Source organism: Pelosinus sp. sgz500959, assembly GCF_042610375.1.
In the GTDB taxonomy this organism is placed as follows: domain Bacteria; phylum Bacillota; class Negativicutes; order DSM-13327; family DSM-13327; genus CTSoil-075.
The window spans coordinates 115,344-173,014 of the sequence record NZ_JBGJZL010000005.1 but is presented as its reverse complement, the minus strand read 5'-3'; the positions used below and the strand labels follow the sequence as shown (position 1 = coordinate 173,014).

Here is a 57,671-nt window from a genome sequence, read left to right as displayed (position 1 = left end):
ATATCAACAGTAATGACACCGATTGACTTTATCGAACTAGACATTAATCCACGTGCAAAGGCATTAGGCGTATAGTTATGCTTTTTTAGAATACTCTCCACTTTGAGTTTTGTTTTATCACTTATATTCTCTTTGTTGTTAATTACACGAGAAACGGTTGTAATTGAAACTCCTGCTTCCCGCGCAATATCATATATGTTCATTGCCTTTCCTCCCCAACACGCTATAACCCACTATTTTCACTCTTAGAGTCTATTGTACACCAGTAATAGCTTTCTCACTACATACTGTTTCATGAAACAATCAAGCTCAATCCATATTTTTCTGATGAAAACAACTATCCCTACCACTTTTAGGTGATAGGGATAGTTGTTTATTATAAAATTAGTATACTTCTTGTTTTGATGATAATTGTGACTTAGTTTTAGTAATGACATATTCTGAAACTAAGAAACATACTATTACACAAGTAATGGACACTGAAAAATATTTTACCCAAACAGATAGCTCTATTTTTTGCATCATATATGCGATGGGCAAAACAATCCCCTGATGAATATAATAAATCGTATAGGAATTGGCTGATAACCTTCGCCATAAATAGGCTTTACTATTGACATATTTCTGAAAGAAAGTGATCAAGCCAAATGCAGCCGTCAGACAAAAAAACGAATGGACGAGTGCATGACCCGCTTTAAGAGTTATTGGTGTCGTATCCATAAATGTAATCCGATAGTAGGTAAATACCAACATCATAATAATCCCCAAGCTACCCCAGCAAGCAAACCTTGGCATATAACCTCGTTCAGTAAACCATTGATTTTTCCATCCATAGATACCTAAAGCAAAATAAGATAAACACAGGAAGAATCGACTTGGTTGAAAAGAAATAACATATAACTTACTCAGCCATGCATCGGCATGAAAGAAAAGGTTTGGAATAAAAAATCCTACTGCAGTTAATAAACCAAATAACAAAAAGAATCCTATTGATGGATCTGATTTCTCGATCTTTCGTTGGAACATTGATGGATTGACTTTATAGATAATCGTCGATACCAAATAAAACCATGCTAAATCTCCTAAAAACCAATAGTGGGCGTGATTAAAATTAACATCTGTAAAAAAAAGAGTACCTAAATAGGATAGATAAGCTGGTGGCGTACTTGTACGGCTATACCAAATCATATAAGTAATTGCTGGTGCAAAAAGAAATACCCCGGCAATCCAAGGAAGAACAATTCGAAAAAATTTTTCTCGTACAAATGTACTTATCTCTTTTTTCTGTAAGACAGGCACGGTAAAATATCCAGCAATTAAAAACATAATAGGCATAATAAAAACATCTGTGTCCATAACAAATAGATTAAAAATAGGATTGTGTTGCGTATCAATGACATACCACCATTGTGGTGCAGGAGCCATATAACCAATAGCTACATGAAATATGATGACCAATAGCACAATAAAAGCGCGCAAATTATCCAAAAAATACATCCTATTATTCAAACCATTTTCCATCCAATCACCTCATTTTATTCATCTTAAGTCTCTATAACATCCGACTTCAACATGACATTATACTTGCGATTTCCTATCCTCACCAGACTCACATATCGATTATTCTTCTATTGTAGATTATATTTTTTACTTTTTAAAGGTATAATAACACAAATTGATCCGTTCTTTTTGATAATTTCTGCTAAAATTACCATTTTAAATAAAATGATTTATTTACTATAAAACTGGTTAATCCATTTCATTCAGTAAATAATTTGCCATTTTACGATGTGGTCCTGCAAAAGAAATCTTATCCCAGTCACTCTTATTGACCCAGAAAAGATCTTTTCCAAGAGGTCTGTTACCATCTTCATAAGTGCAGTGATAGAAGGAAATATCCCATTTTCGGTGACTGAAAATATGAATACACTGCAATAATAACTTTGCCATTTGGACTTCCTGCCCTGTTTCACATAAAAATCCTCTCTGGAATACTTCCATTGAGTTTTCACCTACAGGAATTTCAATCGCAGGAAATTCCCACATCCCGGCAAGCAAGCCTTTTTTAGGTCTTTTACGCAATAAAAAAAGCTCACCATCTTGTAAAACTCCTGCCACCACCTCTACAGGTACAGGTGGCACTTTTTTCTTTTTGATTGGTAATTGCTGCTGCATTCCCTTATCTTTCGCACAGCAAGATTTAAGCAGCGGACACTCTTCACAACGAGGTGCTTTGGGAATACAAACCGTTGCTCCCAAATCCATCAATGCTTGATTAAAATCTCCTGGACGATCAATTGCCATTTCCTTTTCCACCTGTTCACGAATCTGACGTTTTATCATAGGAGTAGCAATATCTCCTTCAATACAATACAGGCGACTAAATACACGAAGAACATTACCATCAATAGCAGGTTCTTTTTGATCATAAGCAATACTTAAAATAGCCCCTGACGTATAATCACCAATACCAGAAAGTCCTGCCACCTCATTTTTCGTCATAGGCATCTGACCATCATAAGAAGTCGCTACCTCTCGAGCACCTTGATGAAGATTACGCGCCCGGGAATAATAGCCTAGTCCTTGCCAATACTGGATTACTTCGTCTTCCTGAGCCTCTGCTAAGCTTTGTAAAGTTGGGAATCTTTCGATCCATCTTTCAAAATATGCTCTGACCACCTCTACTCTCGTTTGTTGTAACATCACTTCTGAAACCCAAATTTTATAGGGATCTTTATCTCTGCGCCACGGTAAGTCCCGCTTACACTCATCATACCAATTCAATAAACAATCAGCTAACTTCATCATAATCTCCTTTTCTAATGGGGATGATTCTTTTATGCATTATAGAGCAATAGATAAGAGTAAAAATAGGTATAATAAAAGCACTATTTTTCTTTACGATAAATAGTGCTTATATTTCATACTTATCTCTGATCAAAATTCAAAACCTTCTCTTTGCCTTCATTGTAATAGGAAAGGAGAATTTCGTCAATACCATGTATAATATATCTCAAGAGAGAAGGTGAATACTGTTGAAAGAAACACATTCAAATCATTGGAGCATCGAGGCACGCGCCTTTGAAATCAAATATACTCCCTTTAGTCACAATTTTTGGGTACTGGCGCACTCAAATCATCCTATTGATCAGCTCCATGGATTGGCATTTGATCCCTACGAGAAGGTAACAAGAGCTATCGGAAGTTCATCCGATCTATTACAAGTCATTCACGACTCCACGATTGTATGGTCATTACAATCCAATCAGCCAACAGTGGTTTGCATCAGTGGTCATGAAGTAGAAGTTAAAAATCGATGGCAAGCTGCATTAAATTCGATTCCTGAAATAAATGAATTACACTTATCTTATCCTAATTTGTGGCAGCATTTTTATAAAAAAAATAGTAATACAATCTTTAATACACTTGGTCAAATTATGGGAATCCCAAAGCCTGCTCGCTTACTTTCAACTTGCGCTCCAGGAATCAATTTAATTATTTCCCAGGATATTATTAATCGCTATCATTATGCAATATAGAGAAAAGACCTGGCTTATACCAAGTCTTTAGCACCAAGGAAAAACCTTAGTTTTTTATCGATTGTCTATTTTGTCCATGGAATGCAAGTCATGTTGTTGCATCCGATGCCATGCAAGTTGCTCAAACTTGGTATCTTCTTTACCATAGTTACAATAAGGATCAATAGATATACCACCGCGTGGCAGGAACTTCCCCCACACTTCAATGTAACGTGGTTCCATTAATTTAGTAAGATCTTTCATAATCACATTGACCACATCTTCATGAAATCCACCATGATTACGGAAACTAAGGAGATATAGCTTTAAGGATTTACTCTCAACCATTTTAATGTTGGGAATATAACTGATGTAAATTGTCGCAAAATCAGGCTGACCAGTGATTGGACACAAACTGGTGAATTCAGGGCAATTAAATTTCACCCAATAGTCATTGTCAATATGTCGATTATCGAATACCTCTAAAATTTCTGGATCGTATGAATAATTATATTGGGTATTCTGGTTACCTAAAAGGGTGATCCCCTCTAACTCTTTCTCACTTCTTGGCATATTAATTCTTTATCTCCTTGATATCATCGTTATAAGCTTATTATATACTTGATAGAGATGCTTTTCAACATGAGTAGCAGAAGGCATAGAATTTTTACGGAATCAAGAAAGTATAATGCTCTCTTGATTCCAAGTAAGAACGACTAAGACTTCTGCCTGCATCTATAGACTTGGCAAAAACCAAGTCTTTTCTTAGGATATTATAAAACTCACACTCAAAAAGCCGAGTGGCTCTCACATAAAAGTGATAGCCACTCGGTTACTTTTTTCTGAAATAATATAACATGAGAATATAGATGTTTATTTTCAAGTGAGCATTAACATATAGCCGACTATCGTATTATCAATTAAAAGCTTTTTTATAAATTTCTAAGATTTCAGCTTCTGATGTATCTCTTGGATTTCCTGGTGTACATACATCTTGATATGCCATCTTCGCCAATTTAGGTAAGTCTTCTTCCTTACCGCCAATCTCTACGAGCTTCTGAGGAATACCAATTTTCTTGGATAAAGTAATGACAGCATCAACAGCGGCTTTGCGATATTCGTCTGCACTCAGGCTATCCACATCTTTCACACCTAAATTACGTGCAATTTCTCTATATTTTTCTCCCGTTGCAGAAGCATTGTACTTCATGACATAAGGTAATAGCAGGGCATTTGCCACACCATGCGGAGTGTCATAAACAGCTCCTAAGGAGTGAGCCATGGAGTGAACGATACCAAGACCAACATTCGAAAAACCCATGCCAGCAATGTATTGGGCTGTTCCCATACCATCACGAGCTTCAATGTTCGTGGGTTCAAAAACTGCTGTTTCAAGATGTTTTGCAATGAGTTCAATGGCTTTTAATTCAAACATATCAGTGAGTACCCAGGCACCTTTTGTGATATAACCTTCAATGGCATGAGTCAGTGCATCCATTCCAGTGGAAGCTGTCAGCTCCTTTGGCATAGAAATCATGAGTTCTGGATCAACAATCGCAATGATTGGTATATCTTTAGGATCGACACAAACCATTTTTTTAACTGCTACTTCATCTGTAATGACATAATTGATCGTAACTTCTGCTGCAGTTCCTGCAGTTGTAGCAACTGCAATGATGGGTACACTTTTATTTTTAGTATCAGCTACCCCTTCAAGAGATTTTACATCGGCAAACTCTGGATTATTGGTAACAATACCTATTCCTTTTGCTGTATCAATAGAAGAGCCACCACCAATGGCAACAATAACATCTGCTTTTGAATCGGCAAATTTTTTCACGCCACTTAATACATTTTCAATGGTAGGGTTTGGTTTTACATTGTCATAAATTTCATAAGGTATTTCTGCATCTTCCAAAATTTTGGTTACTTTTTGTGCAACATTAAATTTTAATAATTCCTTATCCGTTACAACAAGTACCTTTTTAAACAGTCTTTGTTTAATCTCTCCAGGAATTACACTGATTGCACCAGCTCCAAAGTAGGAAGTTTCATTCAATACAATACGATTTGCCATAACAAGCACCCCTTCTTATTATTATATTATTCTTGATAGAATACTTCTTATTATCAATTAGTGAGGACAAATGAAGCTTGGGCATCATTTGCAGAAACTATAAATTCCTTTTCCATATTATTTTTATGAAAAATAATATGATATTAGAACCACTTTGTCCTTTATAAATATTGAAAAAAATTGTCATTTTCCTCATTGATTACACTAAATTCAATGAAACATGATTGATAAAATTTACAAAGAAAAAGCAAGAATTGCTGTTTCTTATTATAAACAGTAATTCTTGCTTTTTTAATATTTTATTAAATTGTATTACATTTTACGTTTTGCAATGGCTTTGCGTACTTTATTCATATTTTCGATTATTTTATCTTGCTGGCGCAAAAGTGATCCGATATACAAAACATCAACAATTGCCAAATGAATGAGTCGTGAAGCCATAGCTTCTGAGCGGTAAGTAATTTCTCTGCCCATACCATGAAGTGCAATTGATGCTAGTTGGCTCAGTGGTGATCGCATATAACTTGTAATTGCAATCGTGGTAATCTGATTGTTATTAGCCATTTTAACCGCATCAAGTATATCCCGATTAGACCCTGTATGTGATACAGCAATGACTACATCTCCCGGCTCAAGCAAAGTGGCTGATGCTATTTGAAGATGTGGATCAGAATAAGCCCGTACTGAAATACCAAAACGCATAAAACGGTGTTCAATATCAGTAGCTACGACTGCTGACCCTCCTGATGCATAAACATAAATCCGCTTTGTGCTGATGATGGCCTTGATGGCCTTTTCAACAGCTTCTTCATCAAGAATTTTAATGGTATCTTGTAGCCCTTCATTTATTCCGTTGAATATTTTTCCAATCATTGTTCCAATGGAATCGACTGGGTCAACTTCTTTATAAACGGATTCCAATGGAGAGTACAGGTCCCCCGCTAGTGCAATTTTCAGCTCTTGATAGCCAGAAAATCCTAATTTTTTGCACAAACGAAAAACCGTTGCTTCTGCATTTTGTGCAGCTTCAGCGAGCTCTGTAATTGTCATATGTATAACCTCAGAAGGATTTTCAAGAATATAAGTTGCTGTTTTTTGTTCTGTTTTAGTTAAGTCATTAAAACCGCTTCGTATGCGGGGTAAACACGAAGTGAGTGTATTTTCGATTCGTTCCATTTCATAGCCTCCAAGTTTCGAAATAAAGAAGACTGAATTTAAGTGCAATTTTAATTCTAGCAAACTGTTCATGCCCTTTTGCAAGGACTTTCTTATGTAGAACCATTGTAACAGACACCTTACTGGCATGCAATACTGTTCCTTTTTTCAGAAAACTTATTTCTTTTTACTGAATATAAAAAGAAATATTTTTTCTTTTTATATTGCTTTTTACAAAAAAACACTATATTATAATAATTGAAAATTTAATTCATTTATTTTTATAATTTTGATAAATTATTTCAAAGGAGTGTGTCTATTTTGAATACAACACTAAGCAAATTACCAGCTTATCAACGAGCAATTGCCAAAGGTCATTTAGGATCTTGTGGAGCAATTTATAAAAATCTTGACCGCCCAATTATTGCAGTGGTTAATTCATGGAATGAAATTGTCCCTGGTCACTGTCATCTCAGAGAACTTGCTGAAGATGTAAAGAAAGGGATCATTGAAGCCGGTGGCTATCCTCTAGAATTTAACACTATTGCGATTTGCGATGGTATTGCCCAAGGTCATAACGGTATGAAATATGTATTACCAAGCCGGGAACTCATTGTTGATTCTATCGAGGTCATGATTCGCGCTCACGGCATTTTTGATGGTATGGTACTTCTTGGTTCCTGTGACAAAATTGTACCAGCGATGCTGATGGCCGCTGGACGATTAAATATTCCAGCCACTATGGTCACAGGCGGACCAATGATTAACAAGATCAAACCTGCTGAATCAAAGGCTGCTCGCCAACAATTTATTCGTGGGGAAATCGATGAAGAGAAATTGGTAGAAGTGACTGTTGATTATTATCCGACTGCTGGTGTATGTCCATTTCTTGGTACTGCCAATACCATGTGCATTGTCGCAGAAACCTTAGGTATGTCTCTGCCAGGGTCAGCAGCTGTTCCTGCACTGAGCGAGCTAAGACATAAAGTAGCCTATGATACTGGTACAGTCATTATGGACTTAGTAAAAAAAGATATTAAACCTCGTGACATTATGAATAAAGCTGCTTTTGACAATACAGTTGCTGTCGTCTTGGCAATGGGTGGTTCCTTAAATACAGTACTCCACCTGCCCGCTATTGCCCATGAGTGTGGTCTGAGCGTAACTTATGATGACTTTGATCGCATTAGCCGCTATGCTCCTTTAATTACAAGAGTTGTTCCTAACAGCCAAGAATATACTGTAGCTGATTTATATCCAGTTGGCGGCATCCCTACGATTATGAATGAATTAAAATCCATCTTGAACATGGAGACCTTAGCGATCAACGGAAAAACATTAACCGAAAATCTTGTAGATGCTAGACCTGCTGATGGCGCCATTATACGATCTTTTGACAAAGCATTTACGGCAGAAGGCGGCATTGCTGTACTGCGCGGTAACATCGCTCCAGAGGGTGCCGTGGTGAAAAGTTCAGCTGTTCCATCAGACATGTGGGAGTTTTCAGGTCCTGCAAAAGTCTTTAATTCAGAAGAAGATTGTATGGATGGGATTGATAATGGATCTGTTGTTCCCGGTGATATCGTAGTCATTCGCTACGAAGGACCGATTGGCGGACCTGGTATGCGCGAAATGCACCGAGTTACAGAAGTGATCGGAAAAATCGGCAATGTAGCAATCGTAACTGATGGCCGTTTTTCTGGTGCATCAGGCGGTTTATCAATCGGTTATCTTTCACCAGAGGCCGCAGAAGATGGACCGATTGGTTTAGTAAACAATGGCGACATGATTGATATTAATATTTTTGAAAGAAGTATTCATTTGAGAGTTGATGATGAGGAGTTAAAGCATCGTCGTGCAAATGCCAAACCAGTAGTCAAGCATGGAGACGACAGTGAATTTCTCAAACTATATGGTCAAACAACTACGTCATCATCAAAAGGTGCTGTACGCCGAAAAATCACATGAAAGGAGAAATTATGTTGAGGGCTTGGTTTACACCAAGTCCTCAATACAGGCAGAGATCTTAGTCGAGAAAGAAATATCCTTTCTTACTCCAAAAAAGACTATTAGAAAAATTGATCTATAAATCAAGGAGGAATTATAGTATGTTATTGGGAATTGTATTCATAGCTATTATTTTATTACTCATATTAATCACCAAAATGAAAATCAATCCATTTATATCTTTAATGATTGTTTCTTTTTTCGTCGGATTAGCCACAGGTATGCCTCTTGACAAAATAGTGGGTTCCATTCAGGCAGGGTTAGGCAATACTTTAGGATTCATTGCCATTGTACTCGCCTTAGGAACTATGCTTGGTAAGTTAATGGAAGAATCAGGGGCTGCTGAACGAGTCGCTCGCACCCTTATTGATGCTTTCGGTAAAGACAATGTACACTGGGCTATGATGTTTGTCGCATTTATTGTTGGTATCCCAGTGTTTTTCCAAGTTGGATTTGTGTTGTTATTACCTTTAGTATTCACAATTGCAAAAGAAACAGGCATGTCATTGCTTAAAATCGGCTTACCCCTTGTTGCTGGTTTATCCGTTGTACATGGCTTGGTACCACCACATCCCGCTGCAATGGCAGCCGTAGGTATTTTTAAAGCTGATGTGGGTAAAACCATTCTTTATAGTATCATCGTTGGTTTACCAACCGCAGTCTTAGCTGGACCAGTTTTTGCAACTTTTATTAGTAAAAAAATACAAATAACGCCCCCAGAAACCATAACAACTGCAGTTAAAACAGGACGTAGTGATCAAGAAATGCCTGGCTTTGGTATCACAGTTATTACGATTCTCTTCCCTGTTTTCTTGATGTTATTATCAACAATTTCTGATATTTATTTAGAAAAAGGTACTATGACCCGTTTAGTATTGAATTTTATTGGTAATCCTATCACCTCCCTCTTAATTTCTGTATTGCTTAGTTTATTTACCTTTGGTTTATGGCGTGGATTTTCTATGGAACAAGTCGGCAAATACTGTGATCAGTCTTTACCTTCCGTTGCCAGTATTTTAATGGTTATCGGTGGTGGTGGCGCTTTCAATAAAGTACTACTTGATAGTGGAGTAGGAACAGAGATTGCTAAGCTCGCAACATCTGCTCACCTTAACCCAATTATTCTCGGTTGGTTGGTCGCTGCTCTTATCCGCGTTGCTACTGGTTCTGCCACTGTTGCAATGCTCACTGCTGCTGGTATTGTAGCCCCAATTCTCGCTATGTCTCCTGGAACTAGCCCCGAACTTATGGTACTGGCTGTTGGAGCAGGTTCACTTGTTCTCTCCCATGTAAATGATGCAGGATTCTGGATGATCAAAGAGTATTTTGGAATGACTGTTCAGCAAACATTATCTACATGGACTGTACTAGAAACTATCATTGGTGTCGCTGGTCTAGCATTTACTTTATTACTTGCTACATTCATCGGTTAAGAACTTTTTAATTGATTAAAAAACTTCTATCCTGATTCCACAAAATGTAGTACAGTCATACTATCCAATATATAATATGGTGGCGTCAAGAATGGGATATGAAATATATCCCATTCCTGTCAATTTTTCCTTCCAATCTTTATCTATACTCTTTATCTAATTGTCCTTGTCTATTAATCAAAAGTAATTTTTGAAGGAGGTTATCTAACATGAATGATCAAAAAATAATTGGAATCGATATTGGTACAACAGGTTCTCGTGCCGTCATCTACTGCCAGGATGGTACAACCATTGGTAGTCAATCCGTAGAATATCCTTTGCACACCCCACAAGCTGCTTGGGCTGAACAAGATCCAGAAGAAATATTGCAAGGAGTTCTAAAAGTATTAAAAGAAGCAATTACTGAGGCAAAACTAAGTCCTCATGACATTGCTGGAATTTGCTTTAGTTCGGTCATGCATAGTGTCATTCCCGTAGATACGAATGGTAAGCCTCTAGACCGCATGCAAACCTGGGCTGACTCTCGTGCTCAGGACTATATTGGGAAAATTAAAGCATCTGATGATGCTAATACGATATACTTCAAAACAGGCTGTCCAATTCATCCTATGTATCCTTTATTTAAAATCATCTGGTTTAAAAATGAACGTCCAGAACTCTTTGCCCAAACAGCTAAATTTATTGGGATTAAAGAATACATCTGCCACCGTCTGTTTGGCAAATACCTTGTTGATGAATCCATTGCATCAGCTACAGCGATTTACAATCTTCATACGCGCACATGGGATCAAGACTTATTAGATATGATCGGAATTACGGCTGATCGCTTAGCAGAGGTCTTACCTACTACTCATATTGAACGAAATATTAATCCTGAAATAGCCGCTATGCTTGGTATCAGTCCAGATACTGCTATCATCTTAGGAGCTAGCGATGGTGTATTATCTACACTAGGATCAGGTGCTGTAAAACCAGGTCAAGTAACGGCTATGATTGGTACAAGCGGTGCAGTTCGAATGATTGTCGATAAACCTCAGGCTGATGAAAAACAACGTACTTGGTGCTATAACCTCGCTGGCGATACCTGGGTCTTGGGTGGAGCACTAAGCAATGGCGGAGTAGCATTTCGTTGGGCACGGGACAAATTCGCTGCAACAGAACAACGTGTAGCTGAAAAATTAGGCCTAGATGCTTATGAAATCTTAGGTCGTTATGCAGAGCAAAAACCAGCAGGTTGCGAAGGCTTGATTATGTTACCACTTTTCTCTGGCGAACGAGCTCCTCATTATAATGCCAATGCACGCGGAGTTCTATTTGGACTTAACCTGAATCATGGTAAACGTCATTTAGTACGTGCGACACTCGAAGGAATTATTTACCGGATGTTTAGCATCTTCAAATCGTTAGAGGAAGTTGCAGGATCTGTGAATGAAATCAGAGTGGGCGGCAGTTTTACTCGTTCAAGAGTCTGGGTTCAGATTATGGCAGACGTATTTGGCCGAGTCATTCAAGTACCTGGCGAACCAGAAGGATCAGCCTTTGGTGCTGCCGTTCTAGGAATGTACGCTTTAGGCATGATTAATGATCTAAAAGATGTGGAAAAATTTATTACAATTAAAGAATCTTATTATCCTAATGAAGAAAATCGTGAAATCTACCAACGGTTATTTGGTATCTACGAACGAGTCTACTGGAATCTACAAAATGAATTTGAAGAAATCGCTGAAATTCAACGCACGTGGAAAGATAAATATAGTAAATAATGAGGGGTTGTTATCATGACTAAAGAACAAGTCATTACGAGAATCTGTGAAACTGGTTTAGTCGCAGTAGTGCGAGCCGAGAGTAGCGATCAAGCAAAGCGAATTACGGAAGCCTGTATTGCAGGCGGAGTCAATGCCATTGAAATGACATTTACCGTTCCTAGGGCTCATGAAATTATCAGTGATTTAGCAAAAAGCTATTCAGAAGATGAAATCATTCTGGGAGCAGGTACAGTCCTCGATGCAGAAACAGCTCGAATTGCTTTGCTAAGTGGCGCACAATATATCGTAGCCCCATGTTTAAATTTAGAAACAGTAAAACTTTGCAATCGTTATCGAGTGGCCGTTATGCCTGGAGCTATGACCATTAAAGAGGTCGTTGAATGTATGGAAGCCGGCGCAGATATTGTTAAAGTATTTCCTGGCGATTTGTCTGGACCTGATTTCATTAAAGCCATTAAAGGACCATTACCTCATGCTCATCTAATGCCGACTGGAGGCGTGAGTGTTGATAATGTCCAAAAATGGATTAAAGCTGGGTGTGTTGCTGTTGGCGCAGGCGGCAGCTTAACAGCAGGTGCAAAAACTGGGGATTATGATTCCATCACTACGATTGCTAAACAATTCATTGAACAAATTAAGTTGGCTAGAACTAGTAAGTAATTACATTTCCTACCGCTAGTACTTGCCATAAATGGGATATAAGGCATGCTTCTACGTAAAGCATCAAGAGCCTTATATCCCATTTATACAATTATCTTTATAAAAATGTATGACTAAACCATGCTTAATTTTACTAATTAATCATAAAGGATTTATAATATATTGGCGAAAGGAAGGATAATCATGCAAAGGCTTTTGGAAGGGTTAGTAAAATTTAGACGTGGCGATTTTGAAGATCACCGGGATCTTTTTAAGGAATTAAAAGCAGAGCAAAAGCCTCATACACTGTTCATTACTTGCTCAGATTCTCGGGTGGACCCTAACATGATTACTGGGACCCTGCCAGGAGAACTCTTCATTATTCGCAATATCGCCAATTTAGTACCTCCTTACCGGCAAACCCCTGAATATGTAGCAACCACATCAGCAATTGAATATGCAGTGCTTGCTTTGGGTGTGGAAAATATCATTGTTTGCGGCCATTCCAACTGCGGAGGCTGCGCCGCATGTCTAAGGCCCTCTGATTTTTTGGTTAAAATGCCACATACGCGAAAATGGCTCGAGCTGGCTCACCCTGTTCGTGATCGCGTCTTAAAAGAAATTCCAGATAGTGATCCCGAAGCTCGCAAATGGATGATGGAGCAGGTTAATGTAGTGGAACAACTCAAACATCTCATGGCATATCCCTATATCCGCCAAAAAATAAGTTCAAGACAATTGACATTAAGTGGTTGGCATTACATTATCGAAACTGGTGAAGTCTTTATTTATGATAAAAATATAGGAGAGTTCCTATTGGCTAATGGCTAAACAAGAAAACTGATGATTACTTTCGCTATCTTCTATAGATAGAAAGTAATCATCAGTTTTTTGTCTAGCAATTTACTATTTCCGCCCCTTTAATATCAATTGATGAATGATATCACCATGAATTCCATGGGCACTTTCCATGACTGTCTCAGATAAACTAGGATGGAGATGAATCGTGTGACCAATTTCTTTTGCTGTTAAGCCATTACGAATTGCAATTGCCCCTTCCATAATTAAATCACTGGCGTGGGCGCCAAGAATATGCATACCAAGTACCTTATCACTTTCAGCGTGAGCAATGATCTTGACTAAACCATCCGTTTCACCCATAGAAACGGCTTTACCATTACTAGCAAAATTAAATTTACTCACTTTTATATTTATGTTTTGTTCTTGGGCCCCTTGCTCCGTAAGGCCAACCATAGCAAGTTCTGGTGTAGTAAAAATGCAGCCTGGCACGGCGCTGTAATCCATACTGACCTGACGTCCCAATGCATTTTCTGCAGCAACGATTCCCTCTGCTGAGGCGGCATGAGCCCACATTTCTTGTCCAGTTACATCACCAATGGCATAAATGCCAGGTATATTGGTTTCCATTTTATTATTCACTATAATTCCAAGCTGACTGTAATCAATACCTGCCGTTTCAAGACCAAGCCCAAGGACTACAGGTTTGCGCCCCGTTGCGATTAATACTTTTTCTATAATAATTTCTTGAATTGCCTTACCATTATCAAGAGAAACCTTAACGCCCTCAGTATGTTGCTCAATACGAATTACTTTTGTATTGGTCAGTATTTTTATGCCCTGCTTGCGTAAAATAGGCGCCATACGTTTGATTACATCATTGTCAATATTAGGTAAAATCGTCGGCAGCATCTCCACCACTGTTACTTCCGAACCAAAATCTCTAAAAATAGCGGCAAATTCAATCCCCACAGCACCTGCACCAATAACCATCATACTAGCTGGTACATGATTTATTTCGAGGAGTTGATTGCTGTCAATGACGTCAGGTAAATCGTGCCCTGGTATCGGCAAAGTCATAGGTGCAGATCCTGTGGCAATAATAATATTTTTTGCTTCATAATGTGTGTCTATATCACCTTGCCTGATGCTCAGCTGATTTTGTCCCTTTAAAACAGCTTCCCCATATACCATCTCAATCTCATTACTTTTAATTAACTGCTCAATACCACCTCGCAGTTTACTCACAACTTGCTGTTTACGCTGGGTAATGGCATCAAAATTAAAACCAATATGATCGGCCTCTAGACCAAATTCATGACAATTTTGAAGTTCCCTCCATTTTTCAGCACTCTTGAGTAAGGTTTTCGTTGGTATACAACCACGATTCAAGCAAACTCCACCTAACATATCTTTTTCCACCAATAATACTTTTCCGCCAAGTTGAGCAGCTCGTATGGCAGCCACATAACCACCAGGACCTCCGCCAATCACTGCTATATCATATACCACTTTTCCCCCTCCTTTAGTACGATCATGATCGACTTAACGTAGCTTATTCCAAGAATCTTGACTGTATTTCGTAGATATTAACTCTTGACTTACAGCCTGTTCTTTTGCTGTAAGCTCTGCCTTTATTAACTGAATGCCAAGGACCGATTCAAAGGCTGCTGGCATGGGATCATACACTTCTTGCCATGTGACTGGCCGCCCTAAGGCTTCTTCGATGGATGTAGCCCTGCTCTTTAGCATTTGAATCATCTGTTCTCGTTTTTCTGCCGACGATAATCTCAATAATTGAGTAAACTTCTCGGCCGAAAATTGTAAAAGTATCGATCCATGCTGCAAAATAACTCCATTTTTGCGTACTTGAGCACTGCCCACTAGTTTTCGCCCTTCGACTGCAATTTCAAAATGAGAAGGGGCATCAAAACAGGCCGCTGAAGCAGGCTGTTTTTTTCTTTGTCCATAAGCCGCTACCGGTACTGTCATATGAGCTTGTATTCCTAATTCCTCAAGACCTCTTAATAGGCCATTACTAAAATAGCGATAGGATGCTGTGATCGTTTTTGGAATAAGAGGATCATCTTCCTGAACTACGATGCTATAAGTAAGTTCGGCATCATGTAATACGGCTCTGCCCCCAGTCAATCGACGCACCACATCAATCTTATGCTCTTTACATTGCTCTAAATCGATTTCAGACATAGCCCGTTGAAAATAGCCTAAACTAATGGCTGCAGGTTTCCAGCCATAAAACCTAAGGGTAGGAGGAACTTTCCCAGCACTATGGGCTGATAATATAGCCTCATCAATAGCCATATTGGTTGCAGCATCAGCAAGCCCACTGTTAACAAGTCGCCAGTTCATCATATTCTCCCTTTACTATCCCACACTCGTCAATGGCCTTCGTGATTTCTAAGGTCGTCAGATGACGGGGATAATTATAAATAAGACCACCCGGACGTTCATTATAATAAGGGCGATTACAATCATCACAACCACTGGTTTGAAAAGCCTGACCATCGCCGATTATAGAAAGTAGTTCCCTCTCTGGCATGTTAAATTTGGAAATGGTTCCACCCTGATACTCAATAACTCCTTGTTTATACCCACTTTTTAGTAAGGAGTGGGCAATCTGAATGCGCCGATATTGACCGATTGATGGTGGTAAATGAGCAGCCCAAGGAGTACCACGGACGGGTGTAAAAGCAAATAAACCGACTGTAATTCCTTGTTCGATACAAGCTGCCATCCGCCTTACCATCTCCTCTTCACTTTCTCCGAGGCCCACAATCAGATGAGTTGTAATACAACCTGGCAAAACCTTGGCACACGCTAGTAAGAGATTCCATCTGGGAGACCAAAGTCCATCTTTTACCTTCTCATATAATGTTGGCGTAGCAGCATCTAGGGCAATACAAACACGTTGAGCTCCCCTTGCAACGAGTTCTTTGGCCTGCTCTACAGTTTCTAGATGACTGGATATACAGATGGGCACTTCACTACTCCTATGTAATAAATCTAGAGCACTCATAGTCCGATCCCAGCTACTATTATTGTCCACTACTTGTAAACAAGCTCGTTTAATTCTACCTGCTCCATAGGATTCTCCAATTCCAACAGCCGCTTCTTCTTTAGTAAAACTAGGCCAAGTCACTCTGGAAAGAAGATCAACTCGCGACTCACTACTTCGTGACTGAGCACAAAACTGGCAGTTATTTTTACATTTCTCCCCTAGCATAATATATGCAGTCGTGGGCAAAACATCAGCTTTCGTTTTCTTTTTACCAATTACACAGGCTGTGCCTGCGGAAAGTTTCCAAAGGTTCATAATACGCAGCACTCCTCGCTTCTTAGGATGGATATGCCTAATTCTTTTGCCAGTGCCACAGCTTTGGGAGTAGGGTTTACAATGGTATCTATACCAATTTTAACAGCCCATTCATCAATTTCACTCCGATAACGCCCGCCCGGTCTCATACAACCTAAGTGAATAGGCACCAAGGGACAAGTTTCACGCGCCCATTGTAACAGCTTTACTACTTCTTCTATGTTAGGTGGCAAACAATCCGCATAAGGAGTGCCACGAGTCGGCGTAAAGATAATAAAGGTTAAGGCATCCATACCGAGTTCTTGTAACAGTTCTACCGCCCGATATTCGCCCTTGATCTGACCACCGTGCAGTCCAATACAAATATGAGGCATAACCTTCACTTGTTCCCGTAATTTTTGATAACACTGGATATAATCACTGACGGACCGTTCAAGACCAAAGACTTCATGAATGGTTTCATCGTCCCCCACAAAATCAAAAGAAACACAATCTGCAATCTCGGCGATCTTAGCTACTTCATCCTCCTCAATTAATCCTACATGAAGGTTGTAACGCCTGCCCTGCTTCACAGCCTTGAGCTGAGAAACATGCTGACCGATAGGAACGGTTCCATCAGCCTTACAGCCACCGCTAATCAAAAAACTTGTAGCATGACTCTCCTTGATAGCGGAAATCGGTAACATATGTTTTAAATAATGACCACTGCAGTGAGCGCAATTTTGCTCACACTCACTGCCTGTAACGCTAATGGATTTTGTCTGATGAGGATAAGCAAAACGCATTATCCTTTCCATCTTACAACCGGTTTACGAGCAGCCATGGTTTCATCCAAACGTCCAACGACTGTCGTATGAGGAGCACTCTTAATTTGGGTGGAATCCTCCTTGACTTCTTGGGCAATTTTTCTCATCACAGCAATAAACTCATCTAAGGTCTCTTTGCTTTCTGTATCTGTCGGTTCAATCATGAGAGCTTCTTCCACAATCATAGGGAAATAAATAGTCGGGGGATGATATCCATAATCTAAGAGGCGTTTGGCAATATCGAGTGTGCGAACTCCATGCTGAGTTTGCTCCTTAGATGTTAGAATACATTCATGCATACAAAAACGAGTAAATGGGGCATGATACTGTTGTCGTAACTGACTTAAACAATAATTGGCATTCAGTACAGCATCTTCACTCGCTTGGCGAAGACCATCAGGGCCTAAAGCGCGGATATAAGCGTAGGCACGGACAATCACCCCAAAATTACCATAAAAAGAATGTACCTTACCAATCGATTGGGGACGATCATGATCTAGACCATAGCTAGTGCCATTAAAAGTGAGTACCGGGGTTGGCAAAAATGGAATAAGACTACTCTTGACGCCAACTGGCCCTGATCCTGGACCGCCACCGCCATGTGGCGTACTAAAGGTTTTATGAAGGTTAAAATGGACAACATCAAACCCCATATCTCCAGGTCTAACAATCCCCATAATGGCATTGGCGTTAGCCCCGTCATAATATAACAAGCCACCTGCTTCATGGACAATGGCAGCAATTTCTTCAATCTTGGTTTCAAACAATCCTAGGGTACTGGGATTGGTTAGCATGAGAGCCGCTGTATCTGGCCCTACCACTGCGCGGAGTGCATCTAAATTGATCGATCCATCTGGATTTGATTTGATTTCCACGATTTCTAACCCGCATACCGCCGCCGAGGCAGGGTTAGTACCATGAGCGGAGTCAGGCACAATGACTTTATTTCTCCTTTCTCCTCGGTGACGATGATAGGCCCGAATGAGTTTTAACCCTACCAATTCACCATGGGCACCAGCAACTGGCTGCATAGTAACAGCATCCATTCCTGAAATTTCAGCAAGATACTGCTCCATATCATAAAGTAGTTCTAATGCACCTTGCACCGTTTCAGGCTGCTGCAGAGGATGAATCAAAGCAAAACCTGGATAACGAGCAATGTCTTCATTCACTTTTGGATTATACTTCATGGTGCAAGAACCCAAGGGATAGAACCCTGAATCGACTCCGAAATTTCGCTGAGATAATTGAGTATAATGGCGCATCAAATCCAGTTGACTGACTTCTGGCAGGGCAGCAGGATTTTTCCGCAAAAATTCTTGGGGAATGAGTGTGGTAATCTCTTCTTCTGGTACATCACATGTAGGCAAATCTACAGCACAGCGCCCTGCTTTCCCTATTTCAAAAATCAAGGATTTAGTTTTCCTCATACCATCGCCCCCAATTTTTCTACCAAACGGCTAATCTCTTCCTGTGTCCGATTTTCCGTTATGCACAGTAACATACAGTTTTTAAGTTCTGGGTAATAAAGGCCAAGATCCAATCCGCTAATGATTTTTTCCTGCAATAATTCTTTATTAATTTCAGCAATGGATTTTGGGCAGCGTATCACAAATTCTTTAAAGTAGCTCGCTCCAAATACAGCAGTGACTCCTTCTAACTTAGTCAGTTCACGATAGGCATAATGAGCTTTTTGCAGTGATAATTCAGCCACCCGATGTAATCCTTCCTTACCAACAGCACTCAAATATACGGCAGCTGTCAAAGCACATAAGGCTTCATTAGAGCAGATATTAGAAGTGGCTTTTTCCCGACGAATGTGTTGCTCTCTCGCCTGTAAGGTTAACACGAACCCTCTATTTCCATCGTGATCCACCGTTTGCCCTACAATACGACCAGGCATTTTACGCATTAATTTTTCCGTTGTCGCAAAAAAGCCTAGATAAGGACCACCAAAAGCAGTCGCAAGGCCCATGGATTGACCTTCCCCCACCACGATATCAGCACCCAATACACCGGGCGCTTCTAGAATCCCGAGAGAAATAGGGTCAACGGCTACGATTAGCAATGCTCCTTGAGCATGAGCCAAGTCAGCCAGTTTTTTTATATCTTCGATGCACCCAAAAAAATTAGGTGATTGGATGATAACAGCAGCAATCTGTTTATTAATGAGCGAGGTAATTTCTTTCTGACTCCCAGTACCATCTTCATAACCAAACTCTGTGATTGTATAGCCCCGATCCATTCCATAGGTAGTGAGGACGCTGCGATAATGAGGATGCACTGTATTTACGACCAGCACCTCACTGCGACCCGTAACACTGCAAGCCATCATAGCAGCCTCTGCTAAAGCCGTACCACCGTCATACATGGAAGCATTGGAAACTTCCATCCCTGTTAGCTGACAGATCATGCTCTGGTATTCCCATAAAGCCTGTAAGTACCCTTGAGAAATCTCTGGTTGATATTGAGTGTAAGCCGTATAAAACTCAGAACGTCTTATCACATGGTCAATTACACTGGGTATATAGTGATCATAAGCCCCTGCACCCAAAAAACAGGTATAATCTTGAAGGTTGACATTAACCCCTGCTAACTTTTGTAAGGATTTCACCAAATCCAGTTCTGACATGGCAGCAGGTAATTGCAGAGGATGATTAAATAATAACTGTGCTGGAATATCACTAAAAAGTTCTTCTACTCTCTCTACACCAATTGCATTGAGCATAGTACGTCGATCTTCTTGGGTATGAGGTAAATAGCTCCATGTCATGTTACTGACCTCCCGCCCCTATCAATTCTTCATATTCATCACTACTTAGTAATTCTCCCAGATCAGTTTCAGCGTCCATTTCGATGACAGCTAGCCACCCCTCACCGTAAGGATCTTCATTCATAATTTCAGGGGCATCCGTAAGGGCCTCATTGACTTCTACAATTACGCCGCCAACAGGTGCATAAATATCAGATACGGCTTTTACTGACTCGACTACCGAGAAACCCATCCCTACAGCAATATGGCTATCAATAGTCGGCACCTCAACAAAAACCACATCTCCAAGCTGAGATTGCGCATAATCAGTTATTCCGATCCTCGCGCGATTGCCCTCAATTTTTACCCACTCATGGTCCCGAGAATACTTTAATTCTGCTAGAATTTTCATCCTTATTTCCCCTCTCTTTTATAAAATGGCTTAGGAATGACCTGGGCAGCTACCCTTTTACCACGAATCTCTATCTCAAATTCCTGTCCTACTGCAGCAAACTCAGCTTCTACTAAAGCAAGCCCCATATTTTTATCTAAACTTGGCGAATAGCTTCCTGTGGTAACAGTCCCAATCCATCGCCCGTCAGCTATTACTGGATATTCTGCTCGAGCAATTCCCCGCCCAGTCACAATAAAACCGACAACTTTACGTTTCAAACCATTTTTCTTTTGTAGAGCCAAAGCGGCAGAACCGTTAAAATCACCTTTATCCAGCTTCACAAAGAAGCCAATCCCTGCTTCTAATGGTGAAATATCCTTCGACAATTCATGCCCGTAAAGGGGCAGACAAGCTTCAAAACGCAAGGTATCTCGACAACCGAGGCCTGCAGGTAACAAACCATAAGACTTACCAATGCTCATGATGCACTCCCATAAGGCAGCAGCATCTTCTGGACGACAATAAATTTCAAAACCATCTTCCCCAGTATAACCAGTTCTTGATACAAGAGTTTCCTTACCTGCCACCATGACCTTAGGTAAAAACCAATAATACTCTAGTTCGGCAAGAGGAGCATCAGTCAATTGACTCAAAATACTCTGTGCCAAAGGACCTTGCAGAGCTAGCTGGGCTGTCTGGTCAGATTGATTTATTAGTTCTATATCAAATTCCCTTTTATTCTCTACCATCCACTCCCAATCTTTTTCAATGTTAGCGGCATTAATGACTAATAGGTATTCCTCGTCACTATATTTATAAATCAACAAATCATCAACAACACCACCATCTGAGTAGCACATTGGCGTATACTGTATTTTATGATTGACGAGGCGCGCTATATCATTGGTGACTAAATTTTGTACATAAAGGAAAGCATCGGGTCCTTTAACACGAACCTCACCCATGTGTGAAACATCAAATAAACCAGCTTTTTCCCTCACTGCTCGATGCTCCTCTAAAATCCCAGTATACTGAACTGGCAATAACCAACCTCCAAATTCAACAATTTTGCCACCGTATTTTAAATGAGTTTCATATAGAGGTGTCTTGCGCCCTACTGTCATAATCCATCCTCCTCTTCTTTATTGTTTTTTAAAAATAAAGACAGAGACAAAGGCGGACGAATCCACCTTTGTCTCTGTCTGTTGTACCTGAGAGTTTTGCCTAACTAGGCTCCCCATCGGTGACGCCCATTTTACGGGCGTGCTCTCCAGAGTATAGTCAGGTTACGGTCCTCTTTGCCTGAGAGTTTGACAAAGTTCTTGCTCCTTCGGCGCCGCAGTTTGCGATCTCTCCCATAACCATCATTCTACACATTATTGTTTTTTCACATTTATAAATATTCTAACAAATTAGTTAATTTGTGTCAACATTATTTCATCCTTGCAATTTTGTCCCCTTATATCTTACTGATCACATTTTTTGCTATCGATGGTTGAGGTGGACTTATATACTATATGCTCAGCTTCTTGTTTAGGCATCTTGGCTAAGGCTTCATAATCATTGATTTTTCCAATATCCCACCAATCATAATCCTGGATAAAACCATATACCTCCTCTCTTTCATGTAATAAAACGGGGAAAACATCACCTGGCAAATCAACTTCCCTCTTATCTGGATTAAATCTTTCAATATAGGGAAAAATTGTTTTTTCTAATAAATAAGTTCCTGTACTGATTGGACGATCCAAGTTTTCTTTTTCAAGAAAATTTATTATTTTATTATGACTATCGATCTCCGCCAGTCCTACTTCCAAACGGTATCGAGTTGACAAAGCGACTGATACCATCCCATTGTGCTGCCTGTGAAATTCGATCAAGTCATGATAATCTAAGTGACAAATTGTATCTCCTGGTATAACTAAAAAATGTTCTTCCTCATGTAATCGGTCACGGGCACGCCAAACCTCTCCCGCCTTACCTGCAGGCACCAAGCCACGACTATATTGAATGTTTATACCCCATCTTTCTCCATTACCAAAATAATTCTCAATCTGTTCGCCCAAGTAACTGATAGCGAATATATACTCACGTATGCCATAAGAGATCAAGTACAGTAGTATCCATTCAAGTAGTGGCTTACCATGTAATGGCACCATGGGTTTTGGTATATAATCAGTAATTGGACGTAATCTTGTTCCTTTACCAGCCGCTAAAATCAATGCCTTCATTGAGAACTTCCCTCCATTAATGTTTCTGCCCAATCAGCGGCTACTTTGCTTCCTCCATATTTTTCTCCTAATGATTTGAGATGCTCAGCTCCTCTGCGATAACTGGGATTATTGATAATATTTTGTATTGCCTTCACCAAAATATCAGCTGTTAATGTTGCTTTGTTTAATACGATTCCCGCACCATACTCAGAAAGGACAGCACCATTGTCCTCTTGTTCTCCTATGGAAGGTACTACCACAGCAGGTGTTCCACAAGCAATACATGTCATCAAGGTGGACGATCCACCATGAAAAACAGTGACGTCGCTGGCCTTGATCATTTCAGTCCCTGGAACATAGCCTTTAATCATCGCATTATTTGGTGGATCATACTGTAAGATAACTTCAGGTTGGATTACCATACCAGTAGCGATAATCCCTGTTACCTCCGGTATTAATCTCAGAGCATCTAATACAATCTTTAAAAATTGTTCCCCAATCAGCGATGAACCCCCACCGATTGTTATGTAAACCATCAATTTATTTCGATCACCCATATGCATTTGCTTTAAGTCTTCCTTTTCCGGCAATTGATCAGGGTACTCTATTAATAAGGGACCAGTAAATCTAATCTTCTCTTTTATGCCCATGAATTTCTGCCCAAAATCTTCAAATGTTATTCCGCCACTGATCTCTGGCATACCTTCTAGAATAATGATATCTGCCATTTTAAAGACATCAATCATTCCGTCTATTATTTTTTCCGATTCTTCTTGTCCATTACCTTGCAGTCTATCGGCGAGCATCTGAAAAGTTTTCTCTCCATGCGGCTGCAAAAATACCATCATAGAAGGTATTCCCAATTGCTGAGCCGTTCGTGATCCACTAAGAGTACCACTAAGAATAAGATTGGGCTGTTCTCTTTTCCCGATCTCAATTTCAATTTTAGCAATTGCGTTCATTACTTCTTTCATTTTTGTAGTCATTTCTTCTTTTGGCATATTTAATCGCCGTTGCTCATCATTATAAACTTCCACCTCAGGCATATCTTCCACTTCAATGACATGGATTCCAAAGTCTTTAATAATAGAAACTAATTTACCAGCTGCAATAAATTGAATATCATGACCCCGGCGTTGCAGAGCCTTGGCTATTGCTATGACTCTCATTGTCTGCCCCATGATTGTACCTGTACCCATTTGTGCTGTGCATAAAACTTTCATGTAAAAAATCCTCCTTAACTTCGTTGACGATTAAATGCTGTTGGGAAAGGAATTCATCAAGCAAATTGTGAAAGTAATCTCTGTAATGTTCATAAATCATACTCCGCACTTCAGGTTTGGTGGGAAAATCATTGGTTTCACAGATTGACGCTTTCACTGAACCAAGCATATTCCCTAGTACTACAGCAATCAGCGGACTATGAATTTTTGCATAAGCGTAGATAAACCCTGCCGACGCAGAATCGCCGCAGCCTATCGTATCTACGACCCTCCCAACATCAGTCACTGGAACAGTTGCCCAGAATATTTTATCCTGACGCTGCCAGGCAACCAAAGATGACTGATCACCAAATGTAATCCAGCAGGCAACTAGCCCTCTTTTCACTATACTAAGGGCATATTGCAGATAATCCGTAAATTCTCTAAGAAGTTGTCCTGAAGCCCACGATGCTTCTTTATCGTTCATTTTGAGAATATCAATGTGATTGAGCCATTCATCAGAACAGATCCAATTCTTCCTATACCGTTTTCCAGCTTCGTTTACACCCGTTACTAGACCATGAACATCTAAAAAGATTGTAGCCTTAGTTTTACTTCTGAATTGCTCTAATTGACTAAGAGGTATATCCGTTTCATTGAGCGGCATTAATATTACATAATCACATTCTGATAAAAGGCTTAATTCTTCAGCTGAAATAGGTTCCATCACTTGGGTTTGACAACTCGTACGCTCATGCTCATCAACATATGTTAAATCAATTCTGGTTCCCGTTGTATTTGAAATATTAATACCTACCATATTAATATTAGGATGGTTAAGAAATTCTTTAACTTGTAATCGATCTTCTGAAGATACATGAGACAAACAAATAACAACGTCCTCTGTTCCTTCCACTAACTTCGCCAACACTTGTGCAGTATAATGAATAGCTCCGAATTTACAAAGGATTTCTCCATTTGGCCATACAATCCGATCTTTCGATATTGGCCCTACAATACCAAATTTCATAGTACCCTCCTGCCGAATAAATGAATATTCCTATTGCTGACATATAACGTGAAAAACAACTTGGAAATTAAACCTGACAACCAGCATTATTTTAATTTCTTCCTTTGTCTTTCCTTAGATTGACTTTCCTTAATCAGATCAGGAACAAGTTCGGATGCTAACTCCACTTCAGAAACTATATTTTCAGCAAATAATGTGACGCCTGCTTCTTCTAAACCGCTTCTGTCATTCCCTTTTTCTAACTTAGCTCCTCCCATAAACAAACTGATAACGATACCTGCAATCGCAATGAGCATGGCAACCCAAAATACGATTTGTAGAGATTCTGAAAGAGCATTTTTAAGCGGTAGAAGGAATAGTTGCTGAAGATTTTCTGGAATCATCTGAATGGTCTCTGGGCTTAATAGCATATTAAATAAACTGTGAGGATCAGATTGTCCTCTTGCTAGTATATCGCCTAATGGACTTACCTCTATATCAGGAATACTCTGTATGACGGGAAAAAAATCTTTTTTCATAATGTTATTTGAATAGCCATTAAAGATTGAAGCAAGCACTGTCATACCAAGAGTTCCGCCAATGCTGCGAAAAAACTGTGTTGCTGAGGTTGCCACCCCACGGCGTTCAGGTCCAAATGCACTTTGTACTGCAATCGTGATAATGGGCATGATCATCCCCATCCCAACACCCAATATAACGATATAAAAGATCGCTCTATATTGGGTCGTATGTATTGTCATTGTGCTCATCAAATAGAACCCTAATGCCATAAAAGACATGCCGACTGCGTACATCGAACGAAACGGAATCTTCGTTGCAAAGCGCCCAGCAATAATACTTGTGAGCATCAAGGAAACCATCATCGGCAACATGGTATTACCAGAACTTGTAGCACTAATTCCAAGAACACCTTGAAAAAAAAGGGGCAGAAAGATAAGAGAGCCAAACATCCCTAGTCCCATAAGAAAACCGACGATGTTACTGATCAAGAAGACTCTATTTTTAAATAACTCTAAACTAAGCACTGGATCAACAGCTCGTTTTTCGGCAGAAATAAAAACCATCCAAGAAACTAAAGAAATCCCCAATAAACTAATGATTGGCCATGATAACCAGGGATAATTCGTACCACCAAGATTTAATCCTAAGAGCAGACCAAAGGTACCTATAATGAGAGTAATAACTCCCGCATAGTCAATGACCACCTTATCACTGAGAATTTTTTCGCCTTTTAAGCCAAGATGTATTGTCATTGTCGCCAAAATCCCTATGGGTAAATTAATATAAAATACCCATTTCCAGGAAGAATAATCAACAATCCATCCTCCTATCGTGGGGCCAACAACAGATGACAATCCGAATAAAGCACCCATAAGTCCCTGCCATTTACCACGCTCTTCGATGGGAAATATATCACCAACAATGGTCATTGCGAGTGGCATCATAATCCCTCCACCGATACCCTGCAATGCGCGATAAGCAATGAGTTGCAACATGTTCGTGCTCGTACCGCATAGAGAAGATCCAAGCATGAAAATTACAAGTCCTGCAATATAAATCATCCGACGTCCATATAGATCTGCAAGCTTTCCTGCTATGGGTACCACTGTTGTCGAAGTCAGCATATATGCTGTAGTGACCCATGTCATAATACTGAGTCCGCCAAGTTCACCGATAATCCTAGGCATGGCTGTCCCTACTACTGTTTGATCTAGGGAAGAAAAAAATAATGCCAGGAATAATCCTGTTAATAACATATTACGTTGATTTTCTGTATGCATATTCTCCTCCTCAGTGTTTCGTGGGCCTTTACTTTATTATGATTCCCTCCTCCAGAAAAAATATGACCAGTCTAGCATTTATCTCCAATCATTGCAGAACAAAAAAAGGTCCCAACTCTGTGTTTTTACAAGAGTTGAGACCTTTGGGGGTTTTTTACGATTGTTTTTAGTAGAAAAAGAAGAAATTAGCGGCTACCAGTGTAATTAACGCTCCAATCATAGGGATAGCAGTTCTTTTTACCACATCAAAAGGTGATACATTTCCCATACTAGAGGCAACGACAATAACTGCAGTAATCGGCGATATGGCGCGCGCTGCACTTGCGGCAAAATGCATAGGTAGCAGCATAACCACTGGTGCAACGGACATTTTAGCAGCAACAGTCGGAGTTAAAGCGGCAAATGCAAAAAATGGCGCATTACCCGAACCCATAATCACAGAGGATACAGCAATAATACCAATCATCACAAGAATCATACCGACGGCACCAAATCCTGAGCTTTGGGCAGAGGCTATAATGGCATCAATGGTCCCCATGGTCATAAGACCTTTAGCAAAGGTTTCCCCAGCTACAATCAATGTAATAACATTAGCCATTTGCATGCCAAGACCATCAAAGAAAGATTGTATATCTGCAAATACTTTTTTTCCATCCCGATGACGAATGTATTCAAAAATCATACCAATCATTACACCAAGAAACATAGCTTTGATGATATCCATCTTGATCCAAGTAATCCACAAACTGCTGAATATTAAAATTAAAATCAAAGGAAGAGCTGGTAAGATGGCATAAATCATCGGTGGCATTGTATCATCTTTTTCACTAGCAGCGAGTTCTGCTGTTTGAACAATATGACCATCACGTTTATCCATCCATTTTTGTGTAAAGTAATGAAGTACGGCAACCACTGGTATAACAACGGCTGCAATCGGAATTTGATACTGAGTCCAGTAAATAACCGGGTCAATCCCAGCAGTGACAGCCGATAAAATAGTACCTGTATCACTTGGACTCCAGTCAAGGCAAAGAGTGGTCGCAATAACAGCCGTTGCCGATAAGCGGCTAACACCTAGACTAATCAAGACAGGGAATATAGTAACCATCAGTAGCATAGCAAGTCCTGAAGCACTATTAATACATAGTCCTAGCAGCATACCGACCACCCATGCAGCTGACATTACGATATAAGGAGAGCGAAGGGCCATCAGAGGTCTGATTGTCAAGCTAACCAGAGCCTTACTCGCACCGATATGGTCCATATAGCGAGCAAAACCGCCTACTGCCATGATATTAAGACCAAGTCCAGCAGCACGGGAACTGAAGGTCTGTTTAATAAATTCAAATGCATCAAAAAGAACTAAGCCCGTACTATCTTTCACAGGAAGAATTTTTCCAAGTCCAAGCGCTACGGCTGTAAACATAAGAATCAAACCAGCTAGAAATAAAACAGGTTGTGGTTTGTATTTTTTTACAATGAGATAACCTAACCAAAAAGTGACAATGATTGAAATGATAATACCCAAGTACGTTACCTCCTTTTATTAAACGCGAGATATCTTTAAACGAACCTTTTTATTCCTCCCTTCCTTAGTTGTCATGCACCATAAATTCATCTAGAATCATCATAATTCCTCCTAGATTTTCTAGATGCAGATCAATTATTTTTAATGACCACCTTATTATTCATTCATTTACAAAGGGAGGCTTTCCCTCACATCATGAACTAGCCTATTCTTTCCGAAATGCAGACCAATTCTCAGCTATTTCTAAAATAAAGCAAACTAATGCCACAGTACGAGGAACAGCTGTTTTTAGATCAACAGATTCATGATCTGTATGTTCATCATAGTTTTCAACACCTAATGCATCAATTGTAGGAATATATTTGGCAGCCCGATTACCATCTGTCAGTCCACCAGATACCCACTCCACAATATCAGCATTATATTCACGTTTTACAACCTGTCTAAAAAGATCAACAAGTTTTTGTGCTTGTGGTGTTTTTTCCATTGGGCCGGTCTTAATTCCGCCTGTTATAGTCACTTTTGTACCAGGAACCACAGTTTGATTGACTAGATCTTTAATCTCACGGTCAAGACGTTCTTGTTCGGCAATGCTAAAGCAACGAACATTCACTTTGGCGAAAGCATCTTTGGGAATAGAATTGATTTTTTGATTAGTCGAGCCAATAACGCCAACATTAATGGTATTTTCAGGAGTGAACTGACCATGATCCTGAATGCCTTGTTCTTTCAGGCTATCGCGCGTAAACTTGCTCGGATCAGAGGGTAATGGGCTGGCCATTTTATATAATAGACTAATTTGATTACCAAGTTCCATAATGGCATTTGCTGACGTTTGCGATGCATTGCCATGATGTCCTGCAATTCCTTCTACTTGAATTTCATAATTAGCACTGCCTTTACGCTGGGTTACAATGCCCCAATTAGGACGGGCTGTATCCATAATAATGCATAGATCGACTTGTTGGGCAAGTTCTGCTACAATAGCTTCTGCTGTTGGAGACCCCCCTTCTTCTTCACCGCTATAATATAAAACAATTTCTTTAAAATTTTGAAAATTCAATTCCTTTAAAGCCTGCATTGAATAAATCGTTTGTACCACGGTAGCTTTATCATCACCCACACCAGGTCCATAGGCCATCATATTTTCATCCATTCGAAATGGCCGTCTTTGGGCTTCACCCTTTTCAAAAACAGTGTCAATATGAGCAATGAGTAATAATCGCAAATCCCCAGTTCCTTGAAAACGAACAATTGTATGAGTAGACCGTGAATTTTTTCGATACTCGACCTTAGCACCCAGTGCTTCAAATTTCCCCCCAACTAATTGTGCAACAGCATCTGTTCCTTCTGCATCACCATTACCAGAATCAATATTGGTCATCTCTTCTAGGTCTTTAATGAAATTAGGCAAATAACTAGTAACAATCTCTTTTACTTTCCCACTTTCAAGCATACGCATTTCCTCCTAGTATTGTCGTATTAACCACTTTATTTTAACTAAAAATATGTATATTGTATACTCCCTTTAATAAAAAAATAAATTTTCATTATTTTTTCCGACTTCACTATATAAAAAAATCCAGACCAACGAGACCTTTCATAGCAAGGCTGATTAGCTGGATTTAGTGTTTATTTATCTAGTTATGATCAATCAACTCAATCGATTCTTATTCTTTTTTATTCAGCATAATGTCTAAAATAATTTTATCAGCCTCAATCGATCCCTCGTTACCAATTCGGCAGAGATTATCAATGGAATAGGCTGCATCTTTTTCAATAATTCCTTCTGTCTCTTGGATACCAAACCCATGAATTGCCATAAGGGCTGATTGCACTGCAGCATTTGTACAGGTAGAAACTTTCATGGCGCAACCAGCTTTCGCTCCATCACATAGCATACCTGTGACATTTCCCAGCATATTTTGAATGGCTTTGCGCACTTCGCCTTTACCCCCGCCTAGAAGATAGGTAATACCACAACTAGCGCCCGTCCCAGATACAGTAGCACCACATAAGGCTGATAAACGACCAAACTTAGATTTAATATAGATCGTAATTAAATGACTGAGTGCAGTCGCACGGATAATTTGTTCCGAGGAAGATTGTAATCGTTCCCCCACAGCAACCACTGGCAGAGTCGCTGAAATTCCTTGGTTACCACTTCCCGAATTGCTCATAACGGGTAAGGAAGAACCAGCCATTCTGGCGTCAGAAGCAGCAGCAGTCAACGCCATGGCATGAGTCGCTAAATCATCACCAAAAATCCCTTTACTTATATAGGCCTTAATTGTTTTTCCCACTTGCAGCCCATAGGAGTTCTGTAAACCATCGTCGGAAATTCGCTTGTTTAATTCGATGCTTTGTTTCACAAGACCTAAGTCTTCCATATCAACAGTATGAATAAATTCCCAAATAGTATCAATATCTAAAAACTCTCGGCCCTCTTCTCTATGTCCATCCTCAGTAGTTTCATGATCTCCTGTTCTGACAATCCGGCCATCTGCTTCAACGAGGGCAACACGAGTATGCTCATCTGCCACAATCACTTTAGCACTTGATCCAGGTGTTTGAATGCAAACTTCAATATATAATTTTTTACTTGTATCAGCAACATGAACCGTAACCATTCCTTGCTCGATCATAAATTCGGCTTTAGTAATATCCTCTGGCGTCAAACCTGCTAGTACTTCAAGATTTTTATCAGCATCACCAGCTACAATCCCTAATGCAACGGCCATCGCTACACCACAGCTTTGAGTCCCCGGTATAGCAACGGCCATAGCATTTTTTAACACATTACCGCTGGCATATACTTGTACCGCAGTAATTGTAGACTCTCGTAAATTTTGTTTCGCAAGCGCCCCAGCATAGGCAACAGCAATTGGTTCAGTACACCCCAATGCAACGATTAATTCTTCGGATAATACATCTAAAAATTCTTTTTTATCCATCTTCGCTATCCCCTTTATGTCCTACTTATTTTAGTAAAAATATGTTCTTTACTACTTGCTGAACTTTCTGCAAACCACATTTACTAATTAAGATGCCACTTTCACCAACAATTAGAACTGTCAATTCACTATAAGCTATCTTTCTCGCAAATTCAATAAATTTGCTCATCTTTGACATTCTCTTGCCCCAAAAAACAATATCCTAAGTAAATAAAAAACCTCGTCTTTCAGTTCACAGACTGTCAGACGAGGTCTATTTTTGCTATTTTTCTTGGCAACATGCAGAATCTACAAGTTTACAATCCGTCATTTTTTCTTTCTCTTTTATATTTTTAAAATTTAGACTTTGCTCTAACATACCTGTTGTTAAGTAAACACCAAAAAATACGAGTAATCCACCAATTCCCTGTGCGCCAGTGACTTTTTCTCCTAAGATACCACTGATAATCGCCGTAAATACAGGGATCAAATTTAAAAATACACCAGCCTTACTCACTCCAATCCTCTGAACCGATAGATTCCAAAAAACAAAGGAACCGACAGAGGGAAATAACACCATATAAAGAATACCGATAATGGCTAAATCCCCAATTTTCTCAGTATGAATCCCTTGGCTATATGCAAATGGAGCCATTAATAGTACAGCGATTGCTGTGGATATAGCTGTAGCTGTAATGGGTGGCGTAGCGATTTTGCGCGCTATCAGTGTATATAAGGTCCATATGATGACTGCCCCCACCATCAATAAATCTCCTCGATTAAACTGTAATTGTAATAAACGTTCTATTTCACCATTGGTTAATACGACTAAAGCACCAATGAGAGAAACCAGCAATCCCATGGTCTGCAAGATGGAAATACGTTCACGGTACAAAATAATAGAGGAAATAACGAGGACGCCAGGATTGAGTGCGCTCACCAAAGCAGCATTCGTTGGTGTTGTGTATCCTAAAGCCGAATAAAGAAAAATATTATACCCAACAACCCCTAATACTCCCATACAGAACAGTAAAAACCAATCTTTTTTTGCTTCCTTCCATATGGGTTTTTCAATATAGTGAGCAATAGGAAATAAGAAAAACAAGGCTAATGTCCACCGCGAAAAAGTAATCCACAGAGGCGTTACTTCTACAATCACATACTTTCCAAAAACATAATTGCCTGCCCAAAATAGATTACAAATCACTAATAAAAACCAAGTCCAGTATTTTGACATCTGCTTTCAACTCCTTACTATGACACTTTCTATGAGTTCTTTTCATATAATAAAAAAGAGCCCAAGGATAGTTAGTCCTTGAGCTCCATTGCTTTTCACACTTATTGATTACTATATCATATTCCTACTGGTTTGTCACATATTATTCCAGTTCAACGGTGACTTGAACGTTGGCTCCTACGGTTACTTTTCCAGCTTGTATATTCGGTACACCCCCGTCCATACTAGCTGCTTTGAATAATCGGCTTTCCATCATAACTGGATGATACGATACGCCAGATTCATTTACAAGTGTGACCCTAGCAACTCTTTTATTAAGGGTAGCGGCAATGATTTCTGCCTTTTTTAAAGCATCAGCAATAGCATCTTTTAGTGCTTCATTCTTACTCTCTGTTTCATTTGCAGTCTCAAAACGAATAGAGTTGATCTCATTCGCACCTGCATTTGTCACTTCATTCACTAGAATTCCGACTTTATCAATGGAAGTACGAATTTCTAGGCCATTGGTTACACGATACCCTTCCAACTTAGGTAAACGATCTTTTTCATAATTGTAAATGGGATCAACTTGATATGTATTGGTTTTTATTTGTTCATTTGTAATTCCTTGATCATTCAAGCTTGCAAAAACACGATTTACGATTTGAGTATTTTCATTCTTCGCTTTTTCTAAATTAGCGTTCACTGAGGTCATGGAAATATTAATACGGGCCACATCAGGAGTCACTTCTTTTTGACTATTTCCACTCACCTGTACCACTGTTTTAGGAGCCTCATTGGCGAAGGCCGGAACGACTAATAATAAACTCATTGCCAATACTAGAATAATTTTTTTAAACATTTTCATTTACCTCCAAGTAATTTATTTTTGAATTAACATTTTTGATTGGTCATTCATTATACTAAACGTCATGCAAGGGAAAAGGTAACGGGTCATGCAATTATTTTTTACTATTTATTGTTTTTTCGATTTCAATTAGAGATTCTGCAATTTTTTTTAATTCTTCTGATGTTTTCTTCCCTTCAACAGTGATATCATATTTATTCACTTGTATCGTTACGCTATTTATACCATCCTTTGTTTTACGCGTAAGAACTCCACTCTTTACCTTACTCTCATCAGATACTCTTTGTGTAATAAGAATTTCATCATGATCATCATGATTACCTAGATAATAGATTTGCTTTATATCTCCACTCGTATGATCTCTTGTAATCGACTGTGCAACTTGATGAGGTAGAACCATCATCATCATTTTACTTTCTGGTTCAACGTTTTTTTCTTCTTGTAAAGAATTAATTGATGTTTTCGCCATGGACACACTTTTTCTCATAACCAGTTCCTTAGGCCTTTCTTCTTGGAGCATGGCAACTTGCTTTTCCTCTATTTTGGGTGATTCAGGCACATTTATAATTTCTGCAAGAACTTTAGAAGCCGTAGTACCAGAATTTTTTTCATTCATTATAGGCATCGTTACTTTTGTACGATCCGCCTCATGAACCTCTTGCACCTGTTGGGGAAGGGTTATTTTCTTTGGTTCGGTACTCATAAGATTATTGGGTTGATCAACGACAGCTACCATTTTTTGTGTATCTACATGTTCATCAACGTTTTCAGCGATCTGCTGATCCCCTGATTTGGGCAATAAAAATTGAGTTGCCCCAACAATAAGTACCACTGCTGCAGCTCCTGCAAGACCATCATATAACCAACGCTTCCATTTTGTTTGTTTCTTTCTTTGTTTCTTCGTTTGAAATTCATTTGCTAGTTTGTCAACCACTTCATCAATCAAAGCTTTTGGCAACTCTTCTTGTCCATAAGACTGCTTAGCTAAAGCTGCTACGTCAATTAATGCTTTTATTTCCTCATCGTCAACAATAGGATATTGACCAGCATTCAAATGATCTAAGCATTGAGAGAGTTCTTCTGATTTATTAAAATTTTCATTTTTTATCATCTGCTGCACCTCCTCATCTCACAATGCCTATATCCAGACACATCTTATGTAGATTTTTCAAAGCCCGCTGTTGAAGCATTTTAATGGCAGACTCCGTCTTGTTCATCTGCATGGCAACATCTCGAATTGATAAACCTAAAATAACCCTTAACTTTACTGCTTGACGTTGTTCTTCAGGTAAATTTTCAACTAAATTAGCCATTTGTTCTTGCCCTTCAATACGAAGGATATATTCTTCTGGATTTTCCCCTTTATCAAAAATAGATTCCTGATATTCAGCAATATTGCTAGTCTGGAGTGTGCGCCCTTTTTTACGCCAAAAATCCGTCACTAAATTAATTGCAATGCGTCCTAAATAACTTTTAAATGAAACATCCCGCACTTCATATTGGGGTAATGAGCGAAATGCCTTCAAAAAAGTTTCTTGGGTTAGTTCCTTTGCATCATCTTCATGACCAACTTTGCTATAAATAAATCTGTAAATCGGTTGCCAATAACATGAAACCAAAGTATTGAGTGCTTCCCGATCTCCATCCTTTGCTTTTGTAATCAGTATATGTTCATCAGTCACCGTCACTGGCACCACCTTCTATCAGAAAAACATCTGACATTATTCATAACGCTATAAATTAAAAAAAGTAACGGGACGATCGTAATTTAATCTGTAACTGATCTCAGCTGCATTTTAAATGCTATTCTTATTAACACTCTATTGTCCATTAAATAAAGAAATCCTGCAAAGTATGACTACATTGCAGGATTTCTTACCATAATTGATTATCTCCCATTATGATCGAACAAATTCATATTCTATTTTTATACTGATTGACTATACCTGATTTGCTTTGATTAAAACCAGCAATAAGGAGATTGGTAACATCATATTAAAGTAATTTTACATACTTTCAGACATTTTAGCTGCTATATAATCTTTAATATGATCTTTGATTTCGTTGAATTGAGGCGTATCTGGTAACGCTTTTATTAGTCCATCAACATATCCTTCATTAACTAGTTGAGCCAGTGTCCATTGATAATTAATATCATAAATCCATCCTAGACGTATAAGTCTTTTATCCGCCATTGTCTTTATCTCAGAGTACGGAAGGACTCTACCTTCTTTGAGCAATTCTATTAAAATAGGAGAGTAATCGTGCTCTGCCACGATGGGCGGTAAAATTCTAAAGATATCTAGTTTGTCAGCATCTTTAATGATGCCTGTAAACAACATTTTATCAGGGCTCGTACTAGGAGTTGTCATTTTGTTGTGATACTTGATAGAAAATAAAATATTTTCCCGTGATTTGATATCCAGTGTATCAAGTATGCCTGTTTCTTCTAGTCTTACTACACCTCGATCACCGTGATCAAAGGAAAGTGAATCATTAAAAGTCTTTAAATGAGCTTGCTCACTTCGGGCAATATCGTGAAAAAGTCCAATTAACTCTGCCACATTAATTTTTTTCAATGGTAAACCGATATGCTCAGCTAAGTCCCGTGCGTTTTTGGCAACTCTAATACTATGATTTTCTTTTAACTCGACCATCCTCATAATGTCAGGATCAGAAGAGTAAAAATTGCTATAGTAATGATGGAACCACTGATAATATTCTGTAAGATTTAACATATTCCTACTCCTTATATAGGTTAATACTATAAGAAAAGACTTGGCGTGTGGCAAGTCCTCAGACGAAGGGAGAAGTCTTAGTCTGAAGACTTGGAACCCTAGAAAGTATTATACTTTCTGATTACTTGAAAAAACTGATATGAAAATTCTTTCATATCAGCTTTTTCATAGTATTATTATTTCCCAAACTCTTTATAAAATCAAGACAAATTCAAACGCTACTATTTTCACTTCTTTTAAAGAATTTTAGAGACTTGCCAAGCTGGCTTATTGCTGAATTCTAATTCAGTCTTTATTTTAATCAATACCACTTATTGATTGAATTGCCACTAAAGCTTCTTCAAGTTCTTTTCTCACAAATACAGAAGTTTCTTGGGTAAGGCATTCCTGCAAAACTTGATAAGCTTGTTGACTTCCAATCCTCCCCAAAGCCCACGCAGCATAACCACGTACTAACCCTTCTTGATTTTTCATGGCAACTGTCAAATCAGGGATGAACTCTGGATCGCCTAAATTACCAAGTGCAATGGCAGCATTACGTTGCAGGTATTTTCTGTCTTTTATATAGTTGTACATCAAAGGATATATTCTTCTCTGATAAAAATCATCCGTCATATTCAGCATTTTAGCAAGACTAAACTCTTTCTCCGCATTTAGTAAATACTCATCATCTGGCAGTTTCCCTTTTACCCTTGCCTGATTACGAGGGCATACCTCTTGACAAATATCACAACCATATACCTTAGTACCCATTTTTTCACGCATTTCAGGTTGGATATAACTACCGGCCATACCATCTTGCGTAAAATTAGTATTAAAGGTGATACAACGAGTTGGATTTATTTTATGTGGCTCATAGATAGCCCCAGTAGGACAAGCTTTCATACAGGCTGAACATCCGTCTGGGCATCCCACCTCAACAGTAGGTTGATCATATTCAAGTTCTTGATCGACTATGAAGGATGTTAAAAAAATAAAAGACCCAATGCCATCAGCATAAACAAAATTATTTCTACCATAATTGACAATACCGGCTTTTGCTGCAACCAGCCTTTCAGGCAAAATAATATTTTCCCCCACTTTACAGCCAATTTTACTCAAGAATTCTCGCATTAATTGCTTACGTGCACCATTAGTATGTTCAGGTGGCGCATTATAAGCTCTTGCCTGGTAAACTCGTCCCATGACATCTGTAAATTTCTTGGGAAAACTCTTTTGTGAATAATCATAAACCATAGTAATGATTGATTTCGCTGAAGGCATTACTGAGCGAGGTTCTGCAGATACTAAGGGACGATTGGGTGAATTGATATAAAAAGCATACATTTCATTTCGGTTCGTTAACTCATCGATATACTCAGGAAAACTATCAGCTGGAATAATTCCAACTTTACTATACCCAATATCTAAGGCAAATTCTTTAATTTGTGATGTAAGTGACATATTTCATTTCTCCTTATTAAGCAGGCATATAAGTGCATATACACTTATATGCCTAAAAATTTTTGATTCATTCTTTATAAAAGAACATCACTGCTGATTCTATGATCATTAAGTGAGCCAAAGCGGCACCTTGACTCACTGCTTATAGGCATAGCCTCTGCAAACTTTATTGTTCTAAGGCTTCCAATTTCGCCAGTAGCTTAACCAATACAGTCAGATCTTCTTCACCAAGGTACTCTTTCATTGCAACCTGTGCTTCCTCCCAAAATACTAAGGCTTTCTCTATCGCTACTTTCCCTCCTTCAGATAACATGACTTCTTTAACCCGTGGGTCTTTTCCTGGATTAATGGTTATTAAACCTACATCGACTAATGGCTTCAAATTCCGATTTAAAGTCGTACGATCAATTCGCATGGCTTTTGCTAGTTCGCTAATTCCAATCGGTTCAAGCCGTTTTACATGTCGTAATAGAGATAGTTGAGTAATTTTAAGACCACTTGGTTCTAACATTTTATCATAAAACTGAGTTGTCGCCCGCGAGGCTCTCCGAATATTTAGACAGTTACACGGGCTAGAAGGTTTGAGAACGTATTCTGTAATGTGTTCCATGTTTAGCCACAACCTTTTTTCATATATGAAAATACATACTTATAGGTGCATATACACTTACCATCTTTATAGTAACAATAAACCTTAATCTTGTCAAGAGTTGCTCTTGGTGGGGACTCTCCCCCACCAAGATAAAAGTTGGAGGTTTCACCCTAACATGCTGTCAATCCTCCATCAACTGTCCAGACAGCACCATTTACAAAGGAGGCCTCATCAGAAGCTAAAAAACAAATCACTTTTGCAATTTCTTCTGGTCTGGCAATACGTCCAATTGGGTATATGGATGCCATTTCTCTGAGATATTGTTCTTTATCCACCACATCCAGCAGTTGTTTCTCTACCATAGGTGTATACACGTCACCAGGGCATACACAGTTGGCACGAATACCATCATGAATACTTTCCAGAGCCAAGGCTTTAGTGAAAATTGTGACTGCCCCTTTAGAAGCACAATAGGTTGTAGCCAAGGAATTTCCATTAATACCCGCATCAGAAGAAATATTTACAATCGCCCCGCCACCAGCTTGCCGTAGATAAGGTAAGGCATATTTACAAATAAAATAAGTCCCCTTTATATTAATATTCATGACCTGATCAAATTCTTCTTCCGTGACTTCACCAATTGATTTTTCTATATAAATGCCCGCAGAATTGACCACAATATTTAAATGACCAAATCGACTGACGGCCTGTTCAACTACTTCTTGGCATTGATTAACCGACCTGATATCCCCTTGTATGAAACATACGTTATCACCATAGTTCCCTAATTCTTCTAAAACCCCTTGCCCTTTTTTTATCTGACTGCCGACTAAAACAACTTTAGCGCCCTGAGCTAACAATTGCTTTCCCGTCTCTAGGCCAATACCTGATGTACCACCAATCACGAGGGCTACTTTGTCTTTAAAATGATCATTTTTCATATCGTATCTCCCAAATTTATAAGTGTTTTCACTATCCCATTCTTGGGTAGATAAAAATATAGCAGTTTTTTCTTAAAATTCAATTCCTTTTTGCGCTTTTATGCCTTTTTTATAAGGATGTTTTATTTCTTTCATTTCAGTCACCAAATCAGCGATCTCAATAATTTCAGGTCTTACATCTCGTCCAGTCAGCACAAGATGTAGAGAGGAAGGTTTTATCTTGATTAATTCCAAAACGGCATCCAAGGATACGATCCCAAATTTTATTGCATAATTAATTTCATCCAAAATAATCATATCCCAATTACCTGATGTCATTTCGCAACCTGCGGCTTGCAGAGCTTCCGCAGCTGCATTTTGATGCTGGATTTTTTCATCTTCACTACAATTTTTTACAAAACCTTCCCCCATCTGGCGGATAACAAAATCAGGTCCCATACGTTCTGCAGCTTGTAATTCTCCATATTTCCAATTGCCTTTTATAAATTGCAGAACTAATACTTTAAAACCTTGCCCCCAAGCCCTCATGCCCATACCTAATGCTGCTGTTGTTTTTCCTTTTCCATTTCCTGTATTCACAAGAATCAAACCTTGTCTTTCTGCCATCGTGATCATCCTCTCGAATTCTTTCGTCACTATAGTTTCTCACGACTTCCTATTGCTTAGCAAGAATATTTTACTCGTTAATGTTATACATATACGTCTACTAGTTACGAATAAAGCCTCTATACTTTTTTCACTAACACAAAATCTACTTTTTTCAACGTTGGGACATTACGGAAGAAACTCATATAATCTTGATTGTAACAAATCACTTTCAGTCTTTTACCTTCATTAATAATTGTACTTATAATATCGATAAAACTATTCACAACTTTACCATTCAATACATCACTATGAATAAAATTAAAAACAATTTCCAAAGGGTTTACCAATAACATCTTTTGTACCACTGCCATTAGTTCACTAAAATCTGCACACGCAAATTCACCTCTGACCGTAAAAGAAAAACAACCATCTTTATTTTCAAACATAAAGGGTAAATCATTTACATTATCTTCTTTCCCTACAATTAAGTCACAACTCTCCTGATTTCGCTTTTCCCCACATTCAAATACAGACTTAGCCGATAAGATAGGACAACTCTCTACACCAATGACCTGCTTTAGCACGGCAAGAATTTTTTCTTCTGTAATCGGTTTTAAAATATAACCTTTTGCACCATGATCTAATGCTTCCATCACCTTATATTGTTGCCCCAGTGCACTGACCATAATAACCTTTGCATTTTCATCATAATCCTTAATTCGCGCTAGGGCTTCAATTCCATCTGTCCCAGGCATAGTAATATCCATTGTCACGACATCAGGTCTATATCTTTGGTACATTTCAATTGCCTGTTCACCATTGATAGCTTCATCGACTACAATATGCCCCGCTTTTTCAACAATCTTAGCGATCATTTTCCTCATGATTAAAGCATCATCTACAATTAATACACGTGCCATTTTTATCCTTCCTCTCTACCAAATATTTTATGCAGCAGTCCGTAAGGGTAATACAAAAGAAAACTCTGTTCCCATACCGACTTGACTTGTTACTCGTATTTCTCCCCCGATCTTTTCCACTTCTTTACGAATCGCATAAAGGCCAACTCCACGCCCTGATATATCATCTACACATGTGGCACTGGAAAAACCATCGACAAAAATAAGGGTACGGGCTTCTTCATCAGATAATACTAAAGCAGCTTGCTGATCAATTATATTTTTTTCTACTGCCAACTTTTTGATTTTTTCAACGTCGATTCCACGACCATCATCGATTACACGAACAGTAATATCTTCGCTACTTTCAATAATTTCACAGCGAATACTACCTGCCTCCTCTTTACCAACGTCCAAACGCTCATCGGCCGTTTCCAAACCATGGACCACTGCATTACGAAAAACATGAACTAAAGTTTGAGCAAACTTATGGTAGATCTCTGGATTTACTAAACGATCTCCGCCTATAATTGCAAACTTTTCAATTTCTTTATTATAGCGCTTCCCTAGCTCTGCCACATACTCAGGATAGGCCTGCAATAAATCACGAAGAGGCTTATAATGTAAGGTTGCTAATTCTAATACTACATCGTGTTTTTCAAGAGAATCAGGCAATGCTTGAACCTTTTCTTTAATCCTGCTCATCCGTACTGTTTCAATACTCATCCTATCTTTTTGCAGAAAAAAATCATGACCTAATATTTCTTGTAAAATTTCTAATTCATGGCTAAGCCAACTATATAATTTTTCTCCTGGATAGAAGGCAAAACACTCCAATAATTCACTGACTTGAGTTTTTTCTTCATCACGTAAGCGTGCTAATACGTCTTCTAGTTCATGCAATTCTTTAACAATATACTGCATACCCAATTGACCAAAAGTGCCTTTCCACGTATGAACCATCGTAAACAATGTGCTGATTTTTTTTAAAGCAGAGCATTCCCATTCTAAAATTTTTGCTACTTCTTTATGACAAAAAGCAGTATATCCCTCTACTGCATCTGAGAAATCATTATATTGAGTCACAACCTTTACAATCATTGATAAAGTTTCTTTTTCATCTTGAATCTGTTCTTCCATGACTTTTTCTTTCGTGATATCAGTTAGAATCAACATGATCTCGCGAGGATTTTCCTTAATTGGATTATTTATAAATTTATAATTAATCTGTATGTAAGCCTCATCGACTATTATTTCTTGGGGTAATAAGGAAATATAAGTGTCTCGCAAAAAATCATCCTCAACTGAAAGAATTTTCGTCAATAAACTTGATACAAAAGCTTGTTGTTTTTTATCGTGAGGATATAATAACTCTGAAATATTCTCTCCAGCAATCTCTCTATTGAAGATCATGACACACTCTGCACTATACTCATCAGCCACAATTAAATTTTTACCAAATGATACAAATCCCTGCCCTGCATGATCCAGTAAATTACGTATTTTAGCTATCATTTCAGTTAATTGATTTGTCTGATTTTCCAATTCATTTTGTACAATCATTTGTTGTGCATAGGCCGTCTCTAATTCTGCATTCTGAGATTGAATTTTTTCTTGTGATTGTTGCAAATTTGCAACCATACTCTGCAATTGTATTTCATTTAACTTTATATGATGAGCCATCCAATTCATATTACGCATTAACTCAACCATTTCATTTTCATCTTCACGATCACTTGACTCATTAGGAACAGGCAAAAACACATCATAACACCCATCTTTTACAGCAAGACAAAAAGTTCTTATTTTTTCTAATTGCTTACCTAAAAACCAATATCTAACCAATCCTGAGCTAAATAGTCCCAGAAATATCGTCGCCATCAATGCTAAGGCTATTCCATTCTGAAATTCATCATGTTTTGCCAAACCTGACTTTACACCAAGCCAAAAAACAATCATTAACGGTATCGTACCAAAAATTAGGCAAATCACTGATAAGCGCTTCTTAATTGTCATTCTTATGCTCCCTTATTATTCCGCTTTTTAAATGATAATAGTTATCATTATCATTTTCTTTACTAGTATTACAAATAATTAACTATCTGTCAACCAAAAACGTCCGCCTGTATATAAAAGTATTTGAAAATAAGAGCCACTAGCACTGTATAATGATCGGTTTATATCCTCTCATTTAGAAAGTATCACAATAAAAGAGAGGATCTTTCCAATTTAATGGAATTATCCTCTCTTTAGGCAAATCGCAATCTTCACACTTATAATTGGAAACGTGTACTCGTCGCCTGAAGTTCTTGAGCAATATGAGCCATTTTCTTACTTGCATCAGCAATTTCAATCATCGCTGCCGTTTGCTCTTGTGTTGCGGCAGATACTGTTTGACTTTCACTTGCAGTCACTTTGCTAATGCCTGAAATCTCCATCATCGCTGCATTAACATTATGACTATCAGCTACCATACGCTCCACAATCTTTGAAATATTCCTGGTTTCATTGGATGCTTCTCCGACAAAATCAGCAATCTGTTGAAAAACTACCCCTGCCTCGTTCACTACAGCAATTCCATTTACAACTTCTTTACTTCCATTCTCCATCACTTGAACTGCAGAATCAATTTGAATTTGATTTTCTTTAATCATCAAGGAAATCTGCTTTGCAGCTGCTCCTGATTGCTCTGCAAGTTTACGAACTTCTTCTGCTACAACAGCAAATCCTTTCCCTTGTTCACCCGCTCTAGCAGCTTCAATAGCCGCATTAAGAGCCAGCAAGTTGGTCTGTCCTGCAATTTGACTAATAATCCCTACAGTTTCACCAATACTGCGTCCACTTTGAGCAAGATTATCGATAGCAGACTTAACCTGCTTAGTTCCTTCACCAATGCTTTGCATTTGCCCGCTGACGCGTTCAACCCCTCTTACACCTCGATGAGTCGCTTCCGTCATATTATGACTGATCGCCATAGCCCGCCCCACATTTTCTGCAGTCTCACTCAGTTGGCTAACAATTGTTTCAACAGCACCACTGCCTCGATTGACTACACTCGTTTGCCCTTCAGCTCCGTCTGCTACTTGCTGAATGGAATGTGCCACCAGTTGCGATGCTTGAGCTGACTGATCAGCACTCGCACTAAGTTGTTGGGCCGATGCTGCCATATGCACAGCCGAGTCAATAATTTGACCGATTAATAAACGAAGATTTACACACATCTCGTTAAAGCTTTTTTCTAATTGACCAAGCTCATCATGAGCATAAACGACTGTGCAATCCTTACAGCCAGTCAAGTCACCTCCCGCTATACTTTGAGCTTTCGCGACCATAGATCGCAATAATTTAGTTATCATCCTGGCTATGATCCAGCTGACCCATAAACCCAGAATCAATGACAATACGATAATGATCAACTGTATCTTCAGCGAGCGACTATATCTTTCACCTACACTGCTCTTTAGTGTCCCCGCTTGCTTGGAAGATTCATCAGCTAACTGGCGAAGACCAGCGGCAATTTTCTCATAAACTGGTTGCAATTGTCCCATCTGTGCTAACGCTTCATCCCGTTTCCCCTGCTGAGCAAGAGCGATAACCATTGCTCTTTTGTCTTGTACTATTTTAAGATTTTCTTGTACTTGTTTAACCCATCCCTCTTCATCTTTTGTTAGATCTCCAAGAGATTGAATTTTGTTTAATAAATCCTTAAAAGTTTGATCTCTTTTTGCTAGGCTATCTAAAAAAGTTTTTCGACTCGCTTCATCAGAAGAATTAATGGCTTTAAACATATCACCTTCAGCTGCTCGGTTATGCTGACGCAATTCATTAACCCATTCAATCATATAAAGATGCTCAAAAACTTGATCAATATCCCCTTTCGTCGCCTGATTAAAGGAAAAATTGATAAAACCGTTAACAATGATCGCCATAAGTAAAAATACAGTGATTGCTTGAATTTTTTTACCAACACCAAGATTTTGAATAATATTCATAAAAATTGTCCCCCTTCAAAATGAGTGGTTTGTTGATTCTATCATTTTGATGATCCTATCCTTACTTAATCTATCTTTTTTCTACATATTCTCAATTACTACAACAAATACCTCTATTTTTAGTCATTTTTTTTGTAAAATTCCGACTATAAAAATATTTTACTCCTATATTTCAATACAATTAAGACTGGGATATAGAGTTCTATATCCCAGTCTTAATTGATTAAAAAAATTCAATTTTTGATTAGACTTTAAATCTTTGTACGACAGCATTAAGCTGTGTTGCGAGTTCAGCTAGAGATTCTGCATTATCACTTATTTCATGCATACTAGCCGATTGTTCTTGTGAGGAGGCCGCTACAGTTTGAATACCAGCTGAAGTCGTATCTGCTACAGTTCTAATGGTTTCAACACTAGCCACCACAGATTGGGTACCTGTTGCTGTTTCGCCAATCGCAACAGTCATTTGTTCAATACCATCTTTTACAGTAGTTAAACGTTTTGCAATCACTTCAAAACCTTGTTGTGTATTCAGAGCTGATGTTGTACATTTTGCAACCTCAGTATTGGCTTTTTCTACAGCACTCACTGATACTGCAATTTCATTTCCCATATAATTAATAATTTCCGTAATTTCTTGGCTAGATTTTGCACTTTGTTCAGCAAGTTTTCGAACTTCCTCAGCTACAACAGCAAATCCGCGACCTGATTCTCCAGCACGCGCAGCTTCAATGGCCGCATTTAGGGCTAAAAGATTCGTTTGCCCTGCAAGATTACTAATGACATCAACAATCCCCTTAATCTCTTGAGACCCCTTAGAAAGTTTTTCTGTCACAGTTGTAATTTCAGTCATAGAATCTGTCACGTTCTCATTTTGCTCTACAACAGCTCGCAACATAGACATCCCTTCTTCTACATTGGCTACTGCATTTTGTGTCGTATTGTTTACTTCATTTGCATGGGCATTAATTTCTTCTGTACCTGCCGATATTTCTTCAACAGTTGCAGAAATAGTAGCAATGCTATCAGTATTTTTTAAAGCTCCAGCAGAAATTTCTTCTGCGCTTCTCGCAACGACCTCCACTGTCTGCAAATGTCCTTCTACGGTTATACTGAGCTCTTCACTAGATGCCGCCAAGGTTTGAGAATTGAGATGAAGTTGGGCAACAATCTCTTTAAGAGATTGGCGCATTGAATTTAAGATTCGACCCATATCACCAATTTCATCATTGCGGCGAATCTTGATATCTTGCTCTGTAAGATCAAGCTGTCCGATCGTCCTGATTGATTTACTCAAATGGTTGAAACGCATGGCAAGATTGCGGCTATACCAAATAACTAATATGCCTACTAATATAAAAATAAAGATACTGAGAATAATTATATTTTTACTGCTGCTTTCCGCATGATTGATCATTATAGTGCTTTTTTCGGTCAGCGATTTTTTTTGTAATTCGGATAACTTCTCAAACTGGTCTTCAATCTCTTTAGTATGTTGGCGACCTTCCGTAGTCAAGTTAGTTAAGTTTGGATCATTATTTTTTTTCGCAGTTATCATTTTTTCACAAATGTTTTGATAATCGTTTAGTAATTTGCCAAGTTTAGCTCCTTCGATAATGATTTCCTGATCTTTGGTTTTCTCATTAAACTTTTTCACTGCGTCTATGCTTTTCTTCATATCTTCTCGATACCCTTCTTCATAGACTAATCCGTCAGCATAAAGTAAAAAACCACGTAAATTAAGAAGAGATCTAACATAGTCCGTATGAGCCTCTTTAATCGATATAGTTCTCGTTGCAGTATGAGTAATTAATGTATTTGATTCATTACTTAATGAAAGATAGTTGTAAATGGTATAACCTAAAACTGACAGCAATAGCATGACAGCTATTGCAAACATACTTGTTAATTGCAACATAATAGGTAGTCTTTTTTTATTATTCATATTCCCACACTCCTACTTTAAAATAATTAATGTCTAAAAAATTCATTCTTCGATCCGCAGACTTTCCTTCAAGTCCATAATACGGTCTTATTTTGTCTCCCCCATAGTGAGTGACAACATTAGAGATTCTACAGTATTACCTCCTCTTTAATGAAAAAAAGCTGCTAGGCCTCATCATGTAAAATTACAAAATGCAACCTGGCAGTCATCAATTAAAAAATTAAAATTGTTAGACCCATGGCTTTGCGTCCCCAACTTTCGAAAGGTTTGCTCATAGAACTTATTAATCTAATTTATACTATTCGACATAATAAGGCAAATACCTCTATTATTTCATTTATTTTACCATAACTTAACATCTATCACTCATTACTTTAGAGCCCATATGAACTTTTCTAAGAACAGTACAGCATTCTTAAAACCACCTTAGGAAGACATACAAAAATAAGAGAATGATCACTAACTCTTAGGCAGACATATCATTCCAAGAGTCAGTGACAATCCTCTTTTTTTACGACTTACTTACTATTTCTTAGATCAGTGTATGACCACCATCCACATGTAATACAGTACCACTCACAAAATCGTTACTCAATAAATAAACAATCCCTTTTGCAACATCATCGGCCTTACCGACTCTTTTTACCGGGAGCTTACCTGCTATATCCATATAAAAACTATTGCGCTTTTCTTCTGGCATTTTACTTCGGGAAGGAGTGTCAATAATGCCTGGTGAAATTACATTGACTCTAATGGGGGCCAATTCTAAGGCAAGTGTCCTTCCAAGAGCGCTTACCGCTGCATTAATTGCACTGAGAGTCGCCGATCCAACCATCGCTTTATAAGCCACAACACCGGAAAATAATGTGATCGATCCGCTAGGCACAATCGCTGCAGCACCATATTTTGCCGCATAATACTGTCCCCAAAATTTATTTTCAAACATCTTCTGATCCATTGCGGTATCGGATAAAAGAAAAGATCCACCGGATGTTTCAGCAGCTGTAATTACTAAATGATCAATGGTACCGACAGCTGTAAAAAAGTTTTTTACTTGTTCTTCATCAGTAATGTCCAGTATATATGATTTTACGTTGCCTCCAAGTTCAATTTTAGCCTTTTCAAGTTTTTCCGAGGAACGACTCGCTATAACGACTTCTGCTTTTTGATCTAAAATAAGTTCAGCTGCTGCCAATCCAATCCCAGAACTCCCACCAATGATGACCACACGTTTATTTTTCAACATTTTAAATCCTCCTCTATTTCCCTTACGGGTTGTTGAGATCATTCTAATTCTATAACTTCATTTTGTAAAGTAGTGTATTATTATTCATATAGTTTCCTCAAAGGAAGTTATTTGTTTTTAAAGGAATTTCAGCCCATTAAAAATTGATAGAATCGATATATCCCATTCTACTATCAATGAATTGACTCCTTGTAAAGCTATGGATTTAAAAAAAGACTTGGCTTGTGCCAAGTCCTCAGATGCAGGTAGAAGTCTTAGTCGTTCTTACTTGGAATCAAGAAAGTCTTATACTCTCTAATTCCGCAAAAAATAGCTGCAGTATATGCTGCAGCTACTTGGATCATGAGTTTATTTTATTGTTAAACTTACAAAGTCAGGCCAAAACGTTTCATCTCGACTAAAATTCCTTGCAGTTTTTTTCCTTTTTCGGTTAAAGAATATTCGACTCTTGGCGGTACTTCCGGGTATACCTTCCTCGTAAGTATATTGTGCTCCTCTAGACCGCGTAAGCGCAGGGAAAGTGTCTTGGGACTAATTCCTGACATGGATTTTTGTAAATCGCTAAATCTCATAACACCCTCAAGCATCAAATCTCTAAGAATCAAAAACGTCCACTTTGTCCCAATGATCTCTAATGTTTTGGCTATCGGACAAGGTTCTCCAGGTACTCCTTTGCTCAAAACAACAATTTCTCTATCTTCCATATTAATTACACCCCGCATTTTTCTCTTATCACCTCAATAATATCACAAAACTTCCCATTGGGAAATTATAAAAATAAGATCACTATCCTAAAATGATGACCTTTTTTTCTCTCTGAAACTTAGAGAGATAACTACAAAATTCAGTAAGTAAATTCATAGTAGAAAAATAACAATTTGAATGATCCTCTTAGTTTTTTAATAACATTTCTATGTACTTTTTCGACAATATATCATATAATAACATATGAACACATATTCATATGTTGGAGGTATAAGTTAATGTCAAATTCTGATTGTACAATTGATATTTGTGAGCAACTCTGTGAACATCCTCAAGTCATCTGTGTTGCAAAAAATGAAGCGATTCCAGATTCAGATGCTCAGCAAGTTGCGGATATCTTTAAGTTATTGGGAGACACAACTAGAGTAAAAATGCTGCATGCACTATCCAAAAGAGAACTTTGTGTCTGCGACTTAGCAGCGGTTGTTTCCATGGGACAGTCTGCAGTTTCTCACCAACTACGTTTATTACGAAGTGCCCGTCTGGTAAAGTATCGCAAGGAAGGTAAGATGGCTTGGTATTCTCTTGATGATGAGCATATTGGGTTATTACTCTCTCAATGTGTAGAACATATTAAACATCGATAGGAGGTTATGAGATGGCAAAAAGATATTCTTTCCACAAAGGAACAAAGAAACAAAGTTGTTGCCAAAGTGGCTGTTGCTCTGATGAAACCATGAAACCAGTTACATCTCCAACCTGTGGCTGCTGTACTGATGCTAAGAGTTCACCACAAACAGAGATAGTAATTGCTGAAGGTAGCGACAAAACTGTATTTAAAATTTCTGGCCTTGATTGTGCAGACTGTGCTGCAAAGCTAGAAAAAAGGCTTCTTTCCATGGCGGGCGTCGACTCTGCACAAGTAAATTTCGCTACAGGAAAATTGATCATAAAACATACAATAGAAGAAATAGAGATTATAAAGGCTGTGGAGCAGGCAGGCTATAACGCTGAACGTGAAATCAAGGGCCATCACTCCATCAAAAATAAACCTGCTTGGTGGCTCAATCGGCGAACACAGACAACGATTGTATCTGGTATACTCCTTGTTCTGGTGACAATTATGGAATGGTTTGGCGTCACTAATGATATAGTGATTCCCTTATATATCACAATAGAACTCGTTGGTGGTTATTATACGGCTAAAAGTGGTTTTTACAGTCTGCGTTCTTTGAGTTTTGATATGAATTTTCTGATGACGGTAGCAATCATCGGTGCTTCAGCTATTGGTGAATGGGGTGAAGGTGCTACGGTAGCTTTTCTTTTCTCCTTTGGTAATACTCTTCAAACTTATACAATGGACAAAACTCGACAGTCCATTCAAGCCTTAATGGAGCTCGCTCCACCTGAAGCTCTGGTTCGCCGAGAGGATCAAGAGTTAAAACTAGCAATTGAAGAGATTGTCATCGGCGATATCATCATTGTAAAACCTGGTGAACGAATCCCAATGGATGGCGTTGTAAAAGAAGGAACCTCAGCAGTAAACCAAGCAACCATCACTGGTGAATCCATCCCCGTTGAGAAAACGACTGGAGACATGGTGTATGCGGGTACTGTAAATGAACATGGGGCTTTAGAAATTCAAGTCTCTAAGCTCGCTTCCGACTCGACTTTATCCAAAATCATGCATTTAGTTGAAGAAGCACAGGCACAGAAGGCCCCTTCCCAACAATTTATTGACGTTTTCTCAAAATACTATACTCCGATCGTTCTGCTTGCCGCTGTCGGCGTCATGGTCATTCCATGGATATTCCTTGGCGAGCCTTTTGCCGTATGGTTTTATAAAGGTCTTGTTCTTCTAGTCATCTCTTGTCCTTGTGCCTTGGTAATTTCCACACCTGTTTCCATCGTGTCCGCAATCGGAAATTCATCTAGAAATGGAGTCTTAATTAAAGGCGGTGCTTATCTTGAGCAGATGGGAACAATCCAGTCCATCGCTTTTGACAAGACTGGTACATTAACCTATGGTCGCCCGATTGTCACTAACATCATTCCCTTAGACGGTTCTACAGAACAAGACTTCTTAACTACGGCTGCCTCTGTTGAAAAACGCTCTGAACATCCTTTGGCAGTTGCAATCGTAGAAAAAGCTAAAGATCTGCCTTTAAAACCAATATCAAAATTCAGTGCATTAGTTGGACGTGGTGCTCAGGCCGATGTAAATGGCAAAACAGTCTACATCGGAAATATTCGTTTATTTAACGAACTAGGATTTGAACTATCTCAGTATGAGCAAGCTATAACAACACTTGAGCAAGAAGGTAAAACAGTCATGCTCATGGGAACAAAAGAAAGTATTTCAGGAATTATCGCTGTAGCAGATACTCTTCGTGCTAACAGTGTGGATGCGATTATTACCTTACGAAAAGCCGGTATGAAACACGTCGCGATGTTAACCGGGGATAACAATCGTGTTGCAAGCTCCATAGCTGAGGAATTAAAACTTGACACTGTTTATAGTGAGCTATTGCCAGAAGATAAGGTCAATGCAGTAAAAAAATTAATTACAGAGTACGGAAATGTAGCCATGGTTGGTGACGGAGTCAATGATGCTCCCGCATTAGCTGCTGCTACGATAGGAATTGCTATGGGGGTAGCTGGTTCGGATACGGCCCTTGAGACAGCTGATATTGCCCTTATGTCTGATGATCTGGGGAAACTTGCATATCTTATCAAACTTAGCCGTAAAACTGTAGGGATCATTAAACAAAACATCGCCTTTGCCATCTTAATAAAAATTGTTTTCGTAATTCTTACTTTTGCTGGCTATGTAAATTTATGGCTTGCAGTATTTGCTGATATGGGTTCTTCGATACTTGTCACTTTAAATGGAATGCGCCTCATGCGCAAACTCAAATAGACTGTGTAACATTATCTTTAAAATCTCACGGATTAGACATAGCTGAATCAAATCTGTAAGTGCAATCCTGATGCTACCCACTATAAAATCACAGAAATAATCCTTAAAAGTATTGACTAACATCTTTTAGAGTACTATAATCTAAAATGACTATGATAATGATAATCATAGTCATTTTAAGTTGTAGCCTTATTTGTATAAAAATTCTAGGCTGCTTGATCATTTACAAGGCACACTTAACAAGTCAAAGAACCTCGCACATCATCCAAGTAGCGGATGATCCTATGAGTTTCTTCGTTGGTACATAATTCTACGTGTCATCTTGTATGATGAAAAGCTCGAACCGTAAAGACTTCATCCTCAATCACTACGTATTGTTCCCGATAAGTGGTGAACAATACACAACGATTGAGAATGAAAATTATTAACAATTGGAGGAATTAAAAATGGACTTTTTATCTCAATGTCTCAATCTATTTCATAAAGGTGGTCCAGTCATGTACCTCCTGGTCTTATGCTCACTGGCTGTAATTGCCATTGCTACAGAACGATTTTTGTATTATCGCAGTATGTCTTCAAACACTCAGGCATTTTTGGGAAAACTACAACCTCTATTAGAACGACAGAAATTTAGTGAAGCTCTACAACTATGTGAACAAGGAGCAAATGCAGTCAATCAAGTCGCATTAGAAGGATTACATGCTTATCAACGCGGCAGCAATATTGAAAATGCATTAGAAAGTGCTGCACAGTTATCTGCCGCCCGTTTACGTGAATCCTTAAATTTTCTTAGTGCTATTGTGACTCTATCCCCTCTTTTTGGCCTACTCGGAACAGTCATTGGTATGATCAATTCTTTTAGCGTGTTCAATGTACAATCGGGGCAACCGATGGCTATTACTGGTGGTGTTGGTGAAGCACTCATTGCCACAGCAACAGGCCTAACGGTCGCTGTAATGGCCTTACTTTCACACACCTATTTTTCCCATCGTTTGGATCAGTTGGCTACAGATATGGAGCAAGTATGCGGAGTCATACTTAATTACATCATAAGTAAAAAATCAGGGCGGAGAGAAGCTCATGAAATTGCGTAGTTTACGAATTGAAAATCAACCTGAGTTAATGATTATCCCCATGATTGATATTATTTTCTTTTTATTAGTTTTCTTTATGATCAGCACCTTATCCATGGTCGAACAACATACCATCCCCGTTAGTTTGCCTCAAGCAACCGCTGCTCAACAAGATATTCCTCGCAGCGTTAATATTACGGTCATGCAAGATGGGCAAGTCCTCTTTGATCAAGAACAAATTCCATTACAATTGCTCGCAAAACGTGTCAGTATGGAAATCACCAAACAACCGGATAATGTATTTGTACTCCGTGCAGATAAACAGGTAGACTACGGTAAAGTAGTGACTGTCTTAGATGAATTAAAACTAGCAGGTGCCCGTCGCGTATCAGTAGCTACTGAAATGAAAGGAAGGTAATTCAATGGCATATCATCTACGCTGGCGTAGGGCGGCAATGGTCTCGGTTTTATGCCATATTTTCTTTTTTATAAGTGCTGGCTACTTATCAGCTAACTTATTGATTCCCATTGTACCTGAAGAGCAGATTGTAGAATTGGAATTAGTGAATGAACTCCAGGCAGAGAATCGAGAAGTGAGTGCATCACCTAATGCTCCCACTCCTCCTTCACCGCCCGAACGAGTCCTTCCATCAACCTCTATTCCAGTTACTCCCCAAGAAATACAAACTACACCTAAAGTAGTAAGTTCTGTGGATGTCGCCGAACCCTTAACCGTTACTGATATTAGCAGTAATGAATCATCATCGACTGCAAGTAGTTCTTCATCTTCTGAAGCGCCTGTCACTCCTAATTCAACTAGTAATACAGGTAATGCCTCTAGTGCTGGAAATAGTGGTGCGGTTAAGAGCAGTGGGTTTGTTCCACCTAGTATATTAAGTAAAGTGGAACCTCCCTATCCGCAAGGAGCACGACAAGCAAGTATGGAAGGAACAGTTTTACTAAAAATCCAAATCCTTACCAATGGTCGTTCAGGAAATATCTCAGTATCTCGCTCCTCCGGGCATGAAATACTTGATGAAGCAGCTATGGCTACCGTAGAACAGTGGCGTTTCGTTCCAGCTAAAGATCGAACGAGCGGCCAAGCCATCGATTGTTATACTACAATCCCCATATCTTTTCGATTAAGATAATGTTTATGAAGCATAGTTTTTTTAATTGAGCTCCCCCCTTAGAGTGGACATTGATTCATCAACATCCACTCTAAGGGGGTCCCCTGTTATTATCAGGCCTCATAGAGCATTTTTTGTATAGCGGATTTGACTTTGGAAATAACTAAGGAGGATTAAAATGGATCTCATCTTAAAAAATATTAATGTAAAACTTGGTGATAAAAATATTATCCAAGATATTTCCTTGGCTGTTGCCAAAGGAGAATTTGTTGGCATCATTGGTCCGAATGGTAGCGGAAAATCAACATTGCTACGTACTATTTATCGGATTATTAAACCGACGAGTGGTACAATTTTATTAGATGGGCAGAATATAAAACACGTTAAATTATCTGAATCTGCGAAAAAAATGGGGGTAGTTGGACAGTTTAATACCATCAACTTTGATTTTACCGTCTTTGATATGGTTATGATGGGACGTACACCTCATAAAAGCTTACTTGGATCAGATCAACCTGATGATTATGAAATTGCTATGGAGTCAATCAGAAAAGTAGGTATGGAAAAGAATACTCATCGTAGTTTCTCTACCTTATCAGGTGGTGAAAAACAAAGAATTATATTAGCCCGTGCTTTAGCTCAACAGCCTCAATTATTAATTTTAGATGAGCCAACCAATCATTTGGACATTAAATACCAACTACAAATTCTCTCCATTGTAAAATCACTTGGTATCGGGGTATTAGCAGCACTACATGATCTAAGTTTAGCAGCGATGTACTGTACCAAACTATATGTACTAAAAGATGGCCATGTCATTACCAGCGGCATACCCAATCAAATACTCACTCCAGAGTTAGTCCGTGATGTCTATGAAATTGAATGTGACATTCATGAAAATCCAGATACAGGCTACCTGGCCATCAACTATTACCCAACTTCTCTTCATGCATAATTTCTAGAAGTTCTTATTGTCTAGATAAAAAGATCCCCCGAAGATTTTCTTCGAGGGATTTTTCTATCTAGTCATCTTTGAATACTATTTTTTAATTATTTCACTACTACGCTAACAACACTCATTATACCGCAAAAAAATACAGTTCCCAAGGTCAACCACCTGAAAAATTTAGGACTTACTTTTACAAAAGCTTTCTCTCCAAGCCATACACCAATTAAAACTGCAGGAACTGCATATCCAAGTTGCTCAAATACACCTCTGTCCACCGTATCCATATAATACATGATGATTAGAGTTGCAATATTGCCAAAGCAAAAAAAACGGACAAGATTTGCACGAAAAGTTTCTTTATCTTGTTGCTGATTCATCAAAAATAAGGCTACTGGCGGTCCACTCAAGCTAGTTGCTCCTCCCATAAAGCCGCTTACGACGCCAACTAAAACTGTCGCTAATTTTTCACGTTTAATGACCATAACATAATTAGAAGCCATAAGAAATGATACCAATAGAATCAAAATTCCAATACACAGTTTAAGAATTGAAGGGTCGATTACCTTCAGTATATATACTCCAGGTAAAATCCCAAACAAACTGGCAACGAACAATGGCCATATCACTTTAGGATTTGACATCCCTCTTGTCTTATAAATCACCATCATATTGAGTAGCAAAGCTCCAAACGTCACTAAACTCACAGCTTGCTGCGGTTTCATGAAAAATAACAGCAGTGGCGTACCCACAACGGCAAAACCAAATCCAGTAATTGATTGTATCACTGATGAAAACAGAATAATAATAAATGTATTATTTACGATAATATCCATAGCTCTTACCTCTTATTTTATTTGAAAAAATTGTAGCAATATCATGTATAATGAATGTTATATTGCAAATTTTCTTTGATTTCAGTATAACATTGATATTTCTATAATAAAAACGAATGATATCAATCATTACGATCAATAAAATTAATCCATATGAAAGAGGTTATCTGATGGAATTAAGGCAATTACAGACATTTTGCACGGCTGCTGAAACCCTCAATTTTACAAAAGCAGCCCTCAAATTAGGGTATGTACAATCCAATATAACAAGCCAAATTCGGCAATTAGAAGAAGAATTAAAGGTTAAATTATTTGATCGTTTTGGCCGAAGACTTGAGTTAACAAGCGAAGGAAAAAAATTCTTAAAACAGGCTGAAAATATCTTACAACTGTGCGAGCGAGCAAAAGATGAATTATCCCCAGAGTCTTTCAGAGGTACCTTAACTATCGGAGCTGCTGAAGCCCTTTGTGTTTATCGCCTTCCCAAATTATTACTTGAGTATCGTAAACGTTATCCTTTCGTTGAAATTCGGGTACAAACAGAAAGTTACAAACCACTTTCTGACCTTATTCGAAATAACAGTATCGATATCGCTTTAGCATTAAGCAATCAAATTGATCCACCAGATCTAGATGGAAAGGCACTCTTTAATGAAAAAATGATTGTTGTCGTCAGTCCATTCCATCCACTTGCACAAAAAAAGCAACTAGAACCCAAAGATTTATCCAACGAGTGCTTAATTCTGAGCCCTGAGGGATGTGGCTATCGCCCCATTATTCTTGCAGTTCTAGAAAAATATGATCTTAAATTAAGTGGAATTATGGAACTTTCAAGTGTGGGAGCACGGAAGGAATGTGCAATTTGTGGATTAGGAGTCACCATATTACCAAAAATAGCCGCCAAAAGTGAATTAGAGCAAGGAAAACTCATGGAATTAGATTGGAAAGGGCCTAGTTTTGACGTAAAAACACAAGTCATGTGGCATCGAGAAAAATGGCTATCTCCAATTATTAATGCTTTTTTAGAATTATGCAATTCCATAAAAAATTAGAGAAAATACCCCGAATCCTCAAAAAGTAGGCTTCGGGGTATTTACATAATTCACGAGAAAGTGAGAACTGCTTATTTGCTATGATAAGCTTGCCAATACTTCCTGGAATTTATTTTCCTGCAAAGGTTTTACCAAATAATTACGCGCTCCAGAACGAATGGCTTCCATAACGAAACTTTCCTGTCCCAAGGCCGATATCATGATTACGATAGCCTTAGCATCTAAATTCTTAATTTCTTTAAGAGCCGCTATTCCATCCATCTCTGGCATTGTAATATCCATTAAAATAATATCAGGCTGCAGTTCCTTAAATTTATCGACTGCCTCCCGCCCATTAGCGCCTTCGCCTACGACCTGATAGCCCCACTTTTCTAGTAATCCTTTGATTTTCACTCTCATAAATAGGGTATCATCTACAATTAAAATACGTTTGGACATATGTTGCTACTACTCCTTCGCCTTGATCGCTTCTCAATTTTAATAAGTTATCTCTAGTATGATCTAACACTCTAGACCCACATTTAGTTCAATCCTTCCAGCAGAAGTTAGAAATTCGATGGCCAAGGTTTGTACTTGGCTAATCCTGACTGTGATATTTTCTCCAGTCACCACTGTCGGAGGAGAAATATTTATTTTTTTTCCCAAATTTTCTAAATTTATTGCTGCATTAGCGGTAACCATATTCACTAATTCACTAATTGCGCTTTGCGCCATCTCATCAAATTGGGGTATTGGAATCCCCCCCATCATCGTTGATGCAATATTCCTAGCACACTCATCAGATAAACCATATGCCAAATTCCCACGAATTTCTTGGGATAAACCAATGAGTATCGTAACATCATTAGTAGTTATCAATTTATCTTTTACCATCATATTTCCGCGTTTAATATCGACAAGCCCAAGCATAGGTAATATTGATATAACGGCATCAATAAAAGGTTTTACTATCTTGCTATCCACTTTAATAACCTCCTTCAAAACCGACGCTAATTTTAATAGAGCCGACTGAGGTATCAATCTCAATCACTTCAGCATTGATCTTAGGACTGGTAATATTAATTTTTTTTCCTAAAAAAACACTTGGTGGCGTTAATAGTAAAGCCAAATTTTTTTCTAGATTATTGATCTGTGTAATACCATGTCCCGAAACTATATTAGCAAATTCAGCTATT

General features: G+C 38.6%; 54 protein-coding genes and 2 riboswitches (2 of these 56 cut by a window edge). Of the genes, 13 read left to right on the top strand and 41 right to left on the bottom strand.

What is annotated here, in order from left to right; all coding sequences use genetic code 11:
* From ACAN52_RS09800 to mutY, 3 genes are all read right to left on the bottom strand, one after another.
* Positions 1 to 203 carry the 5' portion of a LacI family DNA-binding transcriptional regulator gene (locus ACAN52_RS09800; RefSeq protein WP_378954539.1) on the bottom strand. 787 nt of this gene lie to the left of the window's left edge, so 203 of the gene's 990 nt are visible here — the first part of the coding sequence; it begins with the start codon at positions 201 to 203; its stop codon lies off the left edge, out of view.
* A 181-nt stretch (positions 204 to 384) separates the two neighbouring features.
* Positions 385 to 1,521: an acyltransferase family protein gene (locus tag ACAN52_RS09795; protein WP_378954538.1), complete on the bottom strand. Its 1,137-nt coding sequence runs from the start codon at positions 1,519 to 1,521 to the stop codon at positions 385 to 387.
* Positions 1,522 to 1,749: 228 nt separating this feature from the next.
* Entirely contained in the window at positions 1,750 to 2,808 is a 1,059-nt protein-coding gene (mutY, locus tag ACAN52_RS09790) for an A/G-specific adenine glycosylase (protein WP_378954537.1), read from the bottom strand.
* Positions 2,809 to 3,035: 227 nt separating this feature from the next.
* On the opposite strand from mutY, the gene ACAN52_RS09785 reads away from it, so the two are divergent.
* Positions 3,036 to 3,539, top strand: coding sequence for a hypothetical protein (locus tag ACAN52_RS09785; RefSeq protein ID WP_378954536.1), 504 nt, complete (start codon positions 3,036 to 3,038; stop codon positions 3,537 to 3,539).
* Positions 3,540 to 3,593: 54 nt separating this feature from the next.
* Here ACAN52_RS09785 and queF read toward each other — a convergent pair whose 3' ends face one another.
* The 3 genes from queF to ACAN52_RS09770 form a co-directional block, all read right to left on the bottom strand.
* Positions 3,594 to 4,091, bottom strand: coding sequence for a preQ(1) synthase (gene queF / locus ACAN52_RS09780; protein ID WP_378954535.1), 498 nt, complete (start codon positions 4,089 to 4,091; stop codon positions 3,594 to 3,596).
* 343 nt (positions 4,092 to 4,434) lie between these two features.
* The gene (gene fucO / locus ACAN52_RS09775; protein WP_378954534.1) at positions 4,435 to 5,595 is read right to left on the bottom strand and encodes a lactaldehyde reductase; all 1,161 of its coding nucleotides are present in this window, start codon (positions 5,593 to 5,595) and stop codon (positions 4,435 to 4,437) included.
* Between the two features lie 312 nt (positions 5,596 to 5,907).
* Positions 5,908 to 6,771: a MurR/RpiR family transcriptional regulator gene (locus ACAN52_RS09770; RefSeq protein ID WP_378954532.1), complete on the bottom strand. Its 864-nt coding sequence runs from the start codon at positions 6,769 to 6,771 to the stop codon at positions 5,908 to 5,910.
* 300 nt (positions 6,772 to 7,071) lie between these two features.
* On the opposite strand from ACAN52_RS09770, the gene ilvD reads away from it, so the two are divergent.
* The 5 genes from ilvD (at position 7,072) to ACAN52_RS09745 (ending at position 13,426) form a co-directional block, all read left to right on the top strand.
* Complete coding sequence (gene ilvD, locus ACAN52_RS09765; protein WP_378954530.1) at positions 7,072 to 8,718, top strand: dihydroxy-acid dehydratase; 1,647 nt, start codon at positions 7,072 to 7,074, stop codon at positions 8,716 to 8,718.
* A 140-nt stretch (positions 8,719 to 8,858) separates the two neighbouring features.
* Positions 8,859 to 10,190, top strand: coding sequence for a GntP family permease (locus ACAN52_RS09760; protein ID WP_378954529.1), 1,332 nt, complete (start codon positions 8,859 to 8,861; stop codon positions 10,188 to 10,190).
* A gap of 209 nt (positions 10,191 to 10,399) precedes the next feature.
* Positions 10,400 to 11,953 carry a gluconokinase gene (locus tag ACAN52_RS09755; protein WP_378954528.1) on the top strand — a complete coding sequence of 518 codons (1,554 nt, stop codon included), beginning with the start codon at positions 10,400 to 10,402 and terminating at the stop codon, positions 11,951 to 11,953.
* A gap of 15 nt (positions 11,954 to 11,968) precedes the next feature.
* Positions 11,969 to 12,616: a bifunctional 2-keto-4-hydroxyglutarate aldolase/2-keto-3-deoxy-6-phosphogluconate aldolase gene (locus tag ACAN52_RS09750; protein WP_378954527.1), complete on the top strand. Its 648-nt coding sequence runs from the start codon at positions 11,969 to 11,971 to the stop codon at positions 12,614 to 12,616.
* A gap of 183 nt (positions 12,617 to 12,799) precedes the next feature.
* Positions 12,800 to 13,426 carry a carbonic anhydrase gene (locus ACAN52_RS09745; RefSeq protein WP_378954526.1) on the top strand — a complete coding sequence of 209 codons (627 nt, stop codon included), beginning with the start codon at positions 12,800 to 12,802 and terminating at the stop codon, positions 13,424 to 13,426.
* A 75-nt stretch (positions 13,427 to 13,501) separates the two neighbouring features.
* On the opposite strand, the gene lpdA is transcribed toward ACAN52_RS09745, so the two are convergent.
* The 31 genes from lpdA to ACAN52_RS09590 form a co-directional block, all read right to left on the bottom strand.
* Positions 13,502 to 14,905, bottom strand: coding sequence for a dihydrolipoyl dehydrogenase (lpdA, locus tag ACAN52_RS09740; RefSeq protein ID WP_378954525.1), 1,404 nt, complete (start codon positions 14,903 to 14,905; stop codon positions 13,502 to 13,504).
* A 33-nt stretch (positions 14,906 to 14,938) separates the two neighbouring features.
* Entirely contained in the window at positions 14,939 to 15,766 is an 828-nt protein-coding gene (locus tag ACAN52_RS09735) for a biotin/lipoate A/B protein ligase family protein (protein ID WP_378954524.1), read from the bottom strand.
* The gene (locus ACAN52_RS09730) at positions 15,744 to 16,727 is read right to left on the bottom strand and encodes a radical SAM protein (RefSeq protein ID WP_378954523.1); all 984 of its coding nucleotides are present in this window, start codon (positions 16,725 to 16,727) and stop codon (positions 15,744 to 15,746) included. Before ACAN52_RS09730 ends, ACAN52_RS09735 begins: the two co-directional genes overlap by 23 nt.
* Entirely contained in the window at positions 16,724 to 17,512 is a 789-nt protein-coding gene (locus tag ACAN52_RS09725; protein ID WP_378954522.1) for a radical SAM protein, read from the bottom strand. The genes ACAN52_RS09730 and ACAN52_RS09725 overlap by 4 nt, the downstream gene beginning before the upstream one ends.
* A complete protein-coding gene (gcvPB, locus tag ACAN52_RS09720) occupies positions 17,512 to 18,963 on the bottom strand; it encodes an aminomethyl-transferring glycine dehydrogenase subunit GcvPB (protein ID WP_378954521.1) in 1,452 nt (483 codons plus the stop codon). Before gcvPB ends, ACAN52_RS09725 begins: the two co-directional genes overlap by 1 nt.
* The gene (gene gcvPA, locus ACAN52_RS09715) at positions 18,960 to 20,306 is read right to left on the bottom strand and encodes an aminomethyl-transferring glycine dehydrogenase subunit GcvPA (RefSeq protein WP_378954520.1); all 1,347 of its coding nucleotides are present in this window, start codon (positions 20,304 to 20,306) and stop codon (positions 18,960 to 18,962) included. Before gcvPA ends, gcvPB begins: the two co-directional genes overlap by 4 nt.
* A gap of 1 nt (position 20,307) precedes the next feature.
* On the bottom strand, positions 20,308 to 20,697 hold the full coding sequence (gene gcvH / locus ACAN52_RS09710) for a glycine cleavage system protein GcvH (protein WP_378954519.1): 390 nt from the start codon (positions 20,695 to 20,697) through the stop codon (positions 20,308 to 20,310).
* Between the two features lie 2 nt (positions 20,698 to 20,699).
* Positions 20,700 to 21,803 (bottom strand): glycine cleavage system aminomethyltransferase GcvT, encoded by a 1,104-nt coding sequence (gene gcvT / locus ACAN52_RS09705; RefSeq protein ID WP_378954518.1) that lies wholly within the window; start codon positions 21,801 to 21,803, stop codon positions 20,700 to 20,702.
* Positions 21,804 to 21,958: 155 nt separating this feature from the next.
* Positions 21,959 to 22,047, bottom strand: a riboswitch (glycine riboswitch).
* A 98-nt stretch (positions 22,048 to 22,145) separates the two neighbouring features.
* Complete coding sequence (locus tag ACAN52_RS09700; protein ID WP_378954517.1) at positions 22,146 to 22,910, bottom strand: NDP-sugar synthase; 765 nt, start codon at positions 22,908 to 22,910, stop codon at positions 22,146 to 22,148.
* On the bottom strand, positions 22,907 to 24,115 hold the full coding sequence (locus ACAN52_RS09695; RefSeq protein ID WP_378954516.1) for a glycosyltransferase: 1,209 nt from the start codon (positions 24,113 to 24,115) through the stop codon (positions 22,907 to 22,909). The genes ACAN52_RS09700 and ACAN52_RS09695 overlap by 4 nt, the downstream gene beginning before the upstream one ends.
* Positions 24,015 to 25,124, bottom strand: coding sequence for a carbohydrate kinase family protein (locus ACAN52_RS09690; RefSeq protein ID WP_378954515.1), 1,110 nt, complete (start codon positions 25,122 to 25,124; stop codon positions 24,015 to 24,017). The genes ACAN52_RS09695 and ACAN52_RS09690 overlap by 101 nt, the downstream gene beginning before the upstream one ends.
* Positions 25,125 to 25,210: 86 nt before the next feature.
* Positions 25,211 to 26,905, bottom strand: a complete 1,695-nt coding sequence (locus tag ACAN52_RS09685) for an MDR family MFS transporter (protein ID WP_378954514.1) — start codon at positions 26,903 to 26,905, stop codon at positions 25,211 to 25,213.
* A gap of 166 nt (positions 26,906 to 27,071) precedes the next feature.
* Positions 27,072 to 28,433 carry a C4-dicarboxylate transporter DcuC gene (gene dcuC / locus ACAN52_RS09680; RefSeq protein ID WP_378954513.1) on the bottom strand — a complete coding sequence of 454 codons (1,362 nt, stop codon included), beginning with the start codon at positions 28,431 to 28,433 and terminating at the stop codon, positions 27,072 to 27,074.
* A 205-nt stretch (positions 28,434 to 28,638) separates the two neighbouring features.
* Positions 28,639 to 29,889, bottom strand: coding sequence for a M20/M25/M40 family metallo-hydrolase (locus ACAN52_RS09675; protein ID WP_378954512.1), 1,251 nt, complete (start codon positions 29,887 to 29,889; stop codon positions 28,639 to 28,641).
* A gap of 214 nt (positions 29,890 to 30,103) precedes the next feature.
* Positions 30,104 to 31,387, bottom strand: a complete 1,284-nt coding sequence (locus ACAN52_RS09670; RefSeq protein WP_378954511.1) for a serine dehydratase subunit alpha family protein — start codon at positions 31,385 to 31,387, stop codon at positions 30,104 to 30,106.
* Positions 31,388 to 31,412: 25 nt separating this feature from the next.
* Entirely contained in the window at positions 31,413 to 31,556 is a 144-nt protein-coding gene (locus ACAN52_RS09665) for a hypothetical protein (RefSeq protein WP_378954510.1), read from the bottom strand.
* Positions 31,557 to 31,649: 93 nt separating this feature from the next.
* Positions 31,650 to 32,603, bottom strand: a complete 954-nt coding sequence (locus tag ACAN52_RS09660) for a DMT family transporter (RefSeq protein ID WP_378954509.1) — start codon at positions 32,601 to 32,603, stop codon at positions 31,650 to 31,652.
* 142 nt (positions 32,604 to 32,745) lie between these two features.
* Positions 32,746 to 33,444 carry an SIMPL domain-containing protein gene (locus ACAN52_RS09655; protein WP_378954508.1) on the bottom strand — a complete coding sequence of 233 codons (699 nt, stop codon included), beginning with the start codon at positions 33,442 to 33,444 and terminating at the stop codon, positions 32,746 to 32,748.
* Positions 33,445 to 33,544: 100 nt separating this feature from the next.
* Positions 33,545 to 34,561: a hypothetical protein gene (locus ACAN52_RS09650; RefSeq protein ID WP_378954507.1), complete on the bottom strand. Its 1,017-nt coding sequence runs from the start codon at positions 34,559 to 34,561 to the stop codon at positions 33,545 to 33,547.
* Between the two features lie 13 nt (positions 34,562 to 34,574).
* The gene (locus ACAN52_RS09645) at positions 34,575 to 35,138 is read right to left on the bottom strand and encodes an RNA polymerase sigma factor (protein ID WP_378954506.1); all 564 of its coding nucleotides are present in this window, start codon (positions 35,136 to 35,138) and stop codon (positions 34,575 to 34,577) included.
* 318 nt (positions 35,139 to 35,456) lie between these two features.
* A complete protein-coding gene (locus ACAN52_RS09640; protein ID WP_378954505.1) occupies positions 35,457 to 36,188 on the bottom strand; it encodes an HD domain-containing protein in 732 nt (243 codons plus the stop codon).
* Positions 36,189 to 36,485: 297 nt separating this feature from the next.
* On the bottom strand, positions 36,486 to 37,631 hold the full coding sequence (locus ACAN52_RS09635; RefSeq protein ID WP_378954504.1) for an epoxyqueuosine reductase: 1,146 nt from the start codon (positions 37,629 to 37,631) through the stop codon (positions 36,486 to 36,488).
* A 166-nt stretch (positions 37,632 to 37,797) separates the two neighbouring features.
* Positions 37,798 to 38,241, bottom strand: coding sequence for a MarR family winged helix-turn-helix transcriptional regulator (locus ACAN52_RS09630; RefSeq protein ID WP_378954503.1), 444 nt, complete (start codon positions 38,239 to 38,241; stop codon positions 37,798 to 37,800).
* Between the two features lie 152 nt (positions 38,242 to 38,393).
* Entirely contained in the window at positions 38,394 to 39,164 is a 771-nt protein-coding gene (locus ACAN52_RS09625) for an SDR family NAD(P)-dependent oxidoreductase (RefSeq protein WP_378954502.1), read from the bottom strand.
* Positions 39,165 to 39,236: 72 nt separating this feature from the next.
* Positions 39,237 to 39,779, bottom strand: a complete 543-nt coding sequence (cobO, locus tag ACAN52_RS09620) for a cob(I)yrinic acid a,c-diamide adenosyltransferase (protein ID WP_378954731.1) — start codon at positions 39,777 to 39,779, stop codon at positions 39,237 to 39,239.
* A 110-nt stretch (positions 39,780 to 39,889) separates the two neighbouring features.
* Positions 39,890 to 40,672, bottom strand: a complete 783-nt coding sequence (locus tag ACAN52_RS09615) for a response regulator (RefSeq protein WP_378954500.1) — start codon at positions 40,670 to 40,672, stop codon at positions 39,890 to 39,892.
* A 27-nt stretch (positions 40,673 to 40,699) separates the two neighbouring features.
* A complete protein-coding gene (locus ACAN52_RS09610) occupies positions 40,700 to 42,667 on the bottom strand; it encodes an ATP-binding protein (RefSeq protein ID WP_378954498.1) in 1,968 nt (655 codons plus the stop codon).
* 257 nt (positions 42,668 to 42,924) lie between these two features.
* Positions 42,925 to 44,643: a methyl-accepting chemotaxis protein gene (locus ACAN52_RS09605; protein WP_378954497.1), complete on the bottom strand. Its 1,719-nt coding sequence runs from the start codon at positions 44,641 to 44,643 to the stop codon at positions 42,925 to 42,927.
* A gap of 244 nt (positions 44,644 to 44,887) precedes the next feature.
* The gene (locus ACAN52_RS09600; protein ID WP_378954495.1) at positions 44,888 to 46,588 is read right to left on the bottom strand and encodes a methyl-accepting chemotaxis protein; all 1,701 of its coding nucleotides are present in this window, start codon (positions 46,586 to 46,588) and stop codon (positions 44,888 to 44,890) included.
* Positions 46,589 to 46,777: 189 nt separating this feature from the next.
* A riboswitch (cyclic di-GMP riboswitch) is annotated at positions 46,778 to 46,870 on the bottom strand.
* A 250-nt stretch (positions 46,871 to 47,120) separates the two neighbouring features.
* Positions 47,121 to 47,834, bottom strand: coding sequence for an SDR family oxidoreductase (locus ACAN52_RS09595; RefSeq protein WP_378954494.1), 714 nt, complete (start codon positions 47,832 to 47,834; stop codon positions 47,121 to 47,123).
* 365 nt (positions 47,835 to 48,199) lie between these two features.
* Entirely contained in the window at positions 48,200 to 48,556 is a 357-nt protein-coding gene (locus ACAN52_RS09590; RefSeq protein ID WP_378954493.1) for a winged helix-turn-helix transcriptional regulator, read from the bottom strand.
* Positions 48,557 to 48,817: 261 nt separating this feature from the next.
* Between ACAN52_RS09590 and ACAN52_RS09585 the strand changes: the two genes are divergently transcribed.
* The 6 genes from ACAN52_RS09585 to ACAN52_RS09560 all read left to right on the top strand — a co-directional run bounded on the left by ACAN52_RS09585 (position 48,818) and on the right by ACAN52_RS09560 (position 54,617).
* Positions 48,818 to 49,186, top strand: coding sequence for an ArsR/SmtB family transcription factor (locus tag ACAN52_RS09585; protein ID WP_378954492.1), 369 nt, complete (start codon positions 48,818 to 48,820; stop codon positions 49,184 to 49,186).
* Positions 49,187 to 49,347: 161 nt separating this feature from the next.
* Positions 49,348 to 51,459, top strand: a complete 2,112-nt coding sequence (locus ACAN52_RS09580; RefSeq protein ID WP_378954730.1) for a heavy metal translocating P-type ATPase — start codon at positions 49,348 to 49,350, stop codon at positions 51,457 to 51,459.
* A 446-nt stretch (positions 51,460 to 51,905) separates the two neighbouring features.
* Positions 51,906 to 52,553 (top strand): MotA/TolQ/ExbB proton channel family protein, encoded by a 648-nt coding sequence (locus ACAN52_RS09575; RefSeq protein ID WP_378954491.1) that lies wholly within the window; start codon positions 51,906 to 51,908, stop codon positions 52,551 to 52,553.
* Positions 52,540 to 52,950 carry an ExbD/TolR family protein gene (locus tag ACAN52_RS09570; protein WP_378954490.1) on the top strand — a complete coding sequence of 137 codons (411 nt, stop codon included), beginning with the start codon at positions 52,540 to 52,542 and terminating at the stop codon, positions 52,948 to 52,950. Before ACAN52_RS09575 ends, ACAN52_RS09570 begins: the two co-directional genes overlap by 14 nt.
* A 4-nt stretch (positions 52,951 to 52,954) precedes the next feature.
* The gene (locus tag ACAN52_RS09565; RefSeq protein WP_378954489.1) at positions 52,955 to 53,683 is read left to right on the top strand and encodes an energy transducer TonB; all 729 of its coding nucleotides are present in this window, start codon (positions 52,955 to 52,957) and stop codon (positions 53,681 to 53,683) included.
* A gap of 157 nt (positions 53,684 to 53,840) precedes the next feature.
* The gene (locus tag ACAN52_RS09560; protein ID WP_378954488.1) at positions 53,841 to 54,617 is read left to right on the top strand and encodes an ABC transporter ATP-binding protein; all 777 of its coding nucleotides are present in this window, start codon (positions 53,841 to 53,843) and stop codon (positions 54,615 to 54,617) included.
* Positions 54,618 to 54,712: 95 nt separating this feature from the next.
* Here the strand turns inward: ACAN52_RS09560 and ACAN52_RS09555 are convergent, their stop codons facing one another.
* Entirely contained in the window at positions 54,713 to 55,444 is a 732-nt protein-coding gene (locus ACAN52_RS09555; RefSeq protein ID WP_378954487.1) for a sulfite exporter TauE/SafE family protein, read from the bottom strand.
* Positions 55,445 to 55,614: 170 nt separating this feature from the next.
* Here ACAN52_RS09555 and ACAN52_RS09550 point away from each other — a divergent pair, with 170 nt between their 5' ends.
* Entirely contained in the window at positions 55,615 to 56,496 is an 882-nt protein-coding gene (locus ACAN52_RS09550; RefSeq protein WP_378954486.1) for a LysR family transcriptional regulator, read from the top strand.
* 78 nt (positions 56,497 to 56,574) lie between these two features.
* Here ACAN52_RS09550 and ACAN52_RS09545 read toward each other — a convergent pair whose 3' ends face one another.
* From ACAN52_RS09545 to ACAN52_RS09535, 3 genes are all read right to left on the bottom strand, one after another.
* The gene (locus ACAN52_RS09545; protein ID WP_378954485.1) at positions 56,575 to 56,934 is read right to left on the bottom strand and encodes a response regulator; all 360 of its coding nucleotides are present in this window, start codon (positions 56,932 to 56,934) and stop codon (positions 56,575 to 56,577) included.
* A gap of 63 nt (positions 56,935 to 56,997) precedes the next feature.
* A complete protein-coding gene (locus ACAN52_RS09540) occupies positions 56,998 to 57,459 on the bottom strand; it encodes a chemotaxis protein CheX (RefSeq protein ID WP_378954484.1) in 462 nt (153 codons plus the stop codon).
* A 1-nt stretch (position 57,460) separates the two neighbouring features.
* Positions 57,461 to 57,671, bottom strand: the 3' end of a protein-coding gene (locus tag ACAN52_RS09535; RefSeq protein WP_378954483.1) for a chemotaxis protein CheX. It continues 260 nt past the right edge of the window; the window shows 211 of its 471 coding nt (coding positions 261-471); its start codon lies off the right edge, out of view; it ends in the stop codon at positions 57,461 to 57,463.

What these genes read in the sequence shown, in the direction of transcription:
- ACAN52_RS09575 (WP_378954491.1), top strand. Translation starts at nt 51,906, where the DNA reads ATGGACTTTTTATCTCAATGTCTCAATCTATTTCATAAAGGTGGTCCA.
- ACAN52_RS09615 (WP_378954500.1), bottom strand. Translation starts at nt 40,672, where the DNA reads ATGGCACGTGTATTAATTGTAGATGATGCTTTAATCATGAGGAAAATG.
- ACAN52_RS09545 (WP_378954485.1), bottom strand. Translation starts at nt 56,934, where the DNA reads ATGTCCAAACGTATTTTAATTGTAGATGATACCCTATTTATGAGAGTG.
- ACAN52_RS09685 (WP_378954514.1), bottom strand. Translation starts at nt 26,905, where the DNA reads ATGCATACAGAAAATCAACGTAATATGTTATTAACAGGATTATTCCTG.
- gcvH (WP_378954519.1), bottom strand. Translation starts at nt 20,697, where the DNA reads ATGAAAATTCTAGCAGAATTAAAGTATTCTCGGGACCATGAGTGGGTA.
- cobO (WP_378954731.1), bottom strand. Translation starts at nt 39,779, where the DNA reads ATGATCACGATGGCAGAAAGACAAGGTTTGATTCTTGTGAATACAGGA.
- ACAN52_RS09665 (WP_378954510.1), bottom strand. Translation starts at nt 31,556, where the DNA reads ATGAGCAAATTTATTGAATTTGCGAGAAAGATAGCTTATAGTGAATTG.
- ACAN52_RS09795 (WP_378954538.1), bottom strand. Translation starts at nt 1,521, where the DNA reads ATGGAAAATGGTTTGAATAATAGGATGTATTTTTTGGATAATTTGCGC.
- ACAN52_RS09625 (WP_378954502.1), bottom strand. Translation starts at nt 39,164, where the DNA reads ATGAAAAATGATCATTTTAAAGACAAAGTAGCCCTCGTGATTGGTGGT.
- gcvT (WP_378954518.1), bottom strand. Translation starts at nt 21,803, where the DNA reads ATGACAGTAGGGCGCAAGACACCTCTATATGAAACTCATTTAAAATAC.
- ACAN52_RS09655 (WP_378954508.1), bottom strand. Translation starts at nt 33,444, where the DNA reads ATGTTTAAAAAAATTATTCTAGTATTGGCAATGAGTTTATTATTAGTC.
- ACAN52_RS09770 (WP_378954532.1), bottom strand. Translation starts at nt 6,771, where the DNA reads ATGGAACGAATCGAAAATACACTCACTTCGTGTTTACCCCGCATACGA.
- ACAN52_RS09555 (WP_378954487.1), bottom strand. Translation starts at nt 55,444, where the DNA reads ATGGATATTATCGTAAATAATACATTTATTATTATTCTGTTTTCATCA.
- ACAN52_RS09670 (WP_378954511.1), bottom strand. Translation starts at nt 31,387, where the DNA reads ATGGATAAAAAAGAATTTTTAGATGTATTATCCGAAGAATTAATCGTT.
- queF (WP_378954535.1), bottom strand. Translation starts at nt 4,091, where the DNA reads ATGCCAAGAAGTGAGAAAGAGTTAGAGGGGATCACCCTTTTAGGTAAC.
- ACAN52_RS09650 (WP_378954507.1), bottom strand. Translation starts at nt 34,561, where the DNA reads ATGATAAAAAATGAAAATTTTAATAAATCAGAAGAACTCTCTCAATGC.
- ACAN52_RS09595 (WP_378954494.1), bottom strand. Translation starts at nt 47,834, where the DNA reads ATGTTGAAAAATAAACGTGTGGTCATCATTGGTGGGAGTTCTGGGATT.
- ACAN52_RS09605 (WP_378954497.1), bottom strand. Translation starts at nt 44,643, where the DNA reads ATGAATATTATTCAAAATCTTGGTGTTGGTAAAAAAATTCAAGCAATC.
- ACAN52_RS09560 (WP_378954488.1), top strand. Translation starts at nt 53,841, where the DNA reads ATGGATCTCATCTTAAAAAATATTAATGTAAAACTTGGTGATAAAAAT.
- ACAN52_RS09610 (WP_378954498.1), bottom strand. Translation starts at nt 42,667, where the DNA reads ATGACAATTAAGAAGCGCTTATCAGTGATTTGCCTAATTTTTGGTACG.
- ACAN52_RS09570 (WP_378954490.1), top strand. Translation starts at nt 52,540, where the DNA reads ATGAAATTGCGTAGTTTACGAATTGAAAATCAACCTGAGTTAATGATT.
- ACAN52_RS09660 (WP_378954509.1), bottom strand. Translation starts at nt 32,603, where the DNA reads ATGTCAAAATACTGGACTTGGTTTTTATTAGTGATTTGTAATCTATTT.
- ACAN52_RS09635 (WP_378954504.1), bottom strand. Translation starts at nt 37,631, where the DNA reads ATGTCACTTACATCACAAATTAAAGAATTTGCCTTAGATATTGGGTAT.
- ACAN52_RS09630 (WP_378954503.1), bottom strand. Translation starts at nt 38,241, where the DNA reads ATGGAACACATTACAGAATACGTTCTCAAACCTTCTAGCCCGTGTAAC.
- gcvPB (WP_378954521.1), bottom strand. Translation starts at nt 18,963, where the DNA reads ATGAGGAAAACTAAATCCTTGATTTTTGAAATAGGGAAAGCAGGGCGC.
- ACAN52_RS09750 (WP_378954527.1), top strand. Translation starts at nt 11,969, where the DNA reads ATGACTAAAGAACAAGTCATTACGAGAATCTGTGAAACTGGTTTAGTC.
- ACAN52_RS09675 (WP_378954512.1), bottom strand. Translation starts at nt 29,889, where the DNA reads ATGCTTGAAAGTGGGAAAGTAAAAGAGATTGTTACTAGTTATTTGCCT.
- ACAN52_RS09735 (WP_378954524.1), bottom strand. Translation starts at nt 15,766, where the DNA reads ATGATGAACTGGCGACTTGTTAACAGTGGGCTTGCTGATGCTGCAACC.
- ACAN52_RS09600 (WP_378954495.1), bottom strand. Translation starts at nt 46,588, where the DNA reads ATGAATAATAAAAAAAGACTACCTATTATGTTGCAATTAACAAGTATG.
- ACAN52_RS09585 (WP_378954492.1), top strand. Translation starts at nt 48,818, where the DNA reads ATGTCAAATTCTGATTGTACAATTGATATTTGTGAGCAACTCTGTGAA.
- ACAN52_RS09590 (WP_378954493.1), bottom strand. Translation starts at nt 48,556, where the DNA reads ATGCGGGGTGTAATTAATATGGAAGATAGAGAAATTGTTGTTTTGAGC.
- ACAN52_RS09755 (WP_378954528.1), top strand. Translation starts at nt 10,400, where the DNA reads ATGAATGATCAAAAAATAATTGGAATCGATATTGGTACAACAGGTTCT.
- ACAN52_RS09690 (WP_378954515.1), bottom strand. Translation starts at nt 25,124, where the DNA reads ATGAAATTTGGTATTGTAGGGCCAATATCGAAAGATCGGATTGTATGG.
- ACAN52_RS09730 (WP_378954523.1), bottom strand. Translation starts at nt 16,727, where the DNA reads ATGAACCTTTGGAAACTTTCCGCAGGCACAGCCTGTGTAATTGGTAAA.
- ACAN52_RS09550 (WP_378954486.1), top strand. Translation starts at nt 55,615, where the DNA reads ATGGAATTAAGGCAATTACAGACATTTTGCACGGCTGCTGAAACCCTC.
- ACAN52_RS09760 (WP_378954529.1), top strand. Translation starts at nt 8,859, where the DNA reads ATGTTATTGGGAATTGTATTCATAGCTATTATTTTATTACTCATATTA.
- mutY (WP_378954537.1), bottom strand. Translation starts at nt 2,808, where the DNA reads ATGATGAAGTTAGCTGATTGTTTATTGAATTGGTATGATGAGTGTAAG.
- gcvPA (WP_378954520.1), bottom strand. Translation starts at nt 20,306, where the DNA reads ATGACATGGAGCTATTTACCTCATACCCAAGAAGATCGACGTACTATG.
- ACAN52_RS09565 (WP_378954489.1), top strand. Translation starts at nt 52,955, where the DNA reads ATGGCATATCATCTACGCTGGCGTAGGGCGGCAATGGTCTCGGTTTTA.
- ACAN52_RS09695 (WP_378954516.1), bottom strand. Translation starts at nt 24,115, where the DNA reads ATGAAAGTTTTATGCACAGCACAAATGGGTACAGGTACAATCATGGGG.
- ACAN52_RS09700 (WP_378954517.1), bottom strand. Translation starts at nt 22,910, where the DNA reads ATGAAGGCATTGATTTTAGCGGCTGGTAAAGGAACAAGATTACGTCCA.
- ACAN52_RS09640 (WP_378954505.1), bottom strand. Translation starts at nt 36,188, where the DNA reads ATGTTAAATCTTACAGAATATTATCAGTGGTTCCATCATTACTATAGC.
- ACAN52_RS09745 (WP_378954526.1), top strand. Translation starts at nt 12,800, where the DNA reads ATGCAAAGGCTTTTGGAAGGGTTAGTAAAATTTAGACGTGGCGATTTT.
- ACAN52_RS09725 (WP_378954522.1), bottom strand. Translation starts at nt 17,512, where the DNA reads ATGCGTTTTGCTTATCCTCATCAGACAAAATCCATTAGCGTTACAGGC.
- fucO (WP_378954534.1), bottom strand. Translation starts at nt 5,595, where the DNA reads ATGGCAAATCGTATTGTATTGAATGAAACTTCCTACTTTGGAGCTGGT.